53 protein-coding genes (1 of these 53 cut by a window edge) are annotated in these 56,974 nt (G+C 64.4%); 21 read left to right on the plus strand and 32 right to left on the minus strand.

The genetic code is table 11. The features are described from left to right. Nucleotides 1-18: 18 nt before the first annotated feature. From catC to M3A49_RS07255, 11 genes are all read left to right on the plus strand, one after another. Nucleotides 19-309, plus strand: coding sequence for a muconolactone Delta-isomerase (gene catC / locus M3A49_RS07205; protein WP_266228082.1), 291 nt, complete (start codon nt 19-21; stop codon nt 307-309). A gap of 41 nt (nt 310-350) precedes the next feature. After that, nucleotides 351-1,286 (plus strand): catechol 1,2-dioxygenase, encoded by a 936-nt coding sequence (gene catA / locus M3A49_RS07210; RefSeq protein ID WP_266228083.1) that lies wholly within the window; start codon nt 351-353, stop codon nt 1,284-1,286. 114 nt (nt 1,287-1,400) lie between these two features. Continuing rightward, complete coding sequence (locus tag M3A49_RS07215) at nt 1,401-2,771, plus strand: Rieske 2Fe-2S domain-containing protein (RefSeq protein ID WP_266228084.1); 1,371 nt, start codon at nt 1,401-1,403, stop codon at nt 2,769-2,771. After that, entirely contained in the window at nt 2,768-3,256 is a 489-nt protein-coding gene (gene benB / locus M3A49_RS07220; RefSeq protein WP_254356014.1) for a benzoate 1,2-dioxygenase small subunit, read from the plus strand. The genes M3A49_RS07215 and benB overlap by 4 nt, the downstream gene beginning before the upstream one ends. Nucleotides 3,257-3,308: 52 nt before the next feature. Then, complete coding sequence (benC, locus tag M3A49_RS07225; RefSeq protein WP_266228085.1) at nt 3,309-4,331, plus strand: benzoate 1,2-dioxygenase electron transfer component BenC; 1,023 nt, start codon at nt 3,309-3,311, stop codon at nt 4,329-4,331. Beyond that, nucleotides 4,328-5,104, plus strand: a complete 777-nt coding sequence (benD, locus tag M3A49_RS07230) for a benzoate diol dehydrogenase BenD (RefSeq protein ID WP_266228086.1) — start codon at nt 4,328-4,330, stop codon at nt 5,102-5,104. The genes benC and benD overlap by 4 nt, the downstream gene beginning before the upstream one ends. A gap of 85 nt (nt 5,105-5,189) precedes the next feature. Further along, the gene (locus M3A49_RS07235) at nt 5,190-5,924 is read left to right on the plus strand and encodes an ABC transporter substrate-binding protein (RefSeq protein WP_266228087.1); all 735 of its coding nucleotides are present in this window, start codon (nt 5,190-5,192) and stop codon (nt 5,922-5,924) included. 487 nt (nt 5,925-6,411) lie between these two features. After that, a complete protein-coding gene (locus M3A49_RS07240; protein ID WP_266228088.1) occupies nt 6,412-7,572 on the plus strand; it encodes a porin in 1,161 nt (386 codons plus the stop codon). Between the two features lie 195 nt (nt 7,573-7,767). Further along, nucleotides 7,768-8,196: a MarR family winged helix-turn-helix transcriptional regulator gene (locus M3A49_RS07245; RefSeq protein ID WP_254356009.1), complete on the plus strand. Its 429-nt coding sequence runs from the start codon at nt 7,768-7,770 to the stop codon at nt 8,194-8,196. Between the two features lie 56 nt (nt 8,197-8,252). After that, nucleotides 8,253-9,521 (plus strand): M20 family metallopeptidase, encoded by a 1,269-nt coding sequence (locus M3A49_RS07250; protein WP_266228089.1) that lies wholly within the window; start codon nt 8,253-8,255, stop codon nt 9,519-9,521. After that, nucleotides 9,518-10,252 carry a trimeric intracellular cation channel family protein gene (locus tag M3A49_RS07255; protein WP_254356008.1) on the plus strand — a complete coding sequence of 245 codons (735 nt, stop codon included), beginning with the start codon at nt 9,518-9,520 and terminating at the stop codon, nt 10,250-10,252. Before M3A49_RS07250 ends, M3A49_RS07255 begins: the two co-directional genes overlap by 4 nt. 11 nt (nt 10,253-10,263) lie before the next feature. Here M3A49_RS07255 and M3A49_RS07260 read toward each other — a convergent pair whose 3' ends face one another. Further along, the gene (locus M3A49_RS07260; RefSeq protein WP_266228090.1) at nt 10,264-10,806 is read right to left on the minus strand and encodes an isochorismatase family protein; all 543 of its coding nucleotides are present in this window, start codon (nt 10,804-10,806) and stop codon (nt 10,264-10,266) included. Nucleotides 10,807-11,103: 297 nt separating this feature from the next. Here M3A49_RS07260 and M3A49_RS07265 point away from each other — a divergent pair, with 297 nt between their 5' ends. The 4 genes from M3A49_RS07265 (at nt 11,104) to M3A49_RS07280 (ending at nt 17,775) form a co-directional block, all read left to right on the plus strand. After that, complete coding sequence (locus M3A49_RS07265; protein WP_266228091.1) at nt 11,104-12,207, plus strand: porin; 1,104 nt, start codon at nt 11,104-11,106, stop codon at nt 12,205-12,207. Nucleotides 12,208-12,260: 53 nt separating this feature from the next. After that, nucleotides 12,261-14,792, plus strand: coding sequence for a glucose/quinate/shikimate family membrane-bound PQQ-dependent dehydrogenase (locus M3A49_RS07270; protein ID WP_266228093.1), 2,532 nt, complete (start codon nt 12,261-12,263; stop codon nt 14,790-14,792). Nucleotides 14,793-14,931: 139 nt separating this feature from the next. Continuing rightward, nucleotides 14,932-15,969, plus strand: a complete 1,038-nt coding sequence (locus M3A49_RS07275; protein WP_266228095.1) for a porin — start codon at nt 14,932-14,934, stop codon at nt 15,967-15,969. A gap of 162 nt (nt 15,970-16,131) precedes the next feature. Beyond that, a complete protein-coding gene (locus M3A49_RS07280; RefSeq protein WP_266228096.1) occupies nt 16,132-17,775 on the plus strand; it encodes an ABC-F family ATP-binding cassette domain-containing protein in 1,644 nt (547 codons plus the stop codon). A 173-nt stretch (nt 17,776-17,948) separates the two neighbouring features. Here the strand turns inward: M3A49_RS07280 and M3A49_RS07285 are convergent, their stop codons facing one another. Further along, nucleotides 17,949-18,389, minus strand: a complete 441-nt coding sequence (locus M3A49_RS07285; protein ID WP_266228097.1) for a hypothetical protein — start codon at nt 18,387-18,389, stop codon at nt 17,949-17,951. A 99-nt stretch (nt 18,390-18,488) separates the two neighbouring features. Next, entirely contained in the window at nt 18,489-19,316 is an 828-nt protein-coding gene (locus M3A49_RS07290) for an alpha/beta hydrolase (RefSeq protein WP_266228098.1), read from the minus strand. Nucleotides 19,317-19,660: 344 nt separating this feature from the next. On the opposite strand from M3A49_RS07290, the gene M3A49_RS07295 reads away from it, so the two are divergent. Further along, nucleotides 19,661-20,014, plus strand: a complete 354-nt coding sequence (locus M3A49_RS07295) for a DUF4148 domain-containing protein (RefSeq protein WP_266228099.1) — start codon at nt 19,661-19,663, stop codon at nt 20,012-20,014. 18 nt (nt 20,015-20,032) lie between these two features. Here the strand turns inward: M3A49_RS07295 and M3A49_RS07300 are convergent, their stop codons facing one another. From M3A49_RS07300 to M3A49_RS07325, 6 genes are all read right to left on the minus strand, one after another. Continuing rightward, nucleotides 20,033-21,625, minus strand: a complete 1,593-nt coding sequence (locus M3A49_RS07300) for a TolC family protein (RefSeq protein WP_266228100.1) — start codon at nt 21,623-21,625, stop codon at nt 20,033-20,035. Then, on the minus strand, nt 21,612-23,648 hold the full coding sequence (locus tag M3A49_RS07305; RefSeq protein WP_266228101.1) for an FUSC family protein: 2,037 nt from the start codon (nt 23,646-23,648) through the stop codon (nt 21,612-21,614). Before M3A49_RS07305 ends, M3A49_RS07300 begins: the two co-directional genes overlap by 14 nt. Beyond that, the gene (gene mdtN, locus M3A49_RS07310; RefSeq protein WP_266228102.1) at nt 23,629-24,681 is read right to left on the minus strand and encodes a multidrug transporter subunit MdtN; all 1,053 of its coding nucleotides are present in this window, start codon (nt 24,679-24,681) and stop codon (nt 23,629-23,631) included. Before mdtN ends, M3A49_RS07305 begins: the two co-directional genes overlap by 20 nt. A 1-nt stretch (nt 24,682) precedes the next feature. Then, nucleotides 24,683-24,970 carry a hypothetical protein gene (locus tag M3A49_RS07315; RefSeq protein ID WP_028207303.1) on the minus strand — a complete coding sequence of 96 codons (288 nt, stop codon included), beginning with the start codon at nt 24,968-24,970 and terminating at the stop codon, nt 24,683-24,685. A gap of 147 nt (nt 24,971-25,117) precedes the next feature. Beyond that, a complete protein-coding gene (locus M3A49_RS07320) occupies nt 25,118-26,524 on the minus strand; it encodes a heavy metal sensor histidine kinase (protein ID WP_266228103.1) in 1,407 nt (468 codons plus the stop codon). Further along, on the minus strand, nt 26,521-27,198 hold the full coding sequence (locus M3A49_RS07325) for a heavy metal response regulator transcription factor (RefSeq protein WP_028207305.1): 678 nt from the start codon (nt 27,196-27,198) through the stop codon (nt 26,521-26,523). The genes M3A49_RS07320 and M3A49_RS07325 overlap by 4 nt, the downstream gene beginning before the upstream one ends. A gap of 320 nt (nt 27,199-27,518) precedes the next feature. Here M3A49_RS07325 and M3A49_RS07330 point away from each other — a divergent pair, with 320 nt between their 5' ends. Beyond that, the gene (locus tag M3A49_RS07330) at nt 27,519-29,252 is read left to right on the plus strand and encodes an alpha-keto acid decarboxylase family protein (RefSeq protein WP_266228104.1); all 1,734 of its coding nucleotides are present in this window, start codon (nt 27,519-27,521) and stop codon (nt 29,250-29,252) included. 101 nt (nt 29,253-29,353) lie between these two features. Here the strand turns inward: M3A49_RS07330 and denD are convergent, their stop codons facing one another. From denD to M3A49_RS07395, 13 genes are all read right to left on the minus strand, one after another. Further along, nucleotides 29,354-30,343, minus strand: coding sequence for a D-erythronate dehydrogenase (denD, locus tag M3A49_RS07335; RefSeq protein ID WP_266228105.1), 990 nt, complete (start codon nt 30,341-30,343; stop codon nt 29,354-29,356). Nucleotides 30,344-30,393: 50 nt separating this feature from the next. Further along, nucleotides 30,394-31,182, minus strand: a complete 789-nt coding sequence (gene otnI, locus M3A49_RS07340) for a 2-oxo-tetronate isomerase (protein WP_266228106.1) — start codon at nt 31,180-31,182, stop codon at nt 30,394-30,396. A 22-nt stretch (nt 31,183-31,204) separates the two neighbouring features. Then, entirely contained in the window at nt 31,205-32,542 is a 1,338-nt protein-coding gene (locus M3A49_RS07345; RefSeq protein ID WP_266228107.1) for an MFS transporter, read from the minus strand. A gap of 134 nt (nt 32,543-32,676) precedes the next feature. Further along, on the minus strand, nt 32,677-33,333 hold the full coding sequence (locus M3A49_RS07350) for an aldolase (protein WP_266228108.1): 657 nt from the start codon (nt 33,331-33,333) through the stop codon (nt 32,677-32,679). Then, a complete protein-coding gene (gene otnK, locus M3A49_RS07355) occupies nt 33,330-34,661 on the minus strand; it encodes a 3-oxo-tetronate kinase (RefSeq protein WP_266228109.1) in 1,332 nt (443 codons plus the stop codon). Before otnK ends, M3A49_RS07350 begins: the two co-directional genes overlap by 4 nt. Before the next feature lie 19 nt (nt 34,662-34,680). Next, nucleotides 34,681-35,571 (minus strand): L-threonate dehydrogenase, encoded by an 891-nt coding sequence (ltnD, locus tag M3A49_RS07360; RefSeq protein ID WP_266228110.1) that lies wholly within the window; start codon nt 35,569-35,571, stop codon nt 34,681-34,683. Nucleotides 35,572-35,653: 82 nt separating this feature from the next. Next, nucleotides 35,654-36,358, minus strand: a complete 705-nt coding sequence (locus M3A49_RS07365) for a FadR/GntR family transcriptional regulator (protein ID WP_254354336.1) — start codon at nt 36,356-36,358, stop codon at nt 35,654-35,656. Nucleotides 36,359-36,455: 97 nt separating this feature from the next. After that, nucleotides 36,456-36,620: a DUF2474 family protein gene (locus M3A49_RS07370; protein ID WP_254354337.1), complete on the minus strand. Its 165-nt coding sequence runs from the start codon at nt 36,618-36,620 to the stop codon at nt 36,456-36,458. 8 nt (nt 36,621-36,628) lie between these two features. Further along, complete coding sequence (gene cydB / locus M3A49_RS07375; RefSeq protein ID WP_266228111.1) at nt 36,629-37,636, minus strand: cytochrome d ubiquinol oxidase subunit II; 1,008 nt, start codon at nt 37,634-37,636, stop codon at nt 36,629-36,631. Between the two features lie 28 nt (nt 37,637-37,664). Further along, complete coding sequence (locus M3A49_RS07380) at nt 37,665-39,095, minus strand: cytochrome ubiquinol oxidase subunit I (protein WP_266228112.1); 1,431 nt, start codon at nt 39,093-39,095, stop codon at nt 37,665-37,667. A gap of 297 nt (nt 39,096-39,392) precedes the next feature. After that, nucleotides 39,393-39,707 carry a hypothetical protein gene (locus M3A49_RS07385; protein ID WP_254354340.1) on the minus strand — a complete coding sequence of 105 codons (315 nt, stop codon included), beginning with the start codon at nt 39,705-39,707 and terminating at the stop codon, nt 39,393-39,395. Continuing rightward, nucleotides 39,694-41,067, minus strand: a complete 1,374-nt coding sequence (locus M3A49_RS07390; RefSeq protein WP_266228113.1) for an acyclic terpene utilization AtuA family protein — start codon at nt 41,065-41,067, stop codon at nt 39,694-39,696. Before M3A49_RS07390 ends, M3A49_RS07385 begins: the two co-directional genes overlap by 14 nt. 18 nt (nt 41,068-41,085) lie before the next feature. Further along, complete coding sequence (locus M3A49_RS07395; protein ID WP_254354342.1) at nt 41,086-42,390, minus strand: CitMHS family transporter; 1,305 nt, start codon at nt 42,388-42,390, stop codon at nt 41,086-41,088. A gap of 98 nt (nt 42,391-42,488) precedes the next feature. Here M3A49_RS07395 and M3A49_RS07400 point away from each other — a divergent pair, with 98 nt between their 5' ends. Then, entirely contained in the window at nt 42,489-43,400 is a 912-nt protein-coding gene (locus tag M3A49_RS07400; protein WP_254354343.1) for a LysR family transcriptional regulator, read from the plus strand. Nucleotides 43,401-43,538: 138 nt separating this feature from the next. Here M3A49_RS07400 and M3A49_RS42500 read toward each other — a convergent pair whose 3' ends face one another. Then, entirely contained in the window at nt 43,539-43,922 is a 384-nt protein-coding gene (locus M3A49_RS42500) for a BON domain-containing protein (RefSeq protein ID WP_323183115.1), read from the minus strand. A gap of 630 nt (nt 43,923-44,552) precedes the next feature. Beyond that, a complete protein-coding gene (locus M3A49_RS07410; RefSeq protein WP_266228115.1) occupies nt 44,553-44,870 on the minus strand; it encodes a hypothetical protein in 318 nt (105 codons plus the stop codon). Between the two features lie 269 nt (nt 44,871-45,139). Here M3A49_RS07410 and M3A49_RS07415 point away from each other — a divergent pair, with 269 nt between their 5' ends. Beyond that, nucleotides 45,140-46,054 (plus strand): hypothetical protein, encoded by a 915-nt coding sequence (locus M3A49_RS07415; RefSeq protein WP_266228116.1) that lies wholly within the window; start codon nt 45,140-45,142, stop codon nt 46,052-46,054. Here the strand turns inward: M3A49_RS07415 and M3A49_RS07420 are convergent. The 6 genes from M3A49_RS07420 to glnT form a co-directional block, all read right to left on the minus strand. Next, nucleotides 46,013-47,830 (minus strand): bifunctional protein-serine/threonine kinase/phosphatase, encoded by a 1,818-nt coding sequence (locus tag M3A49_RS07420; protein WP_254354346.1) that lies wholly within the window; start codon nt 47,828-47,830, stop codon nt 46,013-46,015. The two genes, M3A49_RS07415 and M3A49_RS07420, sit on opposite strands and share 42 nt — an antisense overlap. Beyond that, the gene (locus M3A49_RS07425; RefSeq protein WP_266228117.1) at nt 47,831-49,255 is read right to left on the minus strand and encodes an APC family permease; all 1,425 of its coding nucleotides are present in this window, start codon (nt 49,253-49,255) and stop codon (nt 47,831-47,833) included. It abuts the gene before it with no gap. 77 nt (nt 49,256-49,332) lie between these two features. Then, nucleotides 49,333-50,694, minus strand: coding sequence for an FMN-binding glutamate synthase family protein (locus M3A49_RS07430; protein ID WP_266228118.1), 1,362 nt, complete (start codon nt 50,692-50,694; stop codon nt 49,333-49,335). A gap of 26 nt (nt 50,695-50,720) precedes the next feature. Next, nucleotides 50,721-51,410, minus strand: a complete 690-nt coding sequence (locus M3A49_RS07435) for a protein glxC (RefSeq protein ID WP_254354349.1) — start codon at nt 51,408-51,410, stop codon at nt 50,721-50,723. Further along, nucleotides 51,398-52,306, minus strand: coding sequence for a class II glutamine amidotransferase (locus M3A49_RS07440; protein ID WP_266228119.1), 909 nt, complete (start codon nt 52,304-52,306; stop codon nt 51,398-51,400). Before M3A49_RS07440 ends, M3A49_RS07435 begins: the two co-directional genes overlap by 13 nt. Nucleotides 52,307-52,318: 12 nt before the next feature. Further along, nucleotides 52,319-53,698 (minus strand): type III glutamate--ammonia ligase, encoded by a 1,380-nt coding sequence (glnT, locus tag M3A49_RS07445; RefSeq protein WP_266228120.1) that lies wholly within the window; start codon nt 53,696-53,698, stop codon nt 52,319-52,321. A gap of 260 nt (nt 53,699-53,958) precedes the next feature. On the opposite strand from glnT, the gene M3A49_RS07450 reads away from it, so the two are divergent. Continuing rightward, entirely contained in the window at nt 53,959-54,561 is a 603-nt protein-coding gene (locus M3A49_RS07450) for a helix-turn-helix domain-containing protein (protein WP_254339532.1), read from the plus strand. 228 nt (nt 54,562-54,789) lie between these two features. Here M3A49_RS07450 and hutG read toward each other — a convergent pair whose 3' ends face one another. Further along, nucleotides 54,790-55,614, minus strand: coding sequence for an N-formylglutamate deformylase (hutG, locus tag M3A49_RS07455; RefSeq protein WP_266228121.1), 825 nt, complete (start codon nt 55,612-55,614; stop codon nt 54,790-54,792). Between the two features lie 37 nt (nt 55,615-55,651). After that, a complete protein-coding gene (locus tag M3A49_RS07460) occupies nt 55,652-56,617 on the minus strand; it encodes a LysR family transcriptional regulator (protein ID WP_266228122.1) in 966 nt (321 codons plus the stop codon). 192 nt (nt 56,618-56,809) lie between these two features. On the opposite strand from M3A49_RS07460, the gene M3A49_RS07465 reads away from it, so the two are divergent. Further along, nucleotides 56,810-56,974 carry the beginning of an NAD(P)/FAD-dependent oxidoreductase gene (locus M3A49_RS07465; RefSeq protein ID WP_254339537.1) on the plus strand. It continues 1,023 nt past the right edge of the window, so only the first 165 of its 1,188 coding nucleotides appear in the window; it begins with the start codon at nt 56,810-56,812; its stop codon lies off the right edge, out of view.

The following is a 56,974-nucleotide window of genomic DNA, read 5'->3' on the forward strand; positions in this document are numbered from 1 at the left end:
TGATAAACGGAATTGACGATGCTTTTCCACGTACGCATGGATGTGAACATCCCGGCCGACATGCCGGCCAATGTCGCCAATGAAATCAAGGCGCGCGAAAAGGCGTACTCGCAGGAGCTGCAGCGCAGCGGCAAGTGGCGCCATATCTGGCGACTGGTGGGCGAGTACGCGAACTACAGCATCTTCGATGTCGAGAGCAATGCAGAGCTGCACGACATTCTCACCGCCTTGCCGCTTTTTCCGTACATGAAGATAACGGTCACGCCGTTGTGTCGCCACCCGTCCTCCGTCAGGGACACCGACGCTTGAGCTGATTCCCCCTCAATACCAGCAAGCACCAGGAGACAAAGATGAGCGCAAAAGTATTCGACACGAAGGAAGTGCAGGACCTGCTGAAGGCCGCTGCGAATCTGAACGGCGGCAGCGGCAACGCGCGTTTCCAGCAGATCGTTTATCGACTGCTGGGCGACCTGTTCAAGGCCATCGACGATCTCGACATCACGCCCGATGAAGTCTGGGCCGGCGTGAACTATCTGAACAAGCTCGGCCAGGACGGCGAAGCGGCGCTTCTCGCTGCTGGTCTCGGTCTCGAGAAGTACCTCGACATCCGCATGGACGCCGCAGACAAGGCGGTGGGTCTCGAAGGCGGCACGCCGCGCACGATCGAAGGGCCGCTGTATGTTGCAGGCGCGCCGGTGCGCGGGAGCGTCTCGCGCATCGACCTCAACGCCGACGCCGATGCGGGGCCGCTCGTCATTCACGGCACGGTCACCGGACTCGACGGCAAGCCGCTCGCCGGCGCCCTGGTCGAATGCTGGCACGCCAATTCGAAGGGCTTCTATTCGCACTTCGACCCGACCGGCGCGCAGGACGACTTCAACCTGCGCGGCGCGGTCAAGACCGGCGCGGACGGCAAGTACGAGTTCCACACGCTCATGCCGGTGGGCTACGGCTGCCCGCCGCAGGGCTCGACCCAGCGGCTGCTGGACGGCCTTGGCCGCCACGGCAACCGCCCGGCGCACGTGCACTTCTTCGTCACGGCCGATAACAGCCGCAAGCTCACCACGCAATTCAATATCGAAGGCGACCCGCTGATCTGGGATGACTTCGCCTACGCGACCCGCGAGGAACTGATTCCGCATGTGGCGGAAAAGACCGGTGGCACCGCGCTCGGCCTGAAAGCCGATACGTACAAGGACATCGAGTTCAACTTCACGCTCACGCCGCTGGTCCAGGGTAAGGACAACCAGCTCGTTCACCGCCCGCGCGCCGCAGCCACGGCGTAACCGCCCCAGCATGGCGGCGGCATGTTGCCGCCGCCCCCCGTTTCACCGCGATCATCATTCGACACCGATGCAGGAACTCCGTACCGCGTGTGGAGTATGCATAGGAGAGCTAATATGTCAGCCATCATCGACAAAGCCAGTGACCTGGATCACCTGCTGTCCACCGCCGTGCAGGACGACAGGCAAAACGGTGTGTTCCGTTGCCGCCGCGACATCTTCACCAATGTCGACCTGTTCGAACTGGAGATGAAATACATCTTCGAGAAGAACTGGGTCTACCTCGCGCATGAAAGCCAGATTCCCGAAAACAACGACTACTACACCACGTGGCTGGGTCGTCAGCCGGTAGTCATCACGCGCGACAAGACCGGCGCGCTGAACGCCGTGATCAACGCCTGCGCGCACAAAGGCGCCATGCTGTGCCGGCGCAAGCACGGCAACAAGGGCAGCTTCACCTGTCCGTTCCACGGCTGGACGTTCTCCAACACCGGCAAGCTGCTCAAGGTGAAGGATGAAAAGACTACCGAGTATCCCGTGCAATTCAACAAGCAGGGCTCGCATGACCTGAAGAAGGTCGCGCGCTTCGAGAACTATCGGGGCTTTCTGTTCGGCAGCCTCGATGCCGACGTGCAGCCGCTGGAAGACTACCTCGGCGAAGCGAAAATCATCATCGACCAGATCGTCGACCAGTCGCCGAACGGCCTCGAAGTGTTGCGCGGCAACTCCTCGTATGTCTACGACGGCAACTGGAAGATGCAGATGGAGAACGGCTGCGACGGCTACCACGTCAGCACCGTCCACTGGAATTACGCCGCAACCATGGGCCGTCGCAAGGAAGACGGCACCCAGGCCGTGGACGCCAATAGCTGGAGCAAGTCGGTGGCGGGTGTCTACGGCTTCGACCACGGCCACATCCTGCTGTGGACCAACACGATGAACCCGGAGGTGCGGCCGGTCTACAAGCATCGCGACGAAATCAAGGCGCGCGTGGGTGAAGTGCAGGCCGATTTCATCGTCAATCAGACGAGAAACCTGTGCCTCTACCCGAACGTGTTCCTGATGGACCAGTTCAGCACGCAGATTCGCGTGGTGCGCCCGATCAGCGTGGACAAGACCGAGGTGAATATTTTCTGTTTCGGGCCGAAGGGCGAGAGCTCGGAAGATCGTGCGACGCGTATTCGCCAGTACGAGGACTTCTTCAACGTCACGGGCATGGGTACCGCCGACGACCTGGAAGAGTTCCGCGCCTGCCAGGCGGGTTACGCCGGCACCACGGCGATGTGGAACGATCTCTCGCGCGGCGCGCCGCTGTGGGTCGAAGGTGCGGACGACAACGCGAAGAAGATGGGCCTCAAGCCGGTCATTTCCGGCGAACGCAGCGAAGACGAAGGGTTGTTCGTGGTTCAGCACGAGTACTGGGTGCACGCCATGCGCGACGCCCTCAAGCGGGAACTGAATCACGAACAAGCGGGAGCGCAGGCATGAGCAACGATTACCACAAAATCTGCGCCGCGCTGTACCGCGAAGCGCGTCTGCTCGACGATCGCCAGTGGGAAGAATGGCTCGCCTGCTACGCAGAAGACGTCACGTACTGGATGCCCGCGTGGGACGACGATGACCAGCTCACCGACGACCACGAATCGCAGATCTCGCTGATGTACTACCCGGATCGCGGCGGCCTCGAAGACCGCGTGTTTCGCATCAAGACCGAACGCAGCGGCGCATCGATGCCGGAGCCGCGCACGAGCCACAACGTCACGAACGTGGAAGTGCTGGCGGACCGCGGCGATGAAGTGGAGGTGCGCTACAACTTCCACACGCTCAACCATCGCTACCGGGCCACGGATCATTTCTTCGGCACGATGTTCGTCACCATGCGCCGAGCTGGCGACGGCTTCCTGATTGCCTGCAAAAAGATCGTGCTGAAGAACGACTACATCCGGCAGGTGCTCGACGTTTATCACGTGTGAAATCACGTTTGATATCGAGCTTCAGTTTCAACATGGGATAGAAGGAGACACCATGTCCAGCTACAAGATTGCACTCAACTTCGAAGACGGCGTCACGCGCTTCATCGAATGCAAGGCGGGTGAGAAGGTCCTCGACGCGGCCTTTCGCGCGCGCATCAACCTGCCGATGGATTGCTCAGACGGCGTATGCGGCACCTGCAAGTGCCGCGCAGAAAGCGGCAGCTACGACCTGGGCGAAGACTATATCGAGGACGCGCTGACCGACGACGAAAAGGACAGCGGTCTCGTGCTAACCTGCCAGATGGTGCCGGAAAGCGATTGCGTAATCGCGATTCCCGCGTCGTCCACGGTCTGCAAGACAGGGCAGAGCAAGTTTGCGGCCACGGTGGCGAAGATCGAGCAGCACAACGATGCCGCGGTCGTGCTCGAGCTGGACGTCGACGCAGCGGGTCCGGTGTTCCTGCCGGGCCAGTACGTCAACATCGACGTGCCGGGCAGTGGCCAGCATCGTTCGTATTCCTTTTCTTGCGCGCCGGGCGAATCGAAAATCAGCTTCCTGATCAAGAAGATTCCGGGCGGCGTGATGAGCTCGTGGCTCGAAGCCGCGCAAGCAGGTACGAAGCTCGAATTGACGGGGCCGCTCGGCAGCTTCTATCTGCGCGACGTGCAGCGGCCGTTGCTGTTCCTCGCGGGCGGCACGGGTCTGGCGCCGTTCCTCTCGATGCTGGAAGTGCTCGCGCGCACCAACGCGCAGCAGCAGGTGCACCTGATTTACGGTGTGACGCGCGACCTCGATCTGGTGCTGGTCGAAGCCATCGAAGCCTACGCGGCGAAGCTGCCGAACTTCAGCTTCGCCACCGTGATCGCCGACGCGGATTCGAATCATCCGCGCAAAGGCTGGGTCACGCAGCATATTCCCGCCGACGCCCTGAACGATGGCGACGTCGACGTGTATCTGTGCGGGCCGCCGCCGATGGTGGACGCCGTGCGCAAGTATTTCGACGACGAAGGCGTGAAGCCCAACAGCTTCCACTACGAGAAGTTCACCCCCAACGTAGTCCCGAAGGCGGCATGATCATGCAACGATTCGCAGGCAAGGTCGTCGTCGTCACCGGGGCGGCGCAGGGAATTGGCCGCGGCGTGGCGCTGTTGGCGGCGGCCGAAGGCGGCAAGGTGGTATTCGTCGATCGTGCGGATTTCGTCGCCGAAGTCGCGGCCGAGGCGCAGGGCGCGCAAACGGCGGGATTCGTCGCCGACCTCGAAACGTATGAAGGCGCGCAAACGGCAATGGAGTTCGCCGCGCAGAAATTTGGCGGCATCGACATTCTCATCAACGGCGTGGGCGGTGCCATCCGCATGCGGCCGTACGCGGAATTCGAGCCGGCGCAGATCGATGCGGAAATCCGCCGCTCGCTCATGCCCACGCTGTATACGTGCCATGCGGTGCTGCCGCATTTGCTCGAGCGCGGGCGTGGCACCATCGTCAACGTTTCGTCGAACGCCACGCGCGGCATTCGCCGCGTGCCGTATTCGGCCGCGAAGGGCGGTGTGAATGCGATGACGCAATCGCTGGCCATGGAATACGCGGAGCACAATATCCGCGTGGTCGCCACGGCGCCGGGCGGCACCGAAGCGCCGCCGCGCCGCATTCCACGCAATGCCGCGGGTGACAGCGAGCAGGAAAAGGCCTGGATGGGCGAGGCGGTGCGGCAGGTCACCGAATCGACCTTCTTCAAGCGCTACGGCAGCCTCGACGAACAGGTCGCGCCTATTCTGTTTCTCGCTTCCGACGAGGCGAGCTATATCACCGGCTCGATCTTGCCGGTCGCCGGCGGGGACACGGGCTGAGCGACGAACGCATGGGGGCGGCGGGCGCGCACAGGCGGGCGGGGTGTTATGCTCGAAAGACCCTGATTTTCGTCCCGCGCTCTCCATGAACTTCGATCCCGCAGTCGTCAAAGCCTTCGCGCCCACGGGCACGTTGCGCGCCTCTATCAACCTCGGCAATCCGATACTCGCGAATCGCGATGCGGCGTCGGGCGAACCGTTCGGCGTTTCCGTCGATCTCGCTCGTGCTTTCGCGCAGCATTTGGACGTGCCGCTCGAACTTGTCGTATTCGACGCAGCAGGCAAGTCCGTCGAAGCCGTGAGCGACGAACGCGCGGACTTCGGCTTCTTTGCCGTCGATCCGAAGCGAGGCGAGACGATCGCGTTCACCGCACCTTACGTGTTGATCGAAGGTTTCTATCTCGTTCGCAACGATTCTGCGGTGCGCACCAATGCCGACGTCGACCAACCGCATAACCGCGTGGCCGTCGGAAAAGGCAGTGCGTACGATCTCTTTCTCACGCGCGAATTGAAGCAGGCGCAAATCGTGCGCGCACCGACTTCGCCTACCGTCGTGCAAACCTTCCTCGAACAAGGGCTCGAAGTGGCCGCGGGCGTGAAGCTGCAAATCGAAGCCGACGCCGCGAAGGCTGGCGGCTTGCGCCTGCTCGACGAGCGCTTCATGGTGATTCGCCAGGCCATGGGTGTCGCGAAGCGCCGTGGTCCCCAGGCCGCCGCAGCGCTTGGCGCGTTCGTCGAAACGATGAAGGCATCGGGATTCGTCGCAGAGGCATTGGAGCGCCACGCAATAGCGGGCGCATCGGTTGCGCCGGCTGCTTAAACGAATCATGTCAGGCAAAGAAAGAGAGCGCATTAAAAGAACAATCAACACGCTCCGAGGGCCGATTACCTCATGGATTCTCAATGTAGATAATCGCCCTTTCTCGCCGGTTTTAATGCACCACTCCGAAAGCGTTATGTAATTTGTCCGCCGATATTCATGCCCGCACATTCCTCGACGCGCGTCGAGCCTTGCCGGGCACGCCTGTGCCATTGACGCCACGCAATCTGAATTTCAACACCATTTTTATTTTCGACACCCTATGATGCGGGTGTTCGATTCGCGCCGCACTCACCGCACGATTCCCGTTTTGCCATTGCATTTTCAACACCGATTAATTGCGTAATTCGCAATAATCGTCGGCGGATAGCTTTTTGCTTTTGAATCTGCACCGAAATGGAATGGACGCATATGAGATTGCACGTCGAAGGTGCCGGCTGCCTGAATTCGATGCATTGACCCACCGCCCAATCCGGAGCTTGAAAACATGAAAAAATCGCTACTCGCCGCGGCACTCCTGAGCGCCTTTGCTATTTCGGCGCACGCGCAAAGCAGCGTGACCCTTTACGGCCTGATCGATACCGGTCTCGTCTACACGAACAACCAGTTCGGCCATAGCAACTGGCAGCTGAACAGCAGCTCCACGCAGAACACGGTGTTCGGCCTCAAGGGTTCGGAAGATCTGGGCGGCGGTCTGCATGCAATCTTCAAGCTCGAACAAGGCTTCCTGCTCAACAACGGCGCACAGGCGTTCTCGGGTCTCGGCTTTGGTTCGCAGGCGTGGGTGGGCCTGCAAAGCGACCCGTACGGCACGCTGACGTTCGGCCGCCAGTTCGACGTGATGAACGACCTCGTGGGCCCGCTCACGGCGGAATTCAACACGTGGGGCGGCAGCCTCGCGGCCCACCCGTTCGAGAACGACAACCTCGCCGCGAACTCGGTGGTCATCAACAACTCCGTCAAGTACGCGAGCCCGACCTGGTACGGCGTGACGTTCGAGACGATGTACTCGTTCAGCAACAAGGCCGGCGACTTCGCGAACAACCGCTCGTACGGCTTCGCCGTTTCGTATAGCCAAGGCCCGCTGAACCTTGCAGCAGGCTACCTGCAGTTCAACAACGCGGGCAACAGCAGCGGCGCGGTCACCTCCAGCGACACGAGCGCGAACTTCCTGGCGGAGCGTCAGCGCGTCTGGTCGCTCGGCGGCAACTATACGTACGGGCCGGCCACGGTGGGTCTGGTCTGGAGCCATTCGCAGATCGACAACGCCGCAGGCGTCTACTCGTTCGGCACGGGCACCTATCTTGGCTCGAACGACGACTCCGCCGGCTCGCTCGCCGGTTCGCTGCGCCTCGACAATTTCGAAGCGAACGTGAAATACGCGCTCACGCCGGCATGGAGCGTTTCGGGTGCGTACACGTACACGCATGGCGCCTACAACGGCACGAACCCGGGCTGGAACACGGCAATGCTGCAGACGGATTACGCCGTCAGCAAGCGCACCGATTTTTACCTCGAAGGCGTGTACCAGAACGTGCACGGCGCACCGGAAGGCTCCGTACTTTCTCACGCCATGATCAACACGCTTTCGCCTTCGTCGACCGATACGCAGGTCGCTGTGACGGTGGGCATGCGTCACGCGTTCTAAGTCGATTCAGCGATGACTTCGGCGGGGCAACTGTCCCCGCCGGACGTTTCCCTCTGCGCGGCGGGCTTCCTCTCGAATGGGGGCCCGCCGCGTTGTCATATCTGCGCCCGCTTGTTCCCCCTGAGCGAGATAGTTGAAATTTTCAACTATTTGACTATACTGGCGTCCAGCTAGCATACGGATGGGAGCACGCATTTGTATTCGGATTTCCTCACCTTCAGGCTCGATCAAACGAGCGCGCTGCTGATGGATCGCGCCAACGCGGTCTACCGCGAGCGCTGGGATCTCGACGTGCGTGCCATGCGCGTGCTGCGCATCATCCGCGCCGAGCCGGGCATCACGCCCAAGGCTGTATCGCAGCGCGCGCTCATCGAAAAAACGCTGCTTTCCAAAACGCTCGGCGAACTCGAATCGCGTGGCCTGATTGGCCGCGGCACGCATGCGCAGGACCGGCGCAGCGTCGTGCTGCGCGTCACGCCCGAGGGCACGAAAGTGGCGAATGCCTCGGAAAAAGCCGGCTCGAAGCTCGAAGCCGAACTCGCTGCCGTGCTCACCGATCACGAGCGCAAGACGCTCGATCAGTTGCTCGCCAAGCTTGCGCAGAGCCTGATCGACGGTGTTTGAGATCGCGGCGCGCACGCCGCACATTGCACAATGAAATACGCATGAGGGAGTCTTCCATGCCGAATCTGGTCGAAACTGTGGCGCCCGCCATTGGCGCGCTGCTGCCCGAACTCGAAGCGCTCTACAAGGATCTGCACCAGCATCCTGAACTCTCGATGCAGGAGTTCCGCACGGCGGCGCTCGTGGCTCAGCGCATGGAAAAGCTCGGTTACGAAGTCTCCCGCGAAGTGGGCGTGACGGGCGTCGTGGCCCTGCTGCGCAACGGCGAGGGCCCGGTCGTGATGCTGCGCGCCGACATGGATGCGCTGCCCATGGCCGAGGCCACCGGTCTGCCGTATGCGAGCACCGTGACCGCGAAAGACGAGGAGGGCGTGCAGGTGGGCGTGGCGCACTCGTGCGGGCATGACCTGCACGTGACATGGCTCCTTGGCGTGGCGCAGTTGATGGCGGCGCATCGCGACGCGTGGAGCGGCACGCTGCTTGCCGTGTTCCAGCCCGGCGAAGAAGTGGGACGGGGCGCGCGCAGCATGATGGACGACGGCATGATCGAGCGCTTTCCGAAGCCCGACGTGATCCTCGGCCAGCACGTGATGGTGGGCCCGGCAGGCACCGTGGGCTATCGCAGCGGCACGATCCTCTCGGCCGGCGACAGCTTGAAGGTGAAGCTGTTCGGCCGCGGTTCGCACGGCTCGCAGCCGCAAACCTCGATCGACCCGGTGATCATGGCGGCTTCCACCACGCTGCGTCTGCAGACGATCGTCTCGCGCGAAATCTCGCCGCGCGACGCCGCCGTGCTCACGGTGGGCTCGCTGCAAGCGGGCACGAAGGAAAACATCATCCCCGACGACGCCACGCTCAAACTCAACATGCGCACCTTCGACGACGACGTGCGCGAGCACATGCTGGGCGCGATCCGCCGCATCTGTTGCGCCGAATGCGCAGCCTCGAACGCGCCGCGCGAGCCGGAATTCACGACGCTGTCGAGCTACCCGCGCACGGTGAACGACGACGCCACCACGGCGCGCCTGCGCAAGGCTTTCGAAGCATGGTTCGGCGCGCGCGCCTACGAAACGCAGCCGGCCGCCGCCAGCGAGGACTTCAGCGTGTTCGGCCGCGAATGGGGTGTGCCGTACGCGTTCTGGTTCGTGGGTAGCACCGACCCCGGGGTCTACGCGCAAGCCAGGGCTGCGAAGAAGCTCAACGAAATCCCGAGCAACCACTCGCCGAAGTTCGCACCGGTGCTCGACCCTACCTTGCGCACCGGCCTCGAAGCGATGCTGTGCGCGGCCGCCGCGTGGCTTGGCCGCGAAAGCGAGGCGGCGTGAGCGTGGCACTCGGGGCGCACGTGGGCGCGCATCTCAACGCCCACACGGCCTATACGGCACTCGACCTGATCGGCACGTTCGCCTTCGCGATCTCCGGCGCCGTGGCCGCGCGGCAGCGGCGGCTCGATCTGTTCGGCATCGTCGTCGTGAGCTTCATGGTGGCGTGCGGCGGCGGCATCATCCGCGATCTGTGCATCGGCGCGGTGCCGCCCGTTGGGCTCGCGAACTGGGCTTATCTCGCGGTCACGCTGCTGGCTACGGGACTGACCATTGCCGCGTATCCGCAGGTGCGGCGGCTGCGTCATCCCGTGCTGTTGTTCGATGCGATCGGTCTTGGGCTCTTTGCGGTAGCGGGCGCGCAGAAGGCGCTTGCGTATAGCCAGAGCGCGGAGCCCGCCATCATCCTTGGCATTGTGAGTGCGGTGGGCGGCGGCGTGTTGCGCGACGTGCTGCTCTCGCGCGTGCCCGCCATTCTCGATCGCGAGATCTATGCTTCGGCGGCGCTGCTTGGGGCCTCTGTGCAGGTGGGGCTCACGTATGCGGGCTGGTCGACGTTCTGGACGCCCTGGGTGGCCGTGATTTCCTGCGTGGCGTTGCGGCTGGCCTCGCTCTACTTCGGCTGGCGTTTGCCGGTGTTTCATACGGTGCGGGCCGCTCAGCCGCAGCCGGCCCAGGGCGGCGACGCCGCGAAGCTCACCGGCAAGGCGGATTCGCGGCACGACGCGCGCTAGCGTCAGCCACCTTACGCCGCTGGATCGAATGCGATTTCGGCGGTGCGCACCGCACTGATCTTCGGGCCGAAGCTGCGGATATTCGAAAGCGTCGCATTGTGGTGCGCGCGGATCAACGCTGCGTTCGCGTGCGGCTTGTCGTGCGTGGTGTGGGCGTCGGCAGCGAGCGTGACCGTGAGGCCATTCGCGGCGGCGCGCCGTACCGTCGTGTCCACGCAGAATTCGCTCGCATAGCCGCAGATCACCACGTGCTTCACCGCATCCGCGGCGAGCAGGGCGGCCAGCCCGGTGCCGAGAAACGAATCGGGCGTGCGCTTGCCGATGAGGTGGTCGCGTGATTCCGTCGCGAGTGTGGCCGACAACGCCCACGCGTCGGACCCGCAAACGAGCGCCGTGTCGTCCTCATGCTGGATCAGCACGACCGGCGCGCCGGCATGCCTTGCGCGCTGCATCAGCGCGTTGATGTTGGCGCTGACCATGGCGATGTCGCCGGGCAGCGGTTCGGTGTCGATGAGTTCCTTTTGAAAATCGATGACGAGCAGCGCGGTGGTCATGGCGAAACGTCCGTGGCAAAGCGCTGATTCTAGCGCGTGACCTTCGCCCCACGATGCACCGTACATGGTGCGGCGCGGCACGCAATATGCTCCGTGCCGCGGGCGCCGTCGCGCGCATGCAACTGTACGTCGTTCGCCGTCCAGCCAAAATACGGTTTTTTTCACCACGCGCTATGCTTTTTAGTGCGCGATGTGGCCGGCATGAGACCTGGCGCGCCGGTTTGTCCGCAAGTTCAGCCACGCTATCCGGCCCGGCATGGACCGGACCAGGAAAGAAGACTCCACGAGGGAGCCAACGTGAAAACGACTCTGGGCGCAGTGGTGCTGCTCGCCGCCAGTTCGGCCGCGAGCGCACAATCGAGTGTCACGATGTATGGCCGCGTGGATGGCGGCATCGAATACCTCAATCACATCGCGAACGGCAACGGCGGCAGTTCGAGCCGCTGGAGCGCCGAAGGCGGCGACTGGGGTACCAGCATGTTCGGCCTCAAGGGTACTGAGGACCTGGGCGGCGGCAGCGCCGCGATCTTCAACCTCGAAACCGCCGTGCAGATCATGAACGGCACCACGGGCGGCGGCCGGCTCTGGTCGCGGCGCGCGTATGTGGGCTTGAAGAACGACACCTGGGGGCAACTGCAAGCCGGCCGTAATCTCTTCATCGACAGCGACGGCGTGTGGGCTTTCGATCCGTTCGTGCAGCAGGCGGTGTCGTCGGCCTCGCTCGTGCGTGGGCGCAACTGGCAGCAAACGAGCAACAACGTCGAATATCACAGCCCGGTGTGGAACGGCCTCGACGTGCAGGGCCAGTATTCGTTCGGCAACCAGCCAGGCAACTTCAACGCCGGTGCCGAAGGCGAGTTCGGCCGCTCGGACGGCATCATGCTCTCGTATCACTCGCCGCTCTTCGACCTGCGCGGCATCTACGACGAACTGCGCGATTCGAGCGGGCGCTTTTCCAACATCTTCACGGCCTCGCGCGAATACTTCGTGGGCGGCAACCTGCGCGTGCAGAAGTTCAAGATCCAGGCCGCGTACACGCATTACTCCGCACCCGATTCGCCGCCCGGCATTTCCGATACCGCCGACCACTACTGGCTGGGCGCGACCTGGCAGGCTACGCCGAAGTGGGCGGTGACCGCCGCGGGTTTCTATATTCACGTAGGCGAGGGCGGCGGCGACGCCTCGCACGACCCCGCGAGCCACGCCATGCTCTACGCGCTCGGAGCGACGTACAACCTCAGTGCGCGCACGTTCCTGTATGGCACGGTGGCCTACGTGGACAACAGCAAGAACGGCACGTTCTCCGTGTTCGCGACGCCGCGCGACTCGAGCACGCCGACCAGCCCCATGGCTGGCCAATCGCAAACGGGCGCCTACGTCGGGATGATGCACGTGTTCTGACGCCTCGCTTTTTCCGCCATCGCACACGACATTCTTCGAGGAAGGTTGAGATCATGGCCAGACTATCGAAACCGCTGGGCTTCATCGGAGTCATCTCCGTGCTGTTCACCTTGCTCACGGCGGTGTATCTGCTGGCTGGTGGCGCGTGGCTCATTTCGCTCGGCGGCTCGCCGTACTACGTCGTGACGGGCGTGCTGCTGCTCGTCTTCGCGTGGCTGCTGTGGCGTGCGAGCCCCTCGGCGTTCGTGCTCTATGCGATCGTGCTGATCGGTACGGCGATCTGGGGCCTCTGGGAGTCGGGGCCGGACTTCTGGGCGCTCGTGCCGCGCTCGGGCGTGCTGGTGGTGTTCGGCATCTGGCTGCTCGTGCTCATGAGCTGGCACCTGGAGCGCCCGCGCCAGTTCGGCGTGCTGTCACTCGTGGTCGGGCTGCTCGTGTGGGGCGGCGTGCTCGTGTATGCGCATTTCAACGACCCGCAGCAGATCAACGGCTCGCTCGCGGCGGTGAGGGCCACGCCCGCGCCGAACGTCGACGGCATCGAGCCGTCCGAGTGGCCCGCTTATGGACGCGACCAGCAAGGCACGCGCTATTCGCCGCTGCAGCAGATCACGCCCGATAACGTGCATAACCTCCAGGTGGCCTGGACCTTCCGCACCGGCGACACGAAAGGCCCCAACGATCCGGTCGAGATCACCAACGAAGTCACGCCGATCAAGATCGGCGATCTGCTTTACCTGTGCTCGCCGCACCAGATCCTGTTCGCGCTCGACGCGCAAACCGGCGAGCTCAAATGGAAGTTCGATCCTAAGCTTCAGGCCGATCCCTCGTTCCAGCACGTGACCTGCCGGGGCGTGTCGTTCGTGGATCTTTCGGCGGCGTCCGTGAACGCCGCGGCGGCGGCGCTGGGAGCGACGGCTACGACGCCCGTGGCCGCATCGAACGCCGCGGCGGCTTCGGGAACCGAAGCGGCTGCGCCCGCCAGTGATCCCGCGTCTGCAACGGAAGCGGCCGCGCCCGCGAGCGCACCCGCGGCCGCAGCAACACCTGCCGCCGCGAACGGCACCTGCATGCGCCGCATCCTGCTGCCCGTGAACGACGGCCATCTCTATGCACTCGATGCGCTGACGGGCGAGCGCTGCGCGGGCTTCGGCAACAACGGCGACCTCGACCTCCAGCACGCCATGCCGGTCACGACACCGGGCATGTACGAGCCCACCTCGCCGCCGATCGTCACGAACAAGGTGATCGTCGTGGCGGGCGCCGTGGAAGACAACTTCTCGACGCGCGAGCCCTCGGGCGTGATTCGCGGCTTCGACGTGCGCACGGGCGAACTGCTTTGGGCGTTCGATCCGGGCGCGGCGGACCCGAACAAGATTCCCGGCCCCGGCGAGCACTACGTGTGGAATTCGCCGAACTCGTGGGCGCCGGCCGCCTACGATGCGAAACTCGACATCGTTTATCTGCCGATGGGCGTGAAGACGCCGGATATCTGGGGGGGCGACCGCACGCCCGACCTCGAGCGTTACGCAACCGGCCTGCTCGCGCTGCACGCCTCGACCGGCAAGCTCGCCTGGTTCTACCAGACGGTGCACCACGACCTGTGGGACATGGATCAGCCCTCGCAGCCCACGCTCGCCGACATCACCGACAAGGACGGCAAGACCGTGCCGGTGGTGTACGCACCTGCGAAGACGGGCAACCTGTTCGTGCTCGACCGCCGCACGGGCGAGCTCGTCGTGCCTGCGCCCGAAATGCCGGTGCCGCAGGGCGCGGCGCCGGGCGACCACGTCTCGGCCACGCAGCCGTTCTCGGCGCTCACGTTCCGGCCGTCGAAGAATCTCACCGACGCCGACATGTGGGGCGCCACGATGTACGACCAGCTCATCTGCCGCGTGATGTTCCACCAGCTGCGCTATGAAGGCACGTTCACGCCGCCTTCGGTGCAAGGCTCGCTCATTTTCCCGGGCAACCTCGGCATGTTCGAGTGGGGCGGTCTCGCCATCGACACGGACCGGCAGATCGCCGTGGCGAACCCCATCGCGCTGCCGTTCGTCTCGCGACTCATTCCGCGCGGGCCGGGCAATCCGCTCGAGCCGCAGCCGGGCGCGAAGGGCAGCGGCACGGAGGCGGGCATCCAGCCGCAATACGGCGTGCCTTACGGCGTGACGCTCAATCCGTTCATGTCGCCGATCGGGCTGCCCTGCAAGCAGCCGGCGTGGGGTTATATCTCCGTCGTCGACCTGAAGACCAACCAGATCGTCTGGAAAAAGCGTATCGGCACGACGCGTGACAGCTCGCCGATTCCCGTGGCCTTCCGCACGGGCATGCCGATGCTGGGCGGCCCGATGGTGACCGCGGGCGGCGTGATCTTCATCGGCGCGACGGCGGACAACTACCTCCGCGCCTTCGACGTGAACAACGGCAACCGGCTCTGGCAAGCGCGGCTGCCCGCGGGCGGTCAGGCCACGCCGATGACGTACGCGGTGAATGGCCGCCAGTTCGTCGTGATCGCGGCAGGCGGGCACGGCTCGTTCGGCACGAAGCTCGGCGACTACGTGATTGCCTACGCGCTGCCGAAGCAATAAGCAACGCGCGACCGCCCGGCAGCACCGGGCGGCCGCGGCTTGCGGGCTTTTCACGCGGCGGCAGGCGAGAAGCACAGCGCAAGCCGTCCCTCATGCAGCATGCGACGCTCTGCTCGTGCGCCTCACCCGCATTTCCCTCATGAATCGAACATTGCGCGCGGCGCGCGCCTGGGCGGTGTTGTCTGCGGCAACCTTCGCCACGCTGCACACGATATGCGCACACGCGCAAAGCTCGGTCACGCTGTACGGGGCGCTCGACACGAGCATCGAGGTGACGAATCCGGGCGCGGGCTGGGTCGCGCGCATGGACTCGGGCGCGTATCGCGGCTCGCGCTTCGGGCTGCGCGGCGTGGAGGATCTCGGCGGCGGCATCAAGATATTGTTCGAACTGGAAAACGGCTTCGGCTCCAACGACGGCACCTTTGCCGTAGCCAATACGATCTTCAACCGCCAGGCGTGGATAGGCCTCGGCACGCAGTGGGGCACGGTACGGGTGGGGCGGCAATACTCGCCGATCTATATTCCGTTCAAGGGACAGCTCGACGCGTTCGGCGCTGGCACCATCGCCTCGGGCCTCAACAATCTTTCGAAGATCACGCCTTACGAAAGCAACGCGATCACGTATCTGTCTCCCGACATCTACGGTTTCTCGACCACGCTGATGGCCTCGCTGCGCGATCCGTCCGCGGGCAGCAACGGGCTGGCCGGCAACATCGAAACCGTCGAGTGGCGGCGCGGAGCGTTTCGCATCTCCTGGGCGCATCAACAGCAAAACGGTGATGGCGCGCTGCGAGCCAATCTGGGCGGCATGTCGTACGCGCTCGGGCCGGTGACCGGATTTCTCGCGTACTTCAACGGCGATGGCGGCACGCCGCGTAACCACAACAACGGCGTGTCGGTCTCGGCGCGCTATGCGGTCACCTCGCGGTTTCGTGCGTCGCTCGGTTACGCGTGGGTGCACGACCTCTCGGGCGCCGGCAACGACGCCGACCAGTTCAGCGCCGCGTGCGAATACGACCTTTCGAAGCGCGTGTTGCTCTACGCGAGCGCAGGGTGGCTGCGCAATCGCGCTGAGGCGACCTTCACGCTGCGCGGCGTGAACGTGACCGGGCTGCCGCCGTCCTGGCCGGGCGCGCCTGTGCGCGGCGTGCAGTTTGGCATGATCGACCGCTTCTAAAGCGTACGGCTTGTGCCAGGCATCTCTCGTTGTTATCATGCGCGTTCCATCCCTGCACACCGGACTCCAGCCAAAGTGGACAACTAAGCTTTTCCCCAAAAATGTTTTCGCGCCAGCGTGATACACGCCGCGCGAGTGGATTCATACATTCGGGAGAAGCTTATGGCTCGAGTCACGCCAGTCGCGACGCTTGTCGCACTCCATCACATTTCATACCGGTTCGATAGCGGCGTCACGCTATTCGACTCGCTGGACCTCGTTCTCGATCGCGTGCCCACGGGTATTGTCGGGCGCAACGGCGTCGGCAAAAGCATGCTCGCGCAACTGATCGCCGGGCGGATCGAGCCGACGTCCGGCTCGATCGACCGGCACGTCAGGGTTGCGTTTGCGGCCCAGCAGCCCCTCGACGCCTCGCACGACAAACAGACCGTTGCGCAAGTCGCGGGGCTCGACGCGCCGCTCGCGGCTCTGGCCCGGCTAGCGAACGGCGTGGCCGACACCGGCGATTTCGACGTGATCGGCGAGCGCTGGGATCTCGCGGCGCGCCTGCGTACGGCGCTCGATGCGGCGGGACTCGATCATCTGGAGTCCGACACATTGGCGCAAACGATCAGCGGCGGCGAACTTGCGCGCGTTACCTTGATTGGTGCGCTGCTGGCGGACGCCGGCTTGCTCGTGCTCGACGAGCCGACCAATCACCTCGACGCCGTCGGCCGCGCGTGGCTGCGTGGCACGCTGGCGGGATGGCGCGGCGGCCTCGTCGTCGTGAGCCATGACCGTGCACTGCTTGCGCAAATGCAACGCATCGTCGAGGTCACGCCCAGGGGACTGCGAACGTATGGCGGCAACTACGCCAGCTACCGCGCCCAGCGCGATGCGGAACACGAAGCGGCAAAGAGCGTGCTCAGCCATGCGCGTACCGAACGCGAGCGCGCCGCGCGCAGGCTTCAACGCGAACACGACACGATCCAGCGACATGCCGCCGGAACATGGCGTTACGCGAAGACGGCCAATCTATCCTCGATGGCGAAAGAGGGGATCAAGAGCGGTGCGCGCAATGTGATGGGGCAGGTAAGGGCCGAGCAACGCGAGCACAAGGCGGCGCTCGATGAGCGCGTTACCGAGGCTGCCGCGCGCGTCGAGCCCGACGCACCCGTGCTGGTGGCGCTGCCGGGCGCAGAGGTTAGCGCGCGCCGCCAGGTCTTCACGCTCGAAGAGGCGAGGCTGCCGTGGCTCGCGCACGACGATCCCGCCGCCACGCTCAACTGGTCGTGCAGCGGCCCGGTGCGCGTGGCGCTGACGGGTCCGAACGGATGCGGGAAGTCGACGCTGCTACGCCTCCTCGCGGGACAGCTCGCGCCCAAAGCGGGGCATAGCGTGACGCATGTCCGCAGCGCGTACCTCGACCAGAAGCTCGCGCAGTTCGATCCCGACCGCTCGATCGTCGAGCAGCTTGGGTTGCTCGACACACCGCTCGCAGAAGGGGAACTGCGCAGCCGGCTCGCGTTGTTGCAACTCGATGCCGCGCGCGTGACACAGCCGTCGCGCCACCTGAGCGGCGGGGAGCGGTTGAAGGCCGCGCTTGCCTGCGCGCTCTGGCGCGGCGCGCCGGCGCAGTTGCTGCTGCTCGACGAGCCGACCAACCATCTGGACCTGGAATCCGTGCGCGCGGTCGAAGGGGCGCTAGCGGACTTCCCGGGCGCGCTGATCGTGGCCTCGCACGACGCCGATTTCGTCGCCGCGCTGGCACCGACACATACGATGCAATGGAGCCGCGACGGGTGGCGCTGCGATCCCGTTGTTTGATCCATCGGATAGCGAATCGATTTTCTAATCCGCGCCTGGAAGCGATACGTGACCGCCACCTGCGCGACGAGATACCAGCGATAGCGTTCGACGTCGCGCGCTATGGCGGCGTATTCGGGCTGGCCCGCGGGTTGGCGCGATACATGGCGTTCGCAACGCGGAGATCGCGTTGCCTAGTCGAACGCCGTGCAGAGGCGCTCGATCGGTACCGCGATCAGTATGCAGATCGAGAAAGCGAGACCAAAGGTGAAGGCCACGGAAGTGGTCGCGCCGCACCACGCGATGAAGCGCCTCGCGTCGCGCTTCTCGTGAGCGACGTAGGCAATCTTGCGCCAGGCGCGGCCCGCGGCGTAGGTAATGGTGAGCGCGAGCACGAGCGCGCAGACCGAGGCGATGCCGAGGATCCACTGCGTGCCGTGCCAGCCTGGCATCGGATCCTGCGTGACGGCGTCGGCACAGGCCGTGGAAACGAGCGTGACGCCGAGCGCCAGATGCAGCAGCCAGATGAGCGGTACCGCGCACAGACCGAGCCAGGCTGCGACGCGCTGTGCGCGCGTCGGCTCTGAATGCGAGCCTGCGCCGGTTGGTTGCCCGGATGTGGGGGCGGACGTCATGGGTTCCTCCTGTGAGGCGGCATGGGTTCGCGGCGCAGGAGGTGTGCCTGGGTGGGGTTATTTGATTTTACATAACATAAATTATCGAAGTTTTATATGTTACGGCTTTTTTGAAATGTCCGGTTCTGGCTCATTAGAAATGTCCGATTCCTGCCCCTGTTGCTGAGCCGCCTGCTCGATCAACGCGGCGACTTCCTTCGGATGCGACTCGTAAACCGAATGGCTGGCGCCATCGATTTCCACCGTCTGGGCGTGAGCGCGCTTCGCGTACATGCGCTCGAGGTCCGGGTTGATGATCTTGTCCGCCTTCGCAACCAGATAAAACGTAGGCTTGATCTTCCATGCCGGATCCGGGATCTCCGACGCGAATACACCTGCCGCAGTCGGCATTTGTTCGTGGGCCTCGAATTCAGCCTGCGCAATCGGCAGGTCGGCGGCAAAATCGCGCGGATAGTCGGCGGGATTCAGGTACAGGTAGTCGTCGGCTGTCTTCACGATGTCCTCATGGGGCGTCGCATTCGGATAACGCTTGCCATTCGAGACTTCGGTTTCGCCGACATCCAGTGCATGAGCGGCAATGTAGACGAGCGACTTCACGTGTTCGTCGTTGCCCGCCTCCGTGATGATCGCGCCGCCGTAGCTATGGCCGACGAGCACGCACGGGCCATCCAGGCTATCGATGACGCGCTTCGTAGCCGTCACATCGTCCTTGAACGACGTCAGCGGTTCTTGCACGAGCGTCACGTTATAGCCGTCCTTCGTGAGAATGTCGTACACCGGCCGCCATCCGGCGCCACCCACGAACGCGCCATGCACGAGGACGACGTTCTTGACGGGCGCGGCCTGCGCTGTCGTAGCGGCGCCGGCAACCAGGCAAAGCGCCGCTGCTGCATGGGCAACGGCAGATCGGAAAGAAGGGAAAGACATGGCAGTTCCTCGGAATGACGCGATGTGAACGAATCGATTAACAACACGGCCAGTCTAAAAAGCTGCCTCGAACGGGAGGGTTACCCAGTCATTACGAAAAAATGACGTGCCCGCGCTGTGGCATCGAATCAAAGGGACGGAAGATTCGTTATTTTCTTGTAATGACTCGGTAACCTTGGCGACCGAAGCGCCTGCCTACACTGCAACCACGCAGTAACGCCTTGCCTCGCTTAGCCATGTTTCAAGTTGCTCGTTCCTAAGCCTGTCTTCGCGTCCATGCACAGTCGATGCTGCGGCTTTCCTTCCCGACTCATCCGCTCTACGGATATATAGGAGTATTGATCATGTCCAGGCTTCTTCTCAGCATTCTCGTCGCGGCTTCTGCGGTCGCCGTCCCGGCATATAGCTTCGCGCAGTCCACTCAACCCCTGACCCGCGCCGAAGTGCGTGCGGATCTCGTGCGTGTCGAGCAGGCCGGATACAGCCCGGGCCGCGGCGACGACGTCGACTATCCGGCTGACATTCAGGCAGCCGAGGCCAAGGTCGCAGCGGCACAATACGCGCAAGATTCGGCGCAACACGACATGGGTGGCGTCTCGATGGCGGGCAGCTCGGCTGCGGGTTCGCGTACGCATACCCCCGCATCGTCCACCTGTGTTGGCCCGGTCAGCTTTTGCATGACGTATTTTGGTAGCTGAATCGCCAACGTAAAGTGTTTAGTGATCCTGTTGAGCCGGTTCGCCTTCCATGGACGGCGAGCCGATCTCGCCCGTTGCCAGGGCAAGCGTCGCCGCGGCAGAAAGCGCGGCGCTGTAGCTGTCGGTATACGCGTTCTGCGCGGCGAGCAGTTGATTCTGCGTGAGGAGCGCGTCGGTGATGGTGCCGACGCCGTGCCGGTACGCGGCGAACGCCGCATCGTAGGTCGTCTGCGCGGCCTCGACCAGTGCCTTCGCGGCGTCGTTCGACGCGAGGCTCGTCGAAAGCCCGTTCTGCGCGGCAACGATCTGCCGGACGGCTTCTTGCCTCGTATGGGTTAATTGCGCGGACGCACTGTCCGCATCGTTGCGCGCCTGCATCAGCACGGCGGAACGCAAGCCGCCGTCGTACAGGGGAATCGTCACGCCGAGGAATATGCTGCCGCTGCGACGGCTGCCGTTCAGGTTCACCGTCGCCGCCTGATCGCCGACCGGGGGAATTGCCGTGATCGACGTCGTGCCGGTGCCGTACGCGGCCGCGGCGGAGAGGAATATCTTCGGCATGAAGGCGGATTCGGCCGCGCGGATCTTCGCCTGGTTGGCCTGTTCCAGCGCATAGGCGCCCTGCACGTCCGGCCGCCGCGCAATCGCATCGGTCACGATTTCGTCGACGCTCTGGTGCAGCGCCGGCGTGAGCGTACGCGTCGGCAACGGGGCGATCAGCGGTTTCGACAACGGCGAAATGCCGAGCGCAGAGACGAGGCTCAGATAGCTGTCGCTCAACGCGCCGTCCGCCTGCACCTTCAGGAGATTGGCCTGTGCGCGGTTCTGCGTGGCCTGCGCGACCTCGACCACGGTGCCCACGCCCTGCTTTCGCCGTGCGCGCGCGGCGCTGAGAATGCCGTCCGCGTTGTCGAGCGCCTGCTGCGCGGTATGCTCCCTCGCGCTCGCGGCTTCATACGTGTAGTACGAGATGCTCACTTCGTGGATCACGTGCTGGTGAACGGACGTGAAGGCGACGTTCGCCGCCACGGAAAGCTGTTTGGCCGCATCGAGGCGCGCGCGGCGGCCGCCGAAATCGAATAGCAGCCATTGCAGCGAGAGCACCGAAACCGTGCCGTGAATGTTCGAGTTGGTCGATGTGGTGCCGAGCAGCGGCGTCGATGCCGCGCCGCTCGCCGCTTCGTATCCGCCCATGGCGGTGGCGGTGAGTTGCGGCAAGTAGGCGGTCTTCGCGATGCCCGCTGCGAGCGCCGCATTGCGCGCGTCGTTCCAGGCGATTCGCGTGAGCGGGTTCGTCGACTCCGCGAGATCGATCAGCTCGGGCAGCGTGTACGCGTGGTTCGCATCGAGCGCCGCCGCGGGTTCGATCGAAGCGAGCGCGGCGCTGCGCGGCAACGTGTAGCCCGTCTGCGTCGCCTCGCCGGCGTTGCGCGGCGGCCCGGGCACGATGTTGCCGCCGGCATCCGTCTGCGGCTGCCAGGGACGGTCCGGCGCGCCAGGCGCGAGATCGATCGACGACGTCGCACATCCCTCGAGTCCCGAGATAGCCAATACGGCAGCCAGCGCGGCGGCCAAGACGATGAGCCGGGGCGTCGGTTCAGGGGCGCGCATCGGTCGTCGTCTCCGTGGCCGAAGCTGGGCGCGTGATCGCGGCGATCTGTCCGAACCGCCTGGCGATGACGCTCTGGAGCGCATCAAGTGCGGGGTCGGCCGTGCGGTCCTCCGCGGCCCCGGCGTCTCGCGTCTGCGTGTCGGCGGCATGCTGTGCAGCTTGCACGTGCGCGCCGTCGCCGGCAGCGAGGCGCTGGGCGATTTCGCCGAGCCGCGCGGCGCCCGCGCGCCCTGCCGCCAGGACCAGCGGCGCCTCCAGCGCCTCGAGCTCCGCGAGCGCACGCCGCCGGCTCGCCACCCATTCAGGCTCAGGACGCACCCACGAAGGCTCGTAGTGAATCAGGCCGAGATCCTGGCGCAGTCCGCCGTATTGGGCGAGCGCGCCGCCGGCGAGCGCGCTGCGCGTGCGGGCGTCCGCCGCGCGCGCGATGCGGCTCCACTGCGCAACGAGCGCCTTGAACGTCGCGTCGATCCGGCTGGCGATACTCACGGGCCAGACGCGCGTGAAGACCAGATAGATCACGACGTTGCCGATCAGGATGCCGATCACGCGGTCGCGCGCGAGCGTGAGGTCGAACGCGGGCGCCGCGCCCTGGATCACGCACAGGAAGAAGGCGAACGCGATCTGCATGCCCGCGTAGGCGATCCGTGCGGACCCCATCGCCACCCACGCGGCCAGCCAGGCGCCCGCGAACACCAGCGCCATCAGTTCGCCCACCGAGGTCAAACGCGGCGTCACGAACACGATCGCCGCCGTGCCGAGCACAGCGCCGACGAGGCAGCCCGCGATGCGCAGCGTCAGCTTCTCGACGGTTTCGGCCGTGGTGCTGAGCGACACCATATAGCAGGTGATGAAGCACGTATGAATGCCCTGCCAGTCGAGCTGCTGATACAGCACGTAGCAGAACATCGCCGCAGCCGTGGTCTTCAGCGCGTAACGGACGTGATCGGGATTCGAGAAGGCATCGGCGTCGAAAAAGCCGCTGCGTGCGGCAGGCTCGGCGGCTTTCTCTGGCGCGGGAACCGGCGCTGCGGCGGCCTGCGCCGGCGGCACCGCGAAGCCCTCCAGCGCGGCGCGCAGGTCGGCGAGCACGAGCGCCGGTAGCGCGGCTCCCTCGGGCAGGTCCTGCGCTTCGAGCGTGACATCCACGGGATAGCCGCCCGCCTCCAGCATCGCGGCCATCTGCATCATCGTTTCGGCAAGCTGCGCCGCGCACGCGTCGGGCAGGCGCGCGCCGGGCTCGCTCGCCGCGAAATCCGTCGCGACCAGGATCGCCGTCGTGGACGCCGCCGCCTGGCGCAGCGCCGCGCCGTCGCTCGGCGTCAACGTGCCTTCGAGCTTCGAGAGCTTGAGCCACGTGAGGATCTGATGGTCGCCCTCGCGCATGCACGCTTCGAATGCGGCGCGCTCCTCGTCGGTCGCCGTGCCCGTGAGGCGGCGCGCAGCGAGCCTCAGGCGCCGCGCAAGCTGCGCGGTGGCGAGTCGCCGCGGCGACGGCGCAATCACGACGTTCACGACGATCGCCACACCAATCGGAATCGCGACCATCAGCCACGCGTACATCAGGCCGCGCGTCGCCGCTTCGCCAAGCGGCGCGAGGCCGAGTTCGTCGAGCCCGAAGCCGACGATCATCGCCAGGATTGCGCCGATTGGCCGAAGCTTGCTTGCCGACGTGGCGAATAGCAGTCCGAACGACAGGAGCGCCATGCTCGCCACCCGCAGCGGCGGCTGGTCGATCGTGAGGATCGCGAAGATCATCACGATGGCGATGATCACGGTCACGAGCAGCATCAAGGCGAACGACATGACCACGCTCGTCATGCGGTCGGGCCGGTTCAGGAAGAACACGATATAGACGGCAGTCGCGGCGTCGGGCGTGCCGTAGCCGGCCGTCACGAGCACCGTGAGCGCGCAGATCAGCGCAATGCGTGTGACGATCGCGGCGCGCCCCGGAAACGGTGCGAGCAGCTTCGCGATTTCCCGCGGACCGGGCCGCCTGATGTCACCGGCAAGACTGGCCATGCCGGACCTCGACGATCGCGCTGGCGCCGATGCGCACCAGTCTGTTGACCGGCGCGTCGATGCGCACGCGAACCGGGAAGCGTTGCGCCACGCGCACCCAGTTCACCGACTGCTGCACGTACGGCAGGCTGCGCGGCAGGTTCAGACGGTCCGTGTCCACGATCCCGGCGCCGATGCCGATCACCTTGCCGCTCATCGGCTGTCTGCGGTCGATCATCGAGTACACGGTGGCGCAGTCGCCCACCTCGATGGCGCCGAGCGCCGTCTCGCGGAAGTTCGCCACGGCAAACCATTCGCCCGAGTGAATCAGCGTGAAGATGGACTGGTTCGGCGCGACCGTCTCGCCCGCGAGGATCGTCAGGCCCGTCACGTAGCCGTCGAACGGCGCGCGCACGATGGTATCGTCGAGGCCGCGCTGCGCGATGGCCAGCGCGGCCTCGCGCGCATGCAGTGCCGCGATGGCGTCGGTGTCGTCGCCTATCGTCTGCGCAGAGGAGCGCTGCTGCACCTTCGCCTGCGCGAGCGAGACGCTCGCGTCGCGCTGCGCCACGACCGCCTGGTCGAGCTGCTGTGTGGACACATAGCCTTGCGCCGCGAGCGGCCGCAGCCGGTCGACACTGCGCGTCGCGAGATCGTAATTGTGCGTCGCACGACGGGTCTGGTCGGCCGCGATCGTCGCGTTCGACGTCTCGCCGATCAGCGTGCGGCGGCGCGTGGCGAGCGAGGCGCGCGCCAGTTCGAGTTCGGCCTGCGCCTGCGCGACCGCGAGTCGGTACGGCACCGGATCGATTTCGAACAGCACGTCGCCCCTGGTGACATGCTGGTTCTCCTCCACGGGAACGCGTATGATGCGGCCGCCTACGGGGGACGCGACGTGGACGACGTCCGCGTCGATGGACGCGTCGTCGGTGGACGGATAGCGCGACGAGCGGTCGTACGCATACCAAAGCGCCGCGGCGCCGAGCAGGACGATCACGACGGCGATCGCGCGGCCCTTCCATGCATGTCGAGGATTCTGGCCGGCCATTTTCATGTCAGAGCTGCCCCGTTCCCCACAGCCAGACGAGCACCCCGGCGACGATGCCGATCGCGGTGCAGACGGAAAGCTGGTACGGCACCAGGCGAATCCAGCCGGTCGAGATGAATACGCGATGCGCGACGAGCGCGCCCACGATGCCGATCATGGCGCTCACGAGCCAGTACGGAAAGTACGCACCGAAGAGCGACCAGGACGGCGCGCCGCGGGCCACGCAACCCGCAAGCGGCATGAAAGCCAGGAATGAACAAACGACAGCGAGTCTGGGCCATGTACGTTGTTTCATCGCATCTTCAAGGCTTCGTGACTGGAATCAACGCTGAATTCCACTTGTACGAACAACCCATGCGCGCACCGATGGGTTGCGTCCCGCATTCCCGATTCAAGGCAGCCCATCATAGCGCGGTTTGTCGCACCACCGCCCCTGGGGCGCCTACTGGCTCCGGTGCTCGCGCTGCCGCGGGAACACGAGCGTAAAGCGCGTCACCCCGTTGCTGCTGGACGCGTGCCACGTTCCTCCGTGCAGCAACATGATGCTGCGCACGATCGAAAGCCCGAGCCCGCTCGACTCCGACGAGCGGTGCCGTGACGGATCGGCCCGATAGAAGCGGTCGAAGATCCGCTCGAGATGATGCGGTTCGATCGTCGGTCCGCGATTTTCGACATGGAGTGTCGTCGCCTCCGGTCCTTGCTGCGCCAGGGTCGAGATAGCCGTACCCGGCTCCGCATACCGCAAGGCATTCGCAAGCAGATTGCCCAGCGCACGGCGCAGTAGATCCGGATCCGCGCACACGTGGCCTTCTCCGTGCCATTCGAGGCTCACGTTGCGGTCCTCCGCGAGACCTTCGAAGTACTCCTGCATGCGCCCGAACTCCACGGCAAGCGGCAAGTCCTTGCGCTCGATGGCGTTATCGGCCTGCTCGGTACGCGCGAGAAATAGCATGTTGTCGATCATCTTCGACAGGCGTTGCAGCTCCTCGTAATTCGAGCCGAGAAGCCGCTGGTAGTACGCGGTGTCGCGCGTCTGGCTCAAGCCGACTTCGGTCTGCCCGAGCAGATTGCCGATGGGCGTGCGCAGGTCATGCGCCATGTCCGCCGACACCTGTTTCAGCTGCGTGAAGCCGCGTTCGAGCCGATCGAGCATGCCGTTGAATGCCGCGATCAGTGCGTCCAGCTCGGGCGGCGCGGCGCGTTGCTCGATGCGCGTCGAAAGCGTGCTGATGCCGATCGCCCCGGTTTGCGCCGCGAGAACGCGCAACGGCTGCATGTTGCGGCGCGCGAGGACGAAAGCGAGCAAGGCAACGATGGTCGCGCCAGCGGAGGCGAATAGCAGTATCTGGTTGCGGTATGCCCGCAGCAATTGCGTGCGCTCAGTCAGCAAGCGGCCGGAGATGATCTGCAGGTCCTGTTTCCCGGCTACGTCGTGCGCCGCAGCAGCGACGTAGATGAACGGCGTCCCATCGGCCGCAACCGTATGCTGGACGGCGCCGAGCATGAGCGGCGCGTCCACCGGCACAGGCTTCATGTCCGGCACCGCCCTGTGGCCGGGATTCACCGTAACGAGCGGCGCTTCACCGGGAAAGCCCACGATCAGCAACGATTCCGTATTGCCGAGCATGTTCGCGAACAGATGGGGCTTGTCGCGTATCAGCTCGCGCACGTCGACATCGTTCATCAGCGTTCGAAGCTGGTCCACCCGCGTCACCAGCGCCGCATCGTCGCGCACCATCAGTTGCCGCTCCAGGCCGCGATACAGCAACGTGCCGAGCAACGCCATCGCGGTAAATACGATGAGTGCGTATAACAACGCAAGACGCGTGGTGAGGGAAAGCCGCTTCATGCTTCGTACTCGAAACGATATCCCACGCCGTGAATCGTATGAATCAGACGAACCGGGAACGGGTCGTCGATCTTCTGCCGCAGCCGGCGCACCGCAACATCGACAACGTTGCTATCGCTGTCGAAGTTCATGTCCCAGACGCGCGAAGCGATCAGGGCGCGCGACAGCACCTGAGCTTGATGCTCCAGAAAGAACGCCAGCAGGTTGAATTCCTTGTTGGTGAGCGTCAGGCGCACGCCGCCCCGGTCGACTCGCCGCTTCGGCACATCGACACGCAGATCCCCGACTTCGAAGACCTGCTCCTCCTGCTTTTGAGGCTGGCCGCGCCGCAGTATGATGCGGATACGCGCCAGCAACTCGGCAAACGAGAAAGGCTTGACGAGATAATCGTCGGCGCCGAGATCGAGGCCCTTCAGCCGGTCTTCGACGGTGCCGCGCGCGCTCAGAAATAACACCGGAGTTTTGGTGCGGGCACCGAGCTTCTTCATGACGGTCCAGCCATCCATCTCCGGCATCATCACGTCGAGCAGGATCAGGTCGTAACCCATCTCCTGCGCGAGGTGCAGCCCGTCGATGCCGTTCGTGGCCACGTCCACTACGTAGCCGGCTTCCGTCAAGCCGTTCTGGATGTACTCGCTGGTCTTGGCTTCGTCTTCGATGACGAGGATTTTCATGGCGTCCGGTCCCTGCACTCTCATGTGCGTTTCACTGATTCTGTGCTCGTTTGCGCCCCTATACCAGCCGGGCGTGATAGCAGTCTAGGCAGTGCGTTCCAACAGGGCCGTTACTCAATCATTACAGAGAAATGACGAAGCGCAGCGTGTTTCCTCCCTGATATTTTTTTGTAATGACTCAGTCACGCTCCTGTTTTTGCCGGGCGCCTAGACTGCGAATCCGTTGTACCGCAGACCGACTTGCGCAGCGCCATTTCCGCGGAGTGCGATTGATCACCGGTACCGCACATTCCTCCAATGACCCAGCTTAGGAATCCGCCATGGAAACCACGCAAGACACGGCCAAACTCACCCAACGCATGACGATTGGCGACTTCCTGCTGCGCCGACTAGAGGAAGCCGGTATTCGTCATTTGTTTGGCGTCCCGGGTGACTACAACCTCACGCTGCTGCAGCAACTCCACGATCGCGGTGCGCTGGAATGGATTGGCACCACGGGCGAGTTGACCTCATCCTATGCGGCTGACGGTTATGCGCGGCTCAATGGCCTGGGCGCGCTGCTCGTCACAAACGGGGTCGGCGCCTTGAGCGCACTGAACGGCGTGGCCGGCGCCTATGCCGAGCACGTCCCCGTCATCTGCATCAGCGGTTCGATCCCGCTGCGCTCCATCGATCGCGGCCTGGGCATGCACCACACGATGGCCGACGGCAACTTCGATCACTTTCTGCGCGCCTATGCGCCGGTGACGGTGGCTCAGGCGAGGATCACGCCGCGCAACGCCGTCGTCGAGATCGACCGGCTGATCCTCACCGCCTGGCGGGAAAAGCTCCCGGTATATATGGAGCTGCCGTCGGACATCGCCTATCTGGAAATCGAGGTGCCGGCTGCTCCGCTCCTTCTTGCCCACGTTCCCGGCGATCCGGAACGGCTGCAATCGTGCATCGCCGCGCTCGCGCAACAGTTGTCCGCTGCAACCGCACCGGCGATCCTCGTGGATACGGACGCCGACCGCTTCGGCGTCGTCCCCGAACTCGTGGCGCTGGCGGAAAAGCTGCAGGCTCCTGTGGCGGTGATCAACGCGGCCAAGGGCGTGATCGACGAGTCGCACCCGCAGTACGCTGGCATCTACGCCGGCAAGGGCAGCGAGCCGGGGGTGCAGGAGACGATCGAGCGCAGCGACTGCCTGCTCGCCGTGGGCTACCGGCCGATCGAGGTGACCACGGGCGATTTCTCGGCAACGCTTCCCGCCCGCACGATCCACGCGCGCGCGCACGCCGTGGACGTCGGCGAAGACAACTATCAGGCGGTGACGCTCAAGGAAGTGCTACGGGGCGTAATCGACACAATCCCGCAGGTTGCGACGCGCGTGCAACGCCCGGTTGACGCGCCAGCCGCCCGCCCGCACGTCGAGGCTGCGGCGAAGCTGGCGCAAGCCGCCTACTGGCAGGCTGTCCAGGATTATCTGCGGCCCGGAGACGTCCTGTATGTCGACAACGGCACGTCATTTTCCCTGCTCGGCCTGAAACTGCCGCCGGGCTGCACCTTCATCGGATCGATCAACTGGGGGTCGATTGGCTATTCGGTCGGCGCCCTGCTCGGCGCGCTGACTGCGGCGCCCGAGCGGCGCCACGTGTTGCTCATCGGCGATGGTTCGTTCCAGGTCACGGCGCAGGAGTTGTCGACCATCCTGCATCACGATCACAAGCCGGCGATCCTGCTGATCAACAATGGCGGCTACACCATCGAACGCGGCTACCTCGGCAAGACCGAGCCCTACAACGACATTGCGAACTGGGCCTACGCTGACCTGCCGAAGGTGCTCCATCCCGGCGCCGCCGTGCAGTCGTGCGTAGCCAGGACCTGCGGGGATCTGCAAAACGCCCTCGCCGCGCCGAACGACCGGATGATTTTTGTCGAATCGATCATGGACCCCTGCGATGCGCCCGCGGCAATCACGCGAAGCAGCAATCTGGGCGCCGAACTCGACTACGGTCCGCGCGGCCCGCAGCACCGCGAGGGTCTCCAGCTCCGGACCGACGCAGCACAGATCTAGAACAAGAACGCCGCCTCGCAAAGACTCGCGTCTGCGATGGCGGCGTGTGTTATTTCTTGCGCATCAAGCCGGCGTGGGCGAACCGGTTCGAGTGCAGGCAATCAATGCTGCGGAATCTTCCCGCCGAGTTCATCGTCGACGAACGCGCGCACGATATCCCTGAACGACGCGTCGCCTTGCAGGCCCAGCTGGGTCGCGCGCACCATGTCCCACTGCGCGGGCCAGCTGCCGACGATCTTCTCGACACGCTCATCCGCCTTCCATTCGATCCGTGCCGCGACGGCATCGCCCGCCACGTCGCGCAGCGCGGCGATCATCTCGTCGACTGTCACCGATACGCCCGGCAGATTCACCGTGCGCCGGTTGCCGAGCGCCGAGCCGTCGATCTCGCATCCGGCAACGAGGCATTCTATGGCCTTGCGTGGCGACAGCAGCCACAGGCGCGTCGAACCGCTCACCGGGCACACCGCCGTCTCGCCGTTCAGCGGCTCGCGAATGATGCCGCTGGCAAACGAGGACGCCGCCGCATTCGGCTTGCCTGGGCGCACGCTGATGGTCGGCAGACGCAGCACGCGGCCATCGACGAAACCGCGTCGCGAGAAATCGTTGAGCAGCAACTCGGCGACGGCCTTTTGCGCGCCATACGACGACTGCGGATTCAATGCGGTGTCATCGAGGACGAGCTCGGGCAGATCGCCGCCATAGACGGCGACCGAACTTGTGAACACGACGCGCGGCCGATGCCCGCGCTCGCGGCACACGTCGAGCAGCAGCCGCGACGCGTCGAGATTGATCCGCATACCGAGATCGAAGTTCGCTTCCGCCTGGCCGCTGACGATCGCCGCGAGATGGAAAATCGCCGCGGTCCTGTCGTCGATCAGACGTTCAAGCACGCTGCGCTCGGCAATGTCGCCGACTTCGACATGCACGCGTTCGTCAGCCGGCCCCGGCGCCGCGACGACGTCGAGCAACACCAGTTCGGTGATCGGCTCGCGCTGCCCGTCCGCGCCCTTCAGTTCGCCGCGTGCGAGCAGTTCGCGCGCGAGACGCTGGCCCAGAAATCCCGCACCGCCCGTGATCAGTACTTTCATGTTGCTGTTGTTCCTCAGTGTGTCTGTCGAATGCGCGCAGTTTCGTACGCTCAGATACGCGCCTTCACGTACGGCCGGATCCATCCAAGCCCTTCCGATGTGCCTGCGCGCGGCCGGTATTCGCAACCGATCCAGCCGTCGTAGCCGAGTGAGTCGATTAGCGAGAACAGATACGGGTAGTTCACTTCGCCACTATCCGGCTCGTGCCGCTCGGGGACGCCCGCAATCTGGATATGCCCGATGCCCTTCATGTCACGCTTGAGCTTGACGGCGAGATCGCCTTCGACAATCTGGCAGTGGTAGAGATCGAACTGGACTTTCAGGTTCGGCGCGCCGACTTCCGCGCAGATGGCCTGCGCGTCGTCTTGCCGGTTCAGGAAGAAGCCGGGAATATCGCGCGTGTTGATCGGCTCGATGACGACGGTAATGCCGTGCGCCTGGGCCGCCTGCGCGGCATAGGCGAGGTTCTTCAGATATACCTCGCGATGCGCGGCGCGCGATTGCTCCGGCGTGATCAATCCGGCCATCACGTGCAGCTTGTCGTTGCCGAGTACACGCGCGTAGTCGAGTGCGGTCTCGATGCTGCGGCGAAACTCGTCCTCGCGGCCCGGCAACGACGCGATGCCGCGTTCGCCCGCCGCCCAGTCGCCCGGCGGCGCGTTGAACAGCGCCTGAATGAGGCCGTTTTCGTCGAGACGCCGCTTGATATCGACGGCCGGAAACTCATAGGGGAACAGAAACTCCACGGCCTCGAAACCGTCGCGCGCGGCGGCGGCGAAACGGTCGAGAAACGCGTGTTCGTTGTACATCATCGTCAGATTGGCGGCGAAGCGTGGCATCGAAGCGACTCCTTGAATACGTTTAGCGGTTCACGAGCCGCGCGGGAGTCAGCCAGACGGCGAGCGCGCCGATCACGAGCATCGCGGCAAGCACGTACATGCCGGACTGCGTGCTGTGCGTGAGATCCTTAAGATAGCCGATCATGTACGGGCTTGCGAAGCCCGCCAGATTGCCGACCGAATTGATGATCGCGATGCCCGCAGCCGCCGTCGCGCCGGACATGAACGCCGTGGGCAGCGACCAGAAGAGCGGCGCGCAGGTCAGCACGCCCGCAGCGGCGATCGACAGGAACGCAATCGACACGGCCGTGTTGTTCGCGAACGAAGCCGCGACCGTGAAGCCGACCGCGCCCGCGAGCGCCGGCCCGATCAGATGCCAGCGGCGCTCGCGACGCTTGTCCGCGCTGTGGCCCATCACGTTCATCACGACGATTGCAACGAGAAACGGGATCGCGCTCAGAAGACCGATTTCGAATGCCCCAGTCACACCCGTCGACTTCACGAGCGTCGGCATCCAGAACGTGAGTCCGTATTGGCCGGTGACGAACGCGAAATAGATCAGCGACATCCACCACGTGCGCGGATCGCGGAACACCGCGCCCAGCGAATGCGACTTCGCTGCTTCCTGCGGCTGCGCGGCGATCTCGTCGGCGAGCAGCTTCTTTTCGCGCGGCGTCAGCCATTTCGCGCTGGCGATCCCGTTGTCGAGATACAGGATCGTCGCGATGCCGATGGCGATGGCAGGCACCGCTTCGATCACGAACATCCATTGCCAGCCTGCGAAGCCGTGATGGGAATCGAAAGTCTGCATGATCCAGCCCGACAACGGATTGCCGAAAATACCCGAAACCGGAATCGCCGACATGAACACGGCAATGATCTTTGCGCGACGATGCGACGGGAACCAGTACGTCAGATACAGAATGACGCCCGGATAGAAACCCGCCTCGGCGAGACCGAGCAGGAAGCGAAGTGCATAGAACTGCATCGGAGTCCGTACGAAAACGAACAAAGCGGAGAGCAAGCCCCACGTTATCATGATCCGCGCAATCCAGATACGCGCGCCAAGCCGATGCATCAGGATGTTGCTGGGCAGTTCGAAGAGAAAGTAGCCGACGAAGAACACGCCCGCGCCGAGACCGAATACGGTCTCGCTGAACGCGAGATCCTGCGACATTTGCAGCTTCGCAAAGCCCACATTGACGCGGTCCAGATACGCGACCACGTAGCACAGCATCAGAAACGGCACGATGCGCCAGAACACCTTGCCGTAGGTGCGTTCGATTTCGGCAGCGCCGGGTTGCCCGGCAGCGTCGGCGGTGGATGCAGGGCGAACCGATGCCGCCTGATAGTTTGTCATGCGTTGTCTCCTTCGGGTTGGCGCTGGTTGCGGGCCGTCCGCTTCATGTCGGACGGCCCTCCGGCTTTTTGCTTGAGGTGGGTGATACGGAGGGTCCACGTGGGCGCGCGGAAAGCTCGATGGGCTCGAACGGGCTACCAGCGCGCGCCGAACACCGTGCGCAACTCCTCGAGCGCGGTGTCATCGAGCGGCGCGGGACGCGGGTTCGTCATCAGCCACAAGCGCGCCGTCTCTTCCAGTTCTTCGATCACGTACGAAGCCTGCGAAACGGAACGCTCCCATACGACGGGCCCGAGCCGTTCGAGCAGCACGCCGCGCACGCTGTCGGCGAGCGAGGCGATCTGTTGCGCGACTTGCGGATCGCCGGGACGCCGGTAGCGGATCAGCGGAATGTGCCCGACCTTCATCACGTAGTACGGCGTGATGGGTGGCAGCACGTCGGCGTCGCTCCAGACGCCTGCGAGCGTCAGCGCGACGAGGTGCGTCGAATGCGTGTGCACGATGCCGCGCGCTTCGCGGTTGCGCTCGTAGACGCCGCGATGCAGCGCCAGCGTTTTCGACGGCTTGCCGCCCGATACCGCGTTACCGTCGAGATCGACCTTCGCGATCTCCGCGGGATCGAGGCGACCGAGGCAGGCATCCGTCGGCGTGATCAGCCAGCCGTCGTCGAGTCGCGCGCTGATATTGCCCGCGCTGCCGACGGTGTAACCGCGCTCGTAAAGGCTGGCGCCCGTCACGCAGATTTCTTCGCGGACTTTCGCCTCGCCGCTCGCGTGAATGGCCGCCGTCATTGCGCGCCTCCGTCGAGCATACGCAGCGCCTTCGCGAAGAAGTCGACCGCGCCGAAGTTGCCCGACTTGAGCGCGAGCGCAAGCGGCTCGGCGCCGATCGTGGCGGTGGCGGGCACCCCCGGATCGATCTGCTTGCCGATGCGCAACATGTCGACGCCAAGCGCCTGCACCACCGCGCCCGAGGTCTCGCCGCCCGCGACAACGAACTTGCGCACGCCGAGATCGCGCAGACCGCGCGCGATCGACGCGAGCGTGCGTTCGACCAGCTCACCCGCTTGCGCCACGCCGAGTTCGCGCTGCGTCGCCTTCACCTCGTCGGGCGATGCCGTCGCGTAGATCAGCACGGGCTGCGGCTGCGGCTGCGCTGCGTGCATGTGTTCGCGCGCGAAGGCCAACGCGTGTTCGGCGACGGGCTCGCCGCGCGCCGCCGCAAGCGGATCGACGCGGAACGCGGGACGCGTTTCGCGCCATGCGGCAACCTGGGCATTTGTCGCCTTCGACGCACTGCCCGCCAGCACCGCCGACGCCCCGTCGATACGCGGCAGTTCGCCTGCATCGGCGGAATCGGCAAGCAGACCGGCGCGGCGGAAATTCGCGGGCAATCCGAGCGCGACACCCGAGCCGCCCGTGATCAGCGGCAGGTCCGCGCACGCTTCGCCAAGCGTGTAGAGATCGGCATCCGAGACGGCATCGGCGATTGCCATGCGCACGCCGTCGGCACGCAACGCGTCGATCGAAGCGCGCACGGCTTGCACGCCTCGCGCCACGGCGTCGTAGCGCACAAGGCCGACTTTCGAGCGCGTCTGCCGCTGCAGCACGCGCACGAGGTTCGCGTCCGTCATCGGCGTCAGCGGATGATGCTCCATGCCCGACTCGTTCAGCAGCACGTCGCCGACGAACAGGTGCCCGCGATAAATCGTGCGGCCGTTCTCCGGAAACGCGGGACAGGCGATGGTGAACGGCCCGCCGCCTCCGTTGGGTGACAGCGCGTCGAGCAGCGCGTCGGCCACCGGCCCGATGTTGCCTTGATCGGTCGAATCGAAGGTCGAGCAGTACTTGAAGAAAAACTGGCGGCAGCCTTGCGCGCGCAGCCATTCGAGTGCGGCAAGCGATTGCGCCACGGCGTCGGAGGCGTCGATCGTCCGCGACTTCAGCGCGACCACGAGCGCGTCGGCTTCGATGCGCGTGTCGGCGCCGGGCACGCCGATCGTCTGAACGGTGCGCATGCCGCCGCGCACCAGCATGTTTGCGAGGTCGGTCGCGCCCGTGAAATCGTCGGCGATACAGCCGAGCAGCGGCTTGCTTGCAGAGGCGTTCGTGTTCGTCATATCGTTGCGCCCTTCTCGCTTAGCGCTTCGCGGGCACATCGATGCCCGGGAAAATCTTGATGACGGCCGAATCGTCTTCGCCGCCGTGCCCCGCCGTCGACGCCATCATGAACATCTGATGCGCAGCCGCCGACAACGGCAGGGGAAACTTCGAGCGTCGCGCGGTATCGAGCACGAGGCCGAGATCCTTGACGAAGATGTCGACGGCCGACAGCGGCGTGTAGTCGCCGTTGAGAATGTGCGGCACGCGGTTTTCGAACATCCACGAGTTACCGGCGCTGTGCGTTATCACGTCGTAGAGCGCGTCGGGATCGACGCCTTCGCGAAGACCGAGCGCCATCGCCTCGGCGGCGGCGGCGATGTGCACGCCCGCGAGCAACTGGTTGATGATCTTCACCTTCGAGCCCGCGCCATGCTGCTCGCCCAGCCGGTACACCTTGCCCGCCATCGCGGCGAGCACGTCCTCGCACGTGGCGTACGCGGCAGCGGGCCCGGACGTCATCATCGTCATTTCGCCCGATGCGGCGCGCGCCGCGCCGCCCGATACGGGCGCATCGAGCAGTTGCAGGCCGGCCGCTTCCACGCGGCGGCCGAGGTCGATCGCGAACTCGGGCGCAACCGTCGCGCACGCAATCACGACGCCGCCCGGCTTCATCGACTTGACTGCGCCCTGCTCGCCGAACAGCACCGTTTCCGTTTGCGCCGCATTAACGACGAGCGTGACGACCACAGCGCACTGCGCGCCAAGCTCGGCGGGACTCGCGCAGGCCGTGCCGCCTGCGGCGACGAACGGGTCGAGCACTTCGCGGCGCACGTCGCATGCATGGACATTGAAACCGCCGCGCAACAGCGAACGCGCGACACCCATGCCCATCGCGCCCAGACCGATCACTCCGACATTTCTCGACATACCCTTTCCTTTACGAACAGTGCTGCAGACCGCGCGCCGCGCATCGCGCGAGCGCATGCGTTTGAGAAATGCGACTGCAAACTCAGCAGATCCCGGCTTCGGCCAAACGGCGCGCCGCGTTGTACATGTGCGTTTGCGCGGCATTACGCGCGGCCATCGGGTCGCCTGCGCGGATCGCCGCGGCGATCGCTGCGTGCTCGTCGCGCACCTGACGCGAGAAGTCCTCGCGCAGCGCCTCGTTGCGGCGCGTGACGACCGTGCCCGCTTCGAGGTATTGATTGAGAAACGTCAGCGTCTTCAGAAAGTACGGATTGCCCGTCACGGTGGCAATCGCGCGGTGAAACGCGACGTCTTCGGCAACGCCGTCGCGGCCTTCGGCGACGGCTTCATCGATCTTTCTGAGCGCGGCGTCGATCGCCATCATGTCGGCGTCGGTGCGGCGCATGGCGGCTTCCGCCGCGACTTCGGCTTCGATCGCGCGGCGCACCGCGAGAATCTGCAGCACCGAGCCGCCTTCCATCGCTTCCGCGTAGTCGATGCGCAGCGGCCGGATCGCGCCATGCGCGGCTACGTACACGCCGCTGCCCTGGCGCGGTTCGACCACGCCTTCGTTCTTCAAACGCGAAATGGCCTCGCGGATCACCGTGCGGCTGACGCCGAACTCCTGAGCGAGCACGGCTTCCGTCGGCAGCTTGCCGCCGCGTGCGAACGTGCCCTTGTCGATCTGCGCGAGCAGTTGTTGCGCCACGGTGTCGCTCAGCGCCCGGTTGGGAATTTTCTCGAACATATCAGCAGATTTGCCATGTCATCGGGTCATCATACAAATTTTGACACGTAGGAAGGCACCAGGGTGAACCCTGAAGACTGCACGCGGGATCGAAACATTAATGCGTCACGAGACCCGCGGCCTTCATCGCGAGGCGCAGAATCTCCACGGCACCCATCGTCACGCACACGCTGGCGGTCCAGATCGCCAAGAGCCACAGCACGCGCGAACGCCACACCCGCACGCCCTTGCCTCTCGCCTTCTCCGATTGCGTCGTCGTCATGGCGGCGCTCAGTGATACCCTTCGCCCGGCCGAACCTTGCCGCGAAACACGTAATAGCTCCACGCTGTGTACATGAGAATGAACGGCAGAATGAAAAGCGCGCCCACGAGCGAGAACAACTGGCTTTGCGGCGGCGAAGCCGCGTCCCAGAGCGTAATGGAGGGCGGCACGATATGCGGCCAAAGGCTGATGGCGAGGCCGCTATAGCCGAGGAAAATGACCATCAGCGTAATGATGAATGGCATGACCGTTGCCCGGCGCGCGAGCGAGCGCAGCTTCGCGAGGAAACCGAGGATGAGAAGCACCGGTACAGGAAGAAAGAACAGCAGGTTCGGCATCGTGAACCAGCGGTGCGCGATGGCCGGGTGCGCAAGCGGCGTCCAGAGGCTCACGAGACCTATCGCGATCAGCAACGCCCACGCAAGCGTGTACGAAAGCTGGTACATGTGCGTCTGCAACGGCCCTTCGGTCTTCATGATGAGCCACGTGCAGCCCAATTGCGCGTAGGCCGCAAGCAGCGCGACGCCGCAAAAAAGCGGGAACGGTCGCAACCAGTCGAGCGAGCCGCCTACCCACTCGTTGTTGCGCACCGGAAAACCGTCGATGAATGCACCCAACACCACGCCCTGCGCGAATGTCGCGACGAGCGAACCGCCGATGAATGCGAGATCCCACAAATGCCGCCGGTGCTCGTGGGCCTTGAAGCGAAATTCGAAGGCCACGCCGCGAAAGATCAGCCCAATGAGCATGATGATGAGCGGCAGATACAACGCGCTCAGCACGACGGAATACGCAAGCGGAAACGCGCCATAAAGCCCCGCGCCGCCCAGCACGAGCCAGGTCTCGTTGCCGTCCCACACGGGCGCCACCGTATTCATCATCACGTCGCGCTCTTCCTTGTCGCGCACGGTGAAGAACAGCAACCCGATGCCGAGGTCGAAGCCGTCCATCACGACATACATCATGATGCCGAATGCGATGATCGCGGCCCAGATCAAGGTGATATCGACGCCCATTGAATCGCCTCCATTTCCGTTCTTCGGGTCACTCCTGGGTCGGTGCCCGCTCGACGCGCTCGGGCGCCGCCGACAGCGGCCGCGCCGGCGTGCGCGAGCGTCCCGCGCCGCCTTCCGTCACGCGCTCGCCCTCGTGCGGCTCTGGCCCCTTGCGCACGAGCCGGAGGATATAAAGGATGCCCGTGCCGAACAGCGCGAAATAAACGACGACGAAAAGCGCGAGGCTCAGGCCAACCTGTGCGGGAGGCGTCGGCGAGGTGGCGTCCACGGTCCGCATCACGCCGTAGATGACCCACGGCTGGCGCCCCACTTCGGTCGTGACCCAGCCCGCAAGCAGCGCGATGAGGCCTGCGGCGCCCATCCATTGCGCGAATGCCAGGAACGGACGCGACGAATACAGCTTGCCGCGCAGCCGCAGCAGGAGCGCCCACAGGCCCATCGCGATCATCAGGAGGCCCATGCCCACCATCGCGCGAAAGCTCCAGAAGACGATCGTCGAATCGGGGCGGTCTTCGGGCGGGAACGATTTCAGCGCCGGAATTTGCCGCGTCAGGCTATGCGTGAGGATGATGCTGCCGAGCACGGGAACCTCCACGGCAAAGCGTGTTTGCTCGGCCTTCATGTCGGGCCAGCCGAAGAGGATGAGCGGCGAAGGCTGGCCCGGAATGTTCTCCCAGTGACCTTCGATGGCCGCGATCTTCGCGGGCTGATGCTCGAGCGTATTGAGGCCGTGCGCGTCGCCCACCACGGCCTGGATCGGCGCGACGATCACCGCCATCCACATGGCCATCGAAAGCGCGGTGCGGATCGGCGTGTTGTCGTTGCGGCGACGCAGATGCCATGCCGAACTCGCGCCCACGAAACACGCGGTGGCGAGAAACGCGGCAATGGCCATATGCGCGAGACGGAACGGGAACGAGGGATTGAAGACGACGGCGAGCCAGTCGACGGGCACCGCGCGGCCATCGATGATCCGGTAACCCTGCGGCGTCTGCATCCAGCTATTGGACGAGAGTATCCAGAACATGGAAACGAGCGTGCCGAGCGCAACCATCGACGTGGCAAGAAAATGCAGGCCCCGCCCCACGCGGTTCCAGCCGAACAACATCACCCCGAGAAAGCCGGCTTCCAGAAAAAAGGCCGTGAGCACTTCGTAAGTCAGCAGCGGCCCGGTGATGCCCCCCGCAAAGTACGCAAAGCGGCTCCAGTTCGTGCCGAACTGCCACGCCATCACGACGCCCGAAACGACGCCCATGCCGAAGTTCACGGCAAAGATCTTCGACCAGTGGTAGTAAAGATCGCGGTAAGCCTCGCGCCCGGTCTTGAGCCAGAGCGCCTCGAGCACGGCCAGGAAACTCGCGAGCCCGATCGTAATGGCCGGAAAGATGATGTGAAAGCCGATCGTGAAGCCGAACTGGATGCGCGCGAGAATGAAGGCCGTCGTGTTCGAAGTATCCATGCCAGGTGCCCAATGCCAACGTATGCGCCCTGGCATGCATCCTGCGTTCCCGCCGCATGGCCGGTGCGCACAGCTAGTGTTCACTGATTCGTTGAGGACACCCACACCTGCGACGAGAGTGGGCAGCAAAAAGTACGACAAAGTCGTCGGCGACGTGGGCCGCGCCGGTCATCACAGCATACGCGGCTTCCGATGAACCGGCGATAAAGTGGGCAAGCGCGCGTGGGGTTGCGCGCCGGCGTCAAGCCTGTCGCGCGGGGTGGTCTGCCTGCCGACCCGGCAGCCTTAACCCGCCGTTCATTCGGTAAAGTCACCCACTTCGATATCGAGCAGCGCCATGCTCATCGACTTGCCGTGCGCGTCCAGCGCCAGCGAACGCGTGACGCCTCCCCCCAGCGCGTTACCGAGCACGAAATTGAACGCGCCCAGCAGCGGCAGTTCGTAGCGCACGACCTCACCTTTGACCACGTCGGCGAGATGCGCCTTGACGCGCTCCGGCGTCAAGACGTTGCGCAGATGGGCGTAGTGCTTTGCGTCATAGCAGATCACGGAAATATTCAGCGTATTGCCTTTGTCGCCGGTGCGGCCATGGGCCAGTTCACGCAGTTTCATCGCTTGCCTCGACAACCTGGAAAGCCGGATTCACCTGTTCGCGCGGCAGCAACACAGACTGCACGGCGAGCACCTCGCGAGTCGTCTTCGTTACGCCCCCGCCGCCCGCAGGCCCGTTGGTGTAGAGCGTTTCGACCTCGTTGCCGATGCGCGCCGCTTCCTTCGCGTTCGCCGTGCGCCCCGCCACGCGAATACGCACTTCGTATGGCTCGTCGTGATTCGCCACGAGTGCATCCCCATAGAGGGCATTCATGCCGATCACGTCGAAGCGCAATTCGGTCGTGTCGATGCCCGTGATCCCAAGTCGCTCCCGCACGATGTCGAGCGCGAGTCGCGCACGCTCGACCGCGCCCGGGCCGCCATAGGAAATCTGCCCCTCGCCGATGTAGCCGTCGACATACGCAACCGACACCTTCAGCGTTCCGGTGCGTGTGCTGCCGCGTCCGCCCGTCACACGCACGCGGTCTTGCGCCTCTTCCACGACACGCACTCCGCTGAAATCAGCGACGACATCGGGTTGAAGGTAGCGTTGCGGATCGTGAATCTCGTAGAGCAACTGCTCCTTGCATGTCGCCGCGGTCACGCGGCCGCCCGCATGCGGCACCTTCGTCACGACGACGCTGCCATCGGCGCTCACTTCGCCGATCGGAAAACCTAGCCGCGCGAGATCGGGTACGTCCTTGAAACCGGGATCGGCGAAGTAGCCGCCTGTGACCTGCCCCGCGCATTCGAGCAAATGCCCGACGACGGTCGCCTGTCCGAGCGTGTTCCAGTCGTCCGTGCGCCAGCCGAACTCGTGAATGAGGGGTGCCGTAAACAACGACGGGTCCGCGACGCGCCCAGTCAGCACGATATCCGCGCCCGCCGCGAGCGCCTCGACAATAGGCGCCGCGCCGAGATACGCATTCGCCGAAACGATGCGGTCCGTGTAGTGGCTGACATCGTCGCCGGACTCTTCGAAGCGCAGTTGGGAGCGCAGGACGACATCGAGCACATCGTCGCCAGTGACGGCGGCAATCTTCAGTCCACCGAGTCCAAGCGCCTGCGCGATCTGGGCGGTCCTGATCGCCGCTGCACGCGGATTCGCCGCGCCCATGTTCGAAATGATCCGCACGCCGTTGCGCATGGCGACCGGCAGGACGGCGCGCATGCGCGCTTCGAGCAGTGGATCGTAGCCGAGTGCGGGATCGTGACGGCGCGTCTGTTGGGCGATCGCGACCGTGCGTTCCGCGAGGCATTCGAATACGAGGTAGTCCAGCGCGCCGTGCTCCGCGAGTTCGGCAGCGGGTTCGATGCGGTCGCCCGAGTAGCCTGCGCCCGCGCCTATCCGTATGCGCCTTGGTGATTCGGTCCGGTTCATGACTGCTACCACTCCTGTTTACAGCGGAAACACGCCCAGCACGACGCACGCGATCGTCATGACGATCGACGCGCCGAACAGCAGCGGAAACGTGAACTTCTGATGATCGGCCAGATCGATTCCACACAGGCCGACGACGAGAAATGTCGCCGGCGTGAGCGGGCTCACGGGAAAGCCGGTGGTCATCTGGCCGAGCAGCGCGGCCTGGCCAATGTGCACCGCCGGCACACCGAGCTGCGACGCCACTTCGGCGATCACAGGCAGCACGCCGAAATAAAACGAATCGGGGTCGAAGAGCATCGAGAGCGGCATGGACAGCACACCGAGCACGACCGGAATGTGCCCGGCAAACGCAGGCGGCACGAAACCGACCGCCGCCTGCGCCATCGCCTTGAGCATGCCGCTGCCCTGCATGATGCCGGTGAACACGCCCGCTGCGAGCAGAATGCCCGCCATCATCAGCGCGGCGCGCGCGTGGGCGTCGATGCGCTTGCGCTGCATGTCGACGTTCGGGTAGTTCACCATCAGCGCGATGCACAAACCCACCATGAACATGATCGCGGGCGGAATCTTCTCGCCCATCACGACCATCGTGCCGAGCACGACGATCGTCAGCACGATGTTGAACCAGAAGTTCTTCGGGCGGCGCAGCGCCTGCTCCTCGGCTGTGAGTTCGCGTTTGGGCAGCGCAATCGTGCCGCTGGCGGAGGAATAGCCGAGGCGCTTTTCCTCGCGCCTGCCGAGCCACCAGGCCATGCTGAACACGAACACGAGGCCGATCGCCTGGACCGGAATCAGCGGATTGAAAAGCGCGGATATCGGCAGATGCAGCGACGCCGATGCGCGGATCATCGGCCCCGTCCACGGCAGGAAGTTGATGCCCGCCGCCATCGAAACGGCCGCCGCCAGCACGCGCTTGTCCATGTTCAGGCGCTCGTACAGCGGCAGCATGGCGGGGATGGTGACGAGAAAGCACACGGCGCCGGAGCCGTCGAGGTGAATGAGCAGCGCGAGCAGCGTCGTGCCCACCACGATACGCGTCGGTTTGGTGCCGACCGTGCGCAGGATGCGGTCGATGATCGGATCGAGCGTGCCCGCGTCCGTGATCGTGCCGAAATAGAGAATCGCGAACACGAACATGCCGACGACGGGCGCGAGGCCTTTCAATCCGTCGATGACGAACTTGCTCGTCTGAAAGCCGAATCCGCCGATCAGCGACGCGACGAGCGGCACGATGATGAGCGCGACGAGCGGCGACATGCGTTTTGAAAGAATCGCGGCCAGCAACACCACGATCGTCACGAGCCCCAGCAACGGCAGCATGTTGTGTCTCCAGTCTTGTCTTTTAGTGCGGACCAGCGTAAGTTCGGCGCTGCAATAACACAATTGAAATGAATTGATCGCAGCTATCACAGTTCATTATGGATCTCAATCTCCGTGACATTCGTGCTTTCGTGACCGTGGCGCACGCGGGCAACTTCACGCGCGCGGCGGCCCGGCTGCATTTGTCGCAGCCCGCGCTAACCGTGCAGATTCGACGCCTCGAGGAAACGGTGGGCGCGCGTTTGTTTGACCGCAACAGCCGCAGCGTGGCGCTGACCCAAACGGGCCGCGAATTGCTGCCTATCCTGACGCGATCGCTAAGCGATATGGAGCAGGCTCTTAGAGATGCGCGCGCGCTCGGCGACGGGTCGAGCGGCACGGTGCGACTCGCGTGCCTGCCGACCTTCGCCGCCAGCGCGCTGCCCGAGCTGATCCAGGCGTTTCGCCAGCGCGTGCCACAGGCGCGGTTTCAGGTTCGCGATGTCGTCGCGAGCGCCGTCAACGCACTCGTGCGCAATGAAGAGGTCGATATCGGCCTGACCGGCGGCCATAGCGTCGATGCGACACTCGATATCCTGCAGACGGGCGAGGACCGCCTCGTGATCGTGTGTCCGAAGACCCACCCGCTTGCGCGTAAGCGCACGGTGACGGTCGACGACTTCGCTTCGCTGCCGCTGGTGCTGACCGCGCCGGGAACCAGTGTGCGCGCGGTGGTGGACGCCGCGCTGTCGAACTCGCGTTGCACGCCCGATATCGCGTGTGAGCCGATGTACATGATGACTGCGGTTGCGATGGTGCGCGGCGGCCTCGGGATCTCCGTGCTTCCGGAATCCGCGCGCGAAGTGCATGCCGAGCGTGGTCTCGTTATGCGGCCGATCGACGATCCGGCGTTCGTGCGGCCGATTGCGCTTGTCAAGAAGCGCGGTCGGACGCTGCCTCGTGTGACTGAGGATTTTGTCGATACGGTCGATCTTGGGGGCAAGGTGGGGGGTGACGCGGCCTGGACGTAGCGGTCCACTACGGCGGAGAAGGCGGCCCCTGCATCGGGCCCGGCGAGTCGATCAGCAGGCTCCCCGGGGCGCGACCCGGCACAATTGTTTAGCCGCAAGCGTCCGCCTTCGCGCTTGTCGCATTTCGATCGGCGCGGCTCAACGACCGCCGCCGTGACTCGTTCGTACCGTTAAACGATTCGAAACCGCTCTGACGCCGCGAACTGACCTTGCCGCGCTACTGGCCCGCTCGATCTGTGAACGCTGTGGTACCCACCCAGTCAGCGTAGCGATGCCGCCGCGCACCTGTACGTGAATATTCATGGAGTTCAGCCCGGGATTGCGCACGAGAGCTCGACGGACGTCGCCAGCTAGCATGGTATCGGACCTCCGTCGCGGCGCGGCCGTTGCAACCGCCGCCGTTTGCGCGGAGCTGTCGACAGGTGGACTTACCGTTGTTTGTGCGTCGGCACAGGGCGCGCCGCCTGCGATGGCAATTGCCAGCGCGGCACCGACGACTTGTCCTCCAAGGCGACTTCCCATGCTCCCTCCGGGTCGGCTTCCGAACGGCACCTCGCGACGTACGTTCTCGCGTGAGCCCAACAGCGCGCGCAACGGTAAGACGGACACCCGACGTGCTCATGCGTGGATATCGTCACTGCTCAATATAGCTTCTCGTCGCGCACACGAGAGACCGATCGCCAGTGCAGATGTCACAGGCTTTGACCCCGGTATTTGAAGGCCCTTCGGAAAGGTACGAATACCCCGAGCTGCAAACGCGTGTCCAAACAGTCCGAGCCGATACATCTGGGGTTGTCCAGACACACGAATGGTCTACCGGCAGGGGCTGCGCATCCCGGAAGTCGCCGGTGGCCGCATGGGGACTTCCTTCCGGTGGGTGGGCGCCGGTCACGAGGACTGGCGGGGGCTCGACACCCTGGACGGCGCAAGAAGGCGCACCGCGCCGATATCCGGTGATCTGTTACAGGCGCGGCGGCGCGACCGCGTCGCTCCCGGCCTGGGCCCCACGCCCGCCCGACGGGCTGCCCAGGGGCCTGCGGCGGGACCCGTCGCGCTCGACCTCCACGATGCGCTCAAGGTCATCTTCGCGGGCGCCGCGGCGTGGCTGCCCTCGCGGGAACCTGGGAATCTGGCAGCATGGCTGCCGCCGGTTCATTCCCTGGGGTGCTTCATGTTTTCCGATTCGATGGCCGCATGCCATTCCTCGCTCGCCTCATCGGGTTCCAGCGCGTCGTCGATGGACGCGCTCGCGCGCTCGGCGGCCGCCCTCGCTTCGTCTGCCTCGACTTCAGGTCCCCCGTCGGTGACCTCGGGGGGCCGGATCATCTCCTTGAGCATCGCGTCCAGCTCGGGCGTATCCCATGGAAGGTGACGCTGCATTTGCAACTTGATGTAGTGCCTCACTTCCGCATCCTGCTCAGCAGTCAGAGGCAATCCCCGAAACGTGCTTTCCGGGCCGAGGTCAATCATGGCGTCCTCCTGTTGCTAAGGCCTGCTGTCTAGTAGTGTAACCCCGGTGTCACGGCCCCGCTCCCTGAGCGAACGCACCCAGCAGCGCGACAAGGATGAAGTGCGAACGGAGACAAACCCTCTGCGGCAACTTCCGGTGAATATGCGTGACCGTGTCGCATCGTCGTATCTGATTCCATTCGATGAGGTAGCAATGAGGCACGATCGGAGTGGCGGCGAGTCTCCGCCTTGTGGTTCGCGCAGGACCTCCAATGGTTTTAAGTTCTCACATGGCTTTCGCCAGAAACCGCGCGGGTCAGATGGTCGCGGCGAGCGACCTGCCGTCCGTTGGACCGGCGATTTTCCATTGCGCCGGCTGCGGTGGCGAGGTCACCCTGTGTCGTCAAAGCGCTTCTCAGGCCTGCTTCCGGCACGTGCGTCCTGCTGCCTGCGAGCTTGGTGCGCTGCGAGCGCTGCACGCGGCGGCGTTACAACTGCTTGCTGAGAGCCGGTTCGTCTACGCTCCTGCGCCAACACAGAACGGTAATGGACATGGCAATCGCCACATGATTGAAGTGTGGGGCCAGGCGTCGGTCTGCACCACAGTGGATGGAATCCCGGTAGATTTCTTTGCAGAGACGCTGGCTGGGCCGCCACTTATCATCCAGATCGCCATCAAGTCGTTGTCCACCGTATCGACGCAATCGACCATCCGGGCCCTTGGCTATGCTGCGCTTGAAATCTCGATCCCGAACCCGGGCGAAGTCCTGGGCCTCGGCGATCTCCGGGAAGTCGCACTGCATGGACTCACGAACAAGGTCTGGCTGTGGCACCCTGCGATCGGCGACCGCGAACGTCATGCGCAGCCGGAGCGACAGTCGGCCGAAGTGGCGCTGCTCTTCGCCGAGGCCGAAAAGCCTGCGACGAAGCTGTCGGTACCTGTAGCCGTCGCGCCATGGGTGAAAGCCGGCGGGCTCGCGGCCGATGCAGCTTATCGGCAACTGCCTGTCGCGGAGAAGATCCGTGCCCTCGAGCAACAGCTTGGCAAGCCATGGGAGCGCTGGCCGGATGCCTTCGACACCCTTTCCGGTCACGTCAATTGCTTAACTCATCACCGCGAGCCGGTTTCGCGGGTCAATCTGTCCGCATGTAAACGCGAAAGCTCATCGCCGTATCAACGACCACAACAGCAGCGCCAGCAATAGAACCGAGATCCCCTGCCAGAACAGCACTGGTTCGCTCTCGAGCAAGGGCTTGCGTCGAACCGGAGCCATCGCACCCTGGCCGCTCGAAAGGCGCTCGAGATCGGCGCAGACTGCGAGTACGTCCTGATACCTGCGTGCGGGATCGGACTGCAGCGCTTTCTCCAGCACGAGGTCAAGCCAATGCGGCGCGTCGAGCCGGTACTCGTAGAGCGGCACGCGACCATTGAAGCCGTACGGCAGTTTGCCGCCACTGAACAGCCGGTAAAGCGTCACGCCATACGCAAATACCTCGGAGCGCGCATCGCCTTGCGCACCCCTCATCAACTCAGGCGCCATGTACGCGGGTGAGCCAGGCGCGGAGGCTGGGCCCGGTAGCTCCATACCGGGCATATAACCAAAGCCCAGGTCGAGCAGGCACGTCCTGTCGTCCTGCATCACCAGCACGTTCTCGGGCTTGATATCGCGATGGAAGACATTGCGCCGATTCAGCGCGTCGATCGAGCGGCCCAATTGCCGTGCTATTCCGATCGCGCGCGGCAGCCCTATGGGCTCGGGCGCCGAAAGCAGCTTTTCGAGCGTGACTCCCGCGCCGAGCGGCATCACCACATAAAGCCGGGTTTGCCGATTGGCGTCAACAGGCAGCGGCGCGAGCACGCCGACGTCGCCGACCTTGCCTGCGAGCCAGCGCTCCCGCACGGTCGACTGGCGTATGTTCTCGTCTTGCTCGACGCGCGGTTTGGGAAACTTGAGCGCCAGTGGCGTGTCCGGATCGGCCAGATCGTAGCCGGCGAAGATCCGCGAATAGAAGCCATCGCTGAGCACGCTCTTGAGCAGATATCCATCGATCACGTCGCCGGCGTCGGGCACGGCGAGAATCGGCAGCATGCCGACCACTCGCTCCAGGTAGCCGACGTCGAGCAAAGGCACGCTGCCGACGTCAATCACCGCGCTCGTGACGTCGTCCTGGGAGCCGCGCGTCAGTGCCAGCGCGTCGAGTCGGCGCGCAGTTTCGAGCGCGCCATTGCGCGTCGCGAGCACCGTCTGCAGTTCCCGCACTGGCACATGACGATAAAGACCGTCTGAGCACAATAGCAGGCGATCATCCTCGCGCAGTTCGAACGTTTCGAAGCGGGTCACGAGCGCCGGGTTCATGCCAACGGCGTGCGCCACGTACGAACCAAAAGCAACCGGCACAATGTCGTCTTCGCCGATTTGTGCCAGTTGCCCGTCGCGCAGCAAATAGAGCCGCACATCTCCGGCCGCTACCAGATACGCTGTGGCGCGCCGTATGACCAGCGCTGCAAATGACGCGGCCATCTGTTTAAGCTTTGGATCGACGCGGCCCATGTGGTGCAGCCAGCCGTGCACCGCCTGTAGCGAACGCGCAGCGGCCACGCTGGGCTGGAGCGTTTCGGGTAGCCCGTAATACGCATCGATGAAGGTACGCACCGAAAGCTCGGCCGCGACCCGGCCACCCTGACTTCCGCTCACACCGTCTGCCAGCGCGATCACACTGCCACGCGCGGCGCGCGCAGCAAGGTCGCCGAGCATCACGCCGAAATAGTCTTCGTTGACGCGATTTTGCCCACGCAGACGCGCCGGGCGGGAGACGCAGCCGATCTCGAGCGCGGCGCATTCGCCGCGCTCGGGCTGCAACTGCAAGTCGACTTCCTGAGGATCCGTTTCGCGAGGAGCAATGGCCGTCCCGGCTGCATGGACCGACCTCCAGTCCGCAGCCGGTGCGTAAAGGTGGTCCAGGGAGCGCGGTTCAGTCATTTACTTTTTGCCGTGAGTCATCACGTCGCTGGTTTCCAGATCGTGTTCGATCTTCTCGAGCACCTGAGGCGAACGCTTCTTCAGCATGAGCAACCAGACCGTGCCGACCAGCATGTACGCTACGAACAGATACGGCAGTATGTTATACGGATAGTCCGGCACCGGATAGACGCTGCCGATCACTGCGCCGACCATCGCCAGCGCGCCAAGCACGCTCCACAGCACGTTGACCGGCTTGAGCACGCCCAGCTTCTTCAGATAGATAGGCGCGGAAACCGCGACGAGAAAATAGGTCACCAGAAAGCCAAAGGTGGCGAACGTACTCGTGTAACCGAAGGTATTGAGCGGACCGGTGCCAAGCATCGCAATGCACACAACGAGCGTCACGATCGAGGAAAACGCCACGGCGAGATACGGTGTCTGGTGCGTGCGGTGAACCATCCCCATCGAGCGATGCACGAACTGGTAGCGTCCCATGGAATACAGCAGGCGGCTCGACGAGTTGATGCACGCGAGCACACACGAGAACGCGCTGACCGAGGCGATCAGATAAAACACCGGGCCGAGCGGCGAGGCGCCGACGCTCGTCAGCAACGTGGTAAGCACGGCCGAATCGGCGCCGAGCTTGGCTGCATCGTCGTGGTAGGCGATCGTCATCGAATACGCGACGAACATGAAGAAGACACCCGACAGGATCAAGCTCCAGACCACGGCGCGCGGGATGATGCGCAGCGGGTCGCGGGTCTCCTGGCCAAGCGAGGCAGCGCTTTCGAAGCCCACGAACGAGAAAATGCCCAGCACCATGCCCTGCGCCATGCCCTTCCCGCTCACGCCCTGCAGGCTCAACTGCGTGTGGTCGACGATATGGTCGGGATGCAGGGCGAGCACGTAGATCAGCACGCCGCCCACGATCAGCACCGAAGCTGCCTCGATTGCCAGTGAGAGGCGCGAGGAAAGCTTCACGTCGCGTGCGGAGAAGAACCAGGCGAGAGCAATGAAAACGGTGTAGACCGCCCACGACGGGATATTGATGCCCCAGGAAGAGAAGGCATTCTGCACGAACACCACACCTGCGGCACCCACCCCCATCGCGGTGCCCACATACGCCGCGATCAACCCCCAGCCGGCCATGCCCCCTGCCATCGGCCCGAGCGCGCGCGAAATATAGATGAAGAATGACCCAGCGGTGGCAATCCGGCTCGAGAGCGCGATGATGCTCATGCTGACCAGCAGCAGCCCGAGCGTCGAAAGTCCATAAATCAGCCAGGTCCCCGCGCCCGCCAGCGCCGCGATCGCGGTCACATTGATCGAAGGCGTAAAGGTTGGCGAAACGTTTGCGATAGATTGGCCAATCACCTCGGCAAAACCTAAAGTACCGGCACGCAGGCCGGTTGACGATGCTGGCGCGGTGCTTTGCGTACTCATGTAGGGCTCCTGAAAGATTGGTGATTTAACGGACTTTCCTTAAATTTCCCAGAGTCAAAAATTCCAGCCAACTGAATTTAATTGTTCCAGCCAGGAATCCACGAAGTGCCCGCGAGCGGCACGCGTGCCATCGCGGCGGCTTCCACGGTCAGGGCGACCAGATCCTCGGGCTCGAGGTGATGCACGTTCTGCTTCCCGCAGGCACGCGCGATCGTCGTCAGTTCCATGTTCAGCGTCTTCAGGTAATTGCGCACGCGGCGCGAACCTTCGTCGGGCAGGACGCGCTGTTCGAGAACGGCGTCCTGGGTCGTCACGCCAACGGGGCATTTACCGGTGTGGCAGTGGTGGCAGAAGCCCGGCGACGTGCCGAGCGCGGCATAGTCGGCAGCCGCCGAATGCAGTGCGCCGTTCTGGAAGTAGCTGTCGCTATTGCAGCCGAGTGCCATCAGCATGCCCTGCCCGATCGCGACGGCGTCTGCACCAAGCGCCAGCGCCTTGGCTACGTCGGCTCCGGTCCGAATGCCGCCCGACACGATCAGCTGGACCTGCCCTTTCATGTTCAGGTCTTCGAGGGCGTCCACCGCCTGGCGCACCGCAGCCAGCGTCGGAATCCCGACGTTCTCGATGAAGCAGGTCTGGGTGGCCGCGGTGCCCCCCTGCATGCCGTCGATCACGACCACGTCAGCGCCAGCATGGACGGCGAGCTTGACGTCATTGAACGTGCGGGTCGCCCCGACCTTCACATACACGGGCGTGTTCCAGTCAGTAATTTCGCGCAGTTCCTGGATCTTGATCGCCAGATCGTCGGGACCGGTCCAGTCCGGGTGACGGCTCGCCGAGCGCTGGTCGACGCCGGCTGGCAAGGTACGCATCGCCGCCACGCGCGGATTGACTTTCTGCCCGAGCAGCATCCCGCCACCACCCGGCTTTGCGCCCTGGCCAATCACGATTTCGATCGCGTCGGCACGGCGCACGTCGTCCGGATTGAAGCCGTAGCGCGACGGCAGGCACTGATAAACCAGCGTCTTCGACGAGCGGCGCTCCTCCTGGGTCATGCCGCCGTCGCCGGTGGTCGTGGACGTGCCCATCGCCGTCGCGGCCTGCCCGAGCGCCTCCTTGACGTTCGCGGACAGTGCGCCGAAGCTCATGCCCGCAATCGTGACCGGAATATCCAGCACGACAGGTTTCTTTGCGAAGCGAGTGCCCAGCACAGTCTGGGTCGAGCACTTCTCGCGGTACCCTTCGAGCGGATAGCGCGACAGCGAGGCGCCGAGAAACAGCAGGTCGTCGAAATGCGGCACGTGGCGCTTCGCGCCCAGACCGCGAATTTCATAAAGACCTCGCTGTGCCGCCGAGTGGATATAGTCGATCGTCTTGCGGTCGTAGCCGTGCGACTCTTCGTGCTGCAAACGAACGAATTGAACGGGTTTGGCATCCATGGGGAACCTTCTCAGAGAGCGTGTGTTCAATATTCCTGGTTGGCGTCGGCGTTCCAGTGATAGAGCGTGCGTGCCGACGCGATTCGCTTAAAGGACGCTGGATCGTGATCCAGCCCGCCCGCCGCGAGCAACACGCGCACTGCGTCGAGATCGGCATCGCTCATCGGTTCGTACTGCGCGTCCGCCCCGAGCGATTTCACTTCGCCGCGCACGTAGAGCACTGCTTCATAGAGCGAATCGCCCAGCGCGTCGCCCGCGTCGCCGCATATCACCATGCGGCCCGCCTGTGCCATGAAGGCCGAGAAGCTGCCCACCGAGCCGCCCACCACGATGTCGCCGCCCTTGAGCGAGATTCCGCAGCGCAGACCCGCGTCGCCGTCGATCACGAGCAGTCCGCCGTGCGCAGAAGCGCCCGCGCCGTTCGAGGCGAAGCCTCGCACATGCACCTTGCCGCTCATCATGTTCTCGGCGACGCCCGTGCCGGCGCTCCCCTCGATCACGATCGTCGCCTGCTGGTTCATCCCGCCGGCGTAGTAGCCCGCGTGGCCCTTGATCGTCACATGCAGGTCGGCATCTACGCCCACGGCGATGTTGTGTGCCCCATTCGGCGACGTGACGGCGATGCGCTGCCCCGCCAGCGCCGCGGTGTCGCCGTGCAGGTATTGGTTCAGGTCCCGGACCGTCTGCGTATCGAGGTCGAAATTCAGGCTTTCCATACGTACATCTCCTCGGGAGCGGGTTCGAAGACCTTCGCATTGCGGATATCGGGCAGATGCGCGAGCGAGCGAAACTCCGAGGCAATCGCTACGTAGTCGTCGTTCTCCGCGACCACGGCCGGCTTGCACGCGAACGGATCGCGGATCAGCGCGAGCTCGGTCGTCGTGCCCATCAGGAACGTATAGAAGCCGTCCAGGTCCTCGAAGCCTTTTTGCAGCGCCTCGGGCAGCGCATCGCCCTCGCGCAAACGCCATTCGATGAAACGGCAAGCGGCTTCGGTGTCGTTGTCGGTCTCGAAGTGGATGCCGAGCGGCTCGAGCTTGCGGCGCACGCCATACGGGTTCGAAAGCGATCCGTTGTGCACGAGGCAGAAGTCCTCTCCCGCCGTGAACGGATGCGCGCGGTCCGGCGTGACGGCCGATTCCGTGGCCATGCGCGTGTGGCCGACGAGGTGCGAGCCTTTGAGGTTCGCGAAGTCATAGCGCGCGGCCACTTCGGCCGGCGAGCCGATGTCCTTGTAGAGGTCGATCGAGCGTCCAGTGGAAAGCAGATAGAGCTTCGGACAGTGCTCGCGCAACCACACCTTGACGCGCTCCGCATCGCCCTGAAGCGTGAGCACTGCATGATTGCCCTTCGCGTCGAAGCGCGCGGTGACGTCCATGGCGTGATTGAGTGCGTCGGCGAGTGCGACCCAGGGAAATTGCGCGCCCTCGTCCGTGAAGCCCGCGTAGAGGCTCAGCTTGCGCTGGCTCGCATCCACCTCGCTGCCGAACACCGCAAGCCCCGCCGAATCGGGTCCGCGCTCGGTCATGCCGATCAGCATCGGCACCATCAGCTCGCCGAGCCGCTCGCGTAGCGCCGGCGTCTTCACCAGCAACCCTACGATTCCACACATTGTGTGTTCTCCTTAGAAAAATTCGAGGTAGCTCTTGAGTTCCCAGTCGGACACGTGCCGCATGTATTCGAGCCACTCCATGCGCTTGAGCTTGAGGAACTCACCGGCCAGGGGGCCGAGCGCTTCGCAGATCAGCGTGTCCGCCTCGAGCGCCTGCTCGAGGTTTTGCGGCAACACCGCAATGCCGTGCGCGGCAAGTCGCTCCGACGACCACTCGTAAAGGTTTTCGTTTGCAGGCGCGCCCGGATCGAGTTGCCGGTCGATCCCGTCGAGCCCCGCGGCAATCACGGCGGCCGTTGCGAGGTACGGGTTGCAGGAGCCGTCCGGCAGACGCAGTTCGATGCGCTCGCCGGGCATGCGCACCATGGTCGAGCGGTTGTTGTCGCCATAACTCACATAGGCCGGCGCCCACGTCGCGCCGGTGAGCGAGCGCCCCACCACGAGGCGCTTGTACGAGTTGACGGTCGGATTGCACAGCGCGGTGAGCGCGGGGGCGTGCGCAAGAATGCCGGCGGTGAACTGGTAGCCGAGCTTCGACAGGCCCATGCCCAGCGGGTCGCCGCCGTCGGCGAACAGATTGCGCTTGCCGTCGCCGATCGAGATGTGCATGTGCATGCCGTTGCCGGGCCGGTTCGCGAACGGCTTCGCCATGAACGAGCAGATCATGCCTAGCTCGTTGGCAATCTCCGACGCGGCCATCTTGAAGAACACGTAGTGATCGCACGACGTCAGGCAGTCGGTGTACGTGTAGTTGATTTCGAACTGGCCGTTGGCGTCCTCGTGGTCGATCTGGTAGACGTCGATGCCGACCGAGCGCAGTGCTTCGGTGAGCCGCTCGAGAAACACCCGCGTGCGCGATAGCCCCTTATAGTCGTAGCACGGCTTCGCCAGCGTGTCGCTGGGGTCGCACGGTTCGAGGGTTCCGCTAGCGGAGCGGCGCAGCAGCGAGAATTCCGGCTCGAGCCCTGTGAAAAGGGTCCAGCCGCGCTCGGTCAGGCGTGCTACCTGGCGCTTGAGCGTGACGCGTGAATCGAACGGCCACGCTTCGCCGTTCACGTGCCCTTCGCAGACGATGCGTGCGAGGCCCGGCTGCCACGGAACGGGCGTGAGCGTCGCGAGATCGCCGACTGCCATGAAATCGGGGCCGTTCGGCTCGATGCCGACACCCCAGATCGCAAACCCTGCGAAGCCGGCTCCCGCCTTGAGCACCGTCTTCAAATGCGCGACCGGCACCGACTTGGCCTTTGCGACACCATGGATGTCGACGAACTGCGCCAAAACGTATTTCACGCCCTGCTGAGCAAGCCAGCCTTGCGCGTTTTCTGCCGAGTCGAAACGGGGCACGCTTCCGGGCTCGCTGAGCGGCAGCTTACTCGCGTCGTTCAGATTCATCGTCACTCCTTGCACCAACTCCGTTTGCGGTTGAAAGAGGCTGGGCACATCGCGCCTGGGCCGGTTCCGGGGACTTGCTGGCCATCGTTCAGGGCGCTCATGCGCACCCGCCATTGCGCACTCGTTACGCACTTCTCGTTACGCGCTCCGTCTGGAATTCCTTTTCCTCCCATGCAACAATGCTTCATGGCGTGAAACAGCCGGCGCGCGCCACTGCGTGCCGGCCAGCTACGCGTCAAGCATTTCTACCGAGGCCGATCATGCACACTGGGGACGACAGCAAAACTGCGCTCGAGCGCTTTCTGGGCGCCACCATTCGCGACTTGCGCCAGCGCCACGCGCTGACCATCGCGCAGGTGGCCGAACAAGCCGGCATCAGCCGCGGCATGCTCTCGAAGATTGAGAACGCGCAGACCTCGACCGGGCTCGACGTCCTGCACCGCATCGCCCAGGCGCTCGGCGTCTCCCTTTCCGCGCTCTTTCGCAACTTCGACGTGCCGCAAGGCGACGCGCAACTCGTCAAGAAAGGCGCGGGCATGGAAGTCGTTCGCAAGGGCACCAAACGCGGCCACACCTACCATCTGCTCGCCTACGACCAGGGCCCGCGCAAAGCCTTCGAGCCCTTCCTCATCACCCTCGAAGACGAAGCGGAGCGTTTTCCGACCTTCGAGCATCCGGGCACCGAGTTCATTCACATGCTCAAGGGGGTGATCGAATACCGCCACGGCCAGCAAACCTACATCCTCCATCCCGGGGACACGCTCACCTTCCAGGCCGATATTCCGCACGGCCCCGAGCGCCTCATCAAGACGCCCATCCAGTTCCTGTCGATCTTCATCTATCCGCCGGGAACCGCCGAGTGAGACGCAAGCCTTGCAATCTCGCCTGTGCTGCTTCTTATGCAACGTCCGTGCCATTTTTATCATCATGAACTAAAAATTCCTGCTGATAAACGCCTGGCGCGCACGCCGGCCCTGTCCCGCTTACCTTCCCGATTCGCTCGCACCGGCGTTTGCCTGCTGACGGTGCGCGGTTTTCCTGCCTGCCGTGCGCTGCTGCACTGAATTGGGACGCGGGCTTACGCTCGATTATCAGAAATGCTTATGAACGCGGAGCGTCGGTGCGAGCGCCTTCACAGCGTCGAGCGCCGCCCCAACCATGCGGGAAAGCGTGGGCTGCATGGCTTCGGCGAGTTCCGCCCTGTAGTCGAATGGCGCATGCTCGTTCATGTAGGTGGACTGGCACATCTCCAGTTGAACCGCATGTATGCCCCGTTCCGGCGCGCCGTAGTGGCGAGTGATGTAGCCACCCTTGAAGCGGCCGTTCGCGACCCACCTGTACGGGCTCGCGGCCATCGCATCGACAGCGGCCTGCTGCACCGCTGCCGCGCACGTGCGTCCGTCCTGCGTGCCCAGGTTGAGGTCGGACAGCTTGTCGTTGAACAGGCGCGGCAGCACGCTCGCGATGGAATGCGCTTCCCAAAGCAGCACGTTCGCGTGACGCTCGCGCAGCCGCGCAAGCTCCGCCGCGAGCGCGTCGTGATACGGCTGCCAGTATTGCGCGACGCGCGTGGCCCGCTCCGCCGCGTCGGGTGCGCAGCCGGGCTTGTATATAGGTTCGCCGCGGAACGTTTCGCCGGGGCACAGGCCTGTCGTCGTCTGGCCCGGATAGAGGCTTTCGTCGTCAGGCGGCCGGTTCAGGTCGATCACATAGCGTGAGACGCGCGCGCCGATCACCGTCGCGCCAAGCTCGAGCACAAAGGCATAAAGGCGATCGAGATGCCAGTCCGTATCGGCAACGGTGAGCGCTTCGTCCGTATACAAATGTCGCAGCGCCGCGGGAATCCGCGTGCCCAGATGCGGAATCGATACCAGCAACGGCGCGTCGCCGCGCTCCAGCGAAAACAATTCGGACATCGCTACACTCCTCTCGTACAAAAATATTGCAGATCCGCTACATCAATGCGTCTTCGGGCAGTTGCGGCAGCGCGCGCGCGAGTGCCGGCCTGATGGGGGCGTCCAGCACGCGCCGCGTCAACGCAACGATCTCGTGCGCAAACGCGTCCCACTCGCCCTGTCGATGCAGCAGGAAGAAGTCGCGCCGTCCGAGCCGTCCGGCCGGCAGCGGCAACACGGCGATCTCGGGCAAATAATGGCGCGCCTGCCAGAGACACAACGGCGTGGAAATCGCGAAGCCGAGCCGGGCCGCGACGAGGCTCAGGAGCGGATCGGTCGCGTCGAATTCATAGCGGCGCGGACTGTTGATGCCGAGGTGCCGCGCATAGCGCTCGACCTGCTGTCCGATCACCGAGCGAGGCGTGTAGCGGATCATCGGCATTTCGAGCACAAGCGTGCGCCAGTCGATGTTCCCGCGCTCCGCAAGCAACGCGCGCGAGACGACCACGACGAACGCCTCCGAAAAAAGCGGCACCTCGACGATGCGTGCGTCGTTGAGGGTCGTCTGCGTGCACACCGCGAGATCGAGCTCGCGATCGTGCAACTGCTTGCTCAAGCCAGGGGTCAAGCCGGACCACAACGCAATCTGCCGAGCCGAGCCCGACACCGCGCGAATCAGCTCCGGGCCCACGGTCGCCGCGAACGAATCCACGCAGCCAAGCCGTACCGGCAACGTGCCCGCATTCGATGCGTCGCCAATGCGCGCGCTGACCATCTGCGCATGCTCGAGCAGCGAGCCTGCCAGTTCGAGCAGCGCGCGGCCCGCGACGTTCGGCCGTGGAGGCCGGCTTTCGCGATCGAACAGGACGACGCCCTGATCTCGCTCGAGCGCCGCGATGGCCTGGCTCACCGCGCTCTGGCTCACGCCGAGCTGCTTCGCCGCGCCGGTCATCGATCCGCTCTGGCACACCGCGAGAAAAGCCTGCAAGGCGTTGAGGTCGATTGGCGCCTGGGTGCGTCTCATGAGGAATGCTCCACGGATGTTTGTGCAAATGACGCGGGCCGCTTTGCGCTCCGTCTGCGCATGATGCGGCCCTGGACGGCCAACACGCGGAGGATCAGTGCTTGCGGTGATGAGCCATAAGCTTGCCTAATACAAAATAATGGCGCGCACCTGGGACGCAGAATTTGCCCATCGTTCACCCACGGGGGCCCCATGAGCCACTTTGACTATGTCGTGATCGGCGCCGGCGTGATCGGCACGTCCGTCGCCCACCATTTCGCCGCGCTCGGCGCGAAAAGCGTTCTCGTCCTCGATCAGGGCACGATCGGCGCGGGCACCACCTCGCAGTCCTCCGGGCTGCTGCGCACGCATTACTCG

Source organism: Paraburkholderia sp. CNPSo 3076 (assembly GCF_026343935.1).
Taxonomy (GTDB): Bacteria; Pseudomonadota; Gammaproteobacteria; order Burkholderiales; family Burkholderiaceae; genus Paraburkholderia; species Paraburkholderia nodosa.

What these genes read in the sequence shown, in the direction of transcription:
- catC (WP_266228082.1), top strand. Translation starts at nt 19, where the DNA reads ATGCTTTTCCACGTACGCATGGATGTGAACATCCCGGCCGACATGCCG.
- catA (WP_266228083.1), top strand. Translation starts at nt 351, where the DNA reads ATGAGCGCAAAAGTATTCGACACGAAGGAAGTGCAGGACCTGCTGAAG.
- M3A49_RS07215 (WP_266228084.1), top strand. Translation starts at nt 1,401, where the DNA reads ATGTCAGCCATCATCGACAAAGCCAGTGACCTGGATCACCTGCTGTCC.
- benB (WP_254356014.1), top strand. Translation starts at nt 2,768, where the DNA reads ATGAGCAACGATTACCACAAAATCTGCGCCGCGCTGTACCGCGAAGCG.
- benC (WP_266228085.1), top strand. Translation starts at nt 3,309, where the DNA reads ATGTCCAGCTACAAGATTGCACTCAACTTCGAAGACGGCGTCACGCGC.
- benD (WP_266228086.1), top strand. Translation starts at nt 4,328, where the DNA reads ATGATCATGCAACGATTCGCAGGCAAGGTCGTCGTCGTCACCGGGGCG.
- M3A49_RS07235 (WP_266228087.1), top strand. Translation starts at nt 5,190, where the DNA reads ATGAACTTCGATCCCGCAGTCGTCAAAGCCTTCGCGCCCACGGGCACG.
- M3A49_RS07240 (WP_266228088.1), top strand. Translation starts at nt 6,412, where the DNA reads ATGAAAAAATCGCTACTCGCCGCGGCACTCCTGAGCGCCTTTGCTATT.
- M3A49_RS07250 (WP_266228089.1), top strand. Translation starts at nt 8,253, where the DNA reads ATGCCGAATCTGGTCGAAACTGTGGCGCCCGCCATTGGCGCGCTGCTG.
- M3A49_RS07260 (WP_266228090.1), bottom strand. Translation starts at nt 10,806, where the DNA reads ATGACCACCGCGCTGCTCGTCATCGATTTTCAAAAGGAACTCATCGAC.
- M3A49_RS07270 (WP_266228093.1), top strand. Translation starts at nt 12,261, where the DNA reads ATGGCCAGACTATCGAAACCGCTGGGCTTCATCGGAGTCATCTCCGTG.
- M3A49_RS07275 (WP_266228095.1), top strand. Translation starts at nt 14,932, where the DNA reads ATGAATCGAACATTGCGCGCGGCGCGCGCCTGGGCGGTGTTGTCTGCG.
- M3A49_RS07280 (WP_266228096.1), top strand. Translation starts at nt 16,132, where the DNA reads ATGGCTCGAGTCACGCCAGTCGCGACGCTTGTCGCACTCCATCACATT.
- M3A49_RS07285 (WP_266228097.1), bottom strand. Translation starts at nt 18,389, where the DNA reads ATGACGTCCGCCCCCACATCCGGGCAACCAACCGGCGCAGGCTCGCAT.
- M3A49_RS07290 (WP_266228098.1), bottom strand. Translation starts at nt 19,316, where the DNA reads ATGTCTTTCCCTTCTTTCCGATCTGCCGTTGCCCATGCAGCAGCGGCG.
- M3A49_RS07295 (WP_266228099.1), top strand. Translation starts at nt 19,661, where the DNA reads ATGTCCAGGCTTCTTCTCAGCATTCTCGTCGCGGCTTCTGCGGTCGCC.
- M3A49_RS07300 (WP_266228100.1), bottom strand. Translation starts at nt 21,625, where the DNA reads ATGCGCGCCCCTGAACCGACGCCCCGGCTCATCGTCTTGGCCGCCGCG.
- M3A49_RS07305 (WP_266228101.1), bottom strand. Translation starts at nt 23,648, where the DNA reads ATGGCCAGTCTTGCCGGTGACATCAGGCGGCCCGGTCCGCGGGAAATC.
- mdtN (WP_266228102.1), bottom strand. Translation starts at nt 24,681, where the DNA reads ATGAAAATGGCCGGCCAGAATCCTCGACATGCATGGAAGGGCCGCGCG.
- M3A49_RS07315 (WP_028207303.1), bottom strand. Translation starts at nt 24,970, where the DNA reads ATGAAACAACGTACATGGCCCAGACTCGCTGTCGTTTGTTCATTCCTG.
- M3A49_RS07320 (WP_266228103.1), bottom strand. Translation starts at nt 26,524, where the DNA reads ATGAAGCGGCTTTCCCTCACCACGCGTCTTGCGTTGTTATACGCACTC.
- M3A49_RS07325 (WP_028207305.1), bottom strand. Translation starts at nt 27,198, where the DNA reads ATGAAAATCCTCGTCATCGAAGACGAAGCCAAGACCAGCGAGTACATC.
- M3A49_RS07330 (WP_266228104.1), top strand. Translation starts at nt 27,519, where the DNA reads ATGGAAACCACGCAAGACACGGCCAAACTCACCCAACGCATGACGATT.
- denD (WP_266228105.1), bottom strand. Translation starts at nt 30,343, where the DNA reads ATGAAAGTACTGATCACGGGCGGTGCGGGATTTCTGGGCCAGCGTCTC.
- otnI (WP_266228106.1), bottom strand. Translation starts at nt 31,182, where the DNA reads ATGCCACGCTTCGCCGCCAATCTGACGATGATGTACAACGAACACGCG.
- M3A49_RS07345 (WP_266228107.1), bottom strand. Translation starts at nt 32,542, where the DNA reads ATGACAAACTATCAGGCGGCATCGGTTCGCCCTGCATCCACCGCCGAC.
- M3A49_RS07350 (WP_266228108.1), bottom strand. Translation starts at nt 33,333, where the DNA reads ATGACGGCGGCCATTCACGCGAGCGGCGAGGCGAAAGTCCGCGAAGAA.
- otnK (WP_266228109.1), bottom strand. Translation starts at nt 34,661, where the DNA reads ATGACGAACACGAACGCCTCTGCAAGCAAGCCGCTGCTCGGCTGTATC.
- ltnD (WP_266228110.1), bottom strand. Translation starts at nt 35,571, where the DNA reads ATGTCGAGAAATGTCGGAGTGATCGGTCTGGGCGCGATGGGCATGGGT.
- M3A49_RS07365 (WP_254354336.1), bottom strand. Translation starts at nt 36,358, where the DNA reads ATGTTCGAGAAAATTCCCAACCGGGCGCTGAGCGACACCGTGGCGCAA.
- M3A49_RS07370 (WP_254354337.1), bottom strand. Translation starts at nt 36,620, where the DNA reads ATGACGACGACGCAATCGGAGAAGGCGAGAGGCAAGGGCGTGCGGGTG.
- cydB (WP_266228111.1), bottom strand. Translation starts at nt 37,636, where the DNA reads ATGGGCGTCGATATCACCTTGATCTGGGCCGCGATCATCGCATTCGGC.
- M3A49_RS07380 (WP_266228112.1), bottom strand. Translation starts at nt 39,095, where the DNA reads ATGGATACTTCGAACACGACGGCCTTCATTCTCGCGCGCATCCAGTTC.
- M3A49_RS07385 (WP_254354340.1), bottom strand. Translation starts at nt 39,707, where the DNA reads ATGAAACTGCGTGAACTGGCCCATGGCCGCACCGGCGACAAAGGCAAT.
- M3A49_RS07390 (WP_266228113.1), bottom strand. Translation starts at nt 41,067, where the DNA reads ATGAACCGGACCGAATCACCAAGGCGCATACGGATAGGCGCGGGCGCA.
- M3A49_RS07395 (WP_254354342.1), bottom strand. Translation starts at nt 42,390, where the DNA reads ATGCTGCCGTTGCTGGGGCTCGTGACGATCGTGGTGTTGCTGGCCGCG.
- M3A49_RS07400 (WP_254354343.1), top strand. Translation starts at nt 42,489, where the DNA reads ATGGATCTCAATCTCCGTGACATTCGTGCTTTCGTGACCGTGGCGCAC.
- M3A49_RS42500 (WP_323183115.1), bottom strand. Translation starts at nt 43,922, where the DNA reads ATGGGAAGTCGCCTTGGAGGACAAGTCGTCGGTGCCGCGCTGGCAATT.
- M3A49_RS07410 (WP_266228115.1), bottom strand. Translation starts at nt 44,870, where the DNA reads ATGATTGACCTCGGCCCGGAAAGCACGTTTCGGGGATTGCCTCTGACT.
- M3A49_RS07415 (WP_266228116.1), top strand. Translation starts at nt 45,140, where the DNA reads ATGGCTTTCGCCAGAAACCGCGCGGGTCAGATGGTCGCGGCGAGCGAC.
- M3A49_RS07420 (WP_254354346.1), bottom strand. Translation starts at nt 47,830, where the DNA reads ATGACTGAACCGCGCTCCCTGGACCACCTTTACGCACCGGCTGCGGAC.
- M3A49_RS07425 (WP_266228117.1), bottom strand. Translation starts at nt 49,255, where the DNA reads ATGAGTACGCAAAGCACCGCGCCAGCATCGTCAACCGGCCTGCGTGCC.
- M3A49_RS07430 (WP_266228118.1), bottom strand. Translation starts at nt 50,694, where the DNA reads ATGGATGCCAAACCCGTTCAATTCGTTCGTTTGCAGCACGAAGAGTCG.
- M3A49_RS07435 (WP_254354349.1), bottom strand. Translation starts at nt 51,410, where the DNA reads ATGGAAAGCCTGAATTTCGACCTCGATACGCAGACGGTCCGGGACCTG.
- M3A49_RS07440 (WP_266228119.1), bottom strand. Translation starts at nt 52,306, where the DNA reads ATGTGTGGAATCGTAGGGTTGCTGGTGAAGACGCCGGCGCTACGCGAG.
- glnT (WP_266228120.1), bottom strand. Translation starts at nt 53,698, where the DNA reads ATGAATCTGAACGACGCGAGTAAGCTGCCGCTCAGCGAGCCCGGAAGC.
- M3A49_RS07450 (WP_254339532.1), top strand. Translation starts at nt 53,959, where the DNA reads ATGCACACTGGGGACGACAGCAAAACTGCGCTCGAGCGCTTTCTGGGC.
- hutG (WP_266228121.1), bottom strand. Translation starts at nt 55,614, where the DNA reads ATGTCCGAATTGTTTTCGCTGGAGCGCGGCGACGCGCCGTTGCTGGTA.
- M3A49_RS07460 (WP_266228122.1), bottom strand. Translation starts at nt 56,617, where the DNA reads ATGAGACGCACCCAGGCGCCAATCGACCTCAACGCCTTGCAGGCTTTT.